Genomic DNA, 43,236 nt, shown 5'->3' with positions numbered 1-43,236 from the left:
TCATTTGACTCGTCATCATCATCCGTCGCTGCAATAATTCCCCCAGCAACTAAACCACCACCAACAATCCAAGGTAAAAGGCCAATTAATTTACTGCCTTCGACTGCTGGCAACAAAGCTTCCAGTCCCGGAATATCTTTAAAACCGGATACCCCATCAAACCAATATAGAGCACAGTTATCTTCTTCAAACACTAAGTCCGAAGCAACTTCGTCGTATTGAACAAAGAAGTTTTCAATAACAACAACTTCACCATTTTTGAGTTTTAGTACCAAGTTATTGCCATCACGGATAAACTCAGCCACATCATCGCGATGCATTTTGGTGTGAACAATAGACGCTTCGGTTAATGTGATATTCGCAGAATTAACCGTTGATTTACTTAATGAGTCTTTTTCAATAACAATAAAATTAGACATACTTTACCTACAATGACTGTATTAATTTTTTAAATGTTAATTACTTAGCAATACCTGTGATTTCAACAGTTACACGACGATCTGGTTGTAAGCAAGCTTTTAATGCTTCGCGCTCTTTTACAGCAAAGCAACCATCTGTCACAGGCTGTTGTTCACCTGCACTTGCAGTGCTTACGACATTCGCAGCCACACCATTTTGAACCAACAGGTTGCGTACAGTATCTGCACGGCTTTGACCAAGTTTTTGGTTATATTGATCATTGCCCAAACGGTCAGTATGTCCGACCAATTTAATTTCTCGTACAGTGGCATAACCAGAAGTAATTTTAGAAGCTAAATCAACGACCTCTTGGCGGCCTTTTGGCAATAAGTCATTTAATGAAGAACCATTAAATTTAAACAAGGTATCGGCTGATAAATTGACCTGCATTGTGGTTTCTTGTGTAGCTAGAACAGGAGGTTTATCTTCTGTCTTACAAATTAAAGCTTGCCCAGCATTAGAAATAAAAGGTTTACCTTCTGCATCCACAGAAAGTGTAAAGTCGCGTGAAGTCAACTTTTCAGGGTTTAAGTCCACATCACAGCTTTGACATGTATCTGTGGTACAGTTTTTCACTTTAAAATTATAATTCTCTGGTTTTAATTGATAATTCGCTGAATTATTAATATAAAAAGTGCCTGCTTGAATACTGTCTATATAAAACTCAATCGGACAGTTTTGTTGATCTGCTGTATCTTCGGCACAAAGCGCAGCATCACGTTTGACCTGAATCTTTTGGCTATTTTCAGCTTGTTCTTTTTGAAAACGTAAATTTGTCGGTTGTGAATATTGATTTGAGACACAAGCAACCATCCCCAACGACACAGCACTCACTAATAACGGCATTTTAAACATACAAAAAAACTCCGATTAACGTTCTATTAAATAATTATTCACCCCAATATCATAAACAAAAAAACACAAAAAAGTAACCCAAATAACCATAAAAAGCGAAATCAATCACACTTTTGTTCACAATAAATATTCAGCTTATTTGACGATTTTTCACCAAAAATTAAAAACCAATTGACAACACTCAGATGTAGTAGAATGAGACTTATTAAAATAGCTGAACGATAATAATTCCGTGTAAATATTAAGTTTTATCAATTTCAGACTTTTGGACAGCAACGCGATAAAATATACTTAACCTTATTTTTTCTACTTAAGCCATGCAGTTGAATACTCAAACCTTACGTGCTCAATTACGCCGTCAACGTCGACAGGTCCCCAAGCATCCGCAATTGCAATCCGAGTATCAAATTTTACAGCGCTTAATCAGGTTTAGTCCGTTCCAACACGCGAAACATATTGGCATTTACCTGCATGCATTTGGTGAAATTCATACCAGTAAAATCATTCATTACTGCTTGAACCATAACAAACATGTATATTTACCGATGATTTGTAGTATGAATCAACAATTGGTGTGGGTCGAAATTACACACAACCAATATTGCAACCAACGATTTTCTCATCACCCACTGGGCATGAAAGAACCGATGGCCAGTCGTGGTCAACATGTCGCCCATTTAGATCTACTTATTTTACCTTTACTTGCTTGTGATCACTTCGGCACGCGCATTGGGATGGGTGGAGGTTTTTACGATAAAACCCTCGCGACTGCACCAAAAAAGCCCTACCGACTAGGTCTTGCACATGACTTTCAATTAATCAATGAAACACTAAAAAGAGAATCATGGGATCAGCCTTTAGATGCACTTTTAACCCCCTCCCATCTTTTACGTTTTAAGCGTTAATTTGATATTTTTGACACTGAGTTGCACTTATAAATCACATATTTAGTCATTTTTTATACATTTTAATTGGCATGACCCTTGTAATTTAAAAAATACACATCACTATAAAAAACATGGCAACACCGTTGTCACTCATTAGGAGTGCCCATGTCTGAGATTATTATGAATGAAGAAAGCTTGGAAACTACAATTCCGAGCGTATTACCGCTCTTAGCGCTACGAGATGTGGTTGTATATCCTCACATGCAAATTGCACTGTTTGTGGGTCGTGAAAAGTCGATCAATGCAGTCAATGTCGCTCGTGACAGTGACAATCTTGTATTCGTAGTTGCACAAAAAGATTCGCTTACAGAAGAAATTGATCACGACAATTTATATCAATACGGTACTGTCGCGAAGATTGTGCAAGTTGTGAATCATGAGAATGATGAAAACTGTATAAAAGTACTGATTGAAGGCTTATATCGTGCCAAGTTAGAAAAAATTATCGATACCGATGATTACCTGACTGCCGAGCATTCATTAAGCCCAATGACGGTTTCTGTTGACTCAGAAACTCAGAATAATCGTGTGGAAGAATTACGCACCTTATTTGCTCAATATGCAGAAGCAAAATTGCGTAACGCACGTGAATTGATTGCAGCAGCCAATAAAATTGATGATTTGCTACAATTATTATTCTTCGTAGCAACACGCGTGCCTTTGAATATTGATGTAAAACAAAAATTCTTAGAGCATGATGAATTTGAAGCACATTTAGCTGAGCTGATGACGTATTTATTACAACAGTCAGAAGAACAGCAAATTGAGCAAACCTTACATGATTCTGTAAAACGCCAAATGGAAAAGAATCAGCGTGAATACTTCTTAAATGAAAAAATGAAGGTTATTCAACGCGAACTTTCTGACATGAATGGCGGTGCTGAAGATGACGTTGCAGAAATTGAAAAACGTCTAGCTGAAGCCGATTTACCTGAACATGTACGCAAGAAAGCTGAAAATGAGTTCCGTAAGCTAAAAGCAATGCAACCTGCTTCGAGCGAAGCTGCTGTCGTGCGTAACTATCTAGAAGTTATTTTAGATACGCCATGGAACAAAGCCAGCAAAGTCAGCATTAACCTTGCGAAAGCTCAAGATATTCTTGATGCCGATCACTATGGTTTAGACGACGTGAAAGACCGCATTGTGGAATACCTTGCTGTTCAATCACGTGTAAAAAAACTTCGTGGCCCAATCCTGTGCTTAGTTGGTCCTCCAGGTGTAGGTAAAACTTCACTCGGTGAATCTGTTGCCAAAGCAACTGGTCGTGAATTTGTCCGTATGGCGCTTGGCGGCGTGCGTGATGAAGCTGAAATCCGTGGTCACCGTCGTACTTATATTGGTGCTATGCCAGGTAAAATTGTGCAATCTTTGTCTAAGGTTGGCGTAAAGAACCCTCTGTTCTTACTCGATGAAATTGACAAAATGGCGCAAGACTACCGTGGAGACCCTGCTTCAGCATTGCTTGAAGTCCTAGATCCATCACAAAACAGCAAGTTCAATGATCACTACTTAGATCTTGATCTAGACCTTTCTGAAGTGATGTTCATCTGTACTGCAAACAGCATGAATATTCCAGAAGCTTTGCTTGACCGTATGGAAGTGATTCGTCTACCGGGTTACACCGAAGATGAAAAAGTGAATATTGCTGAACGTTACCTTGTTCCAAAAGCCATCAAGAACAATGGTCTGCGTGCAAAGGAATTAACCGTTCACGAAGAAGCCATTCGCGATATCGTACAACGTTATACACGTGAAGCCGGTGTCCGTAGCTTAGAACGTGAAGTGTCGAAAATTGCACGTAAAGTGGTAAAAGAAGCAGTGAGCAAGAAAGCGAAAAATCTTCAAATTGAAGTGAATTCGAAAAATCTTCCTGACTACTTAGGTCCACACAAATTCGACTTCGGTATGGCCGAAGAAGAAGCTGAAGTGGGTCGTGTAAACGGCTTGGCATGGACATCTGTTGGTGGTGAACTGCTAACGATTGAAGTTGCAGCAGTAAAAGGTAAAGGCAAGTTCATTACCACCGGTTCTCTTGGCGATGTCATGAAAGAATCGATCACAGCAGCGATGACCGTTGTACGTACCCGTGCAGATGAACTGGGTATTGAAGCGATTCGCTTTGAAGAAACTGATGTACACGTGCATTTACCAGAAGGTGCAACACCAAAAGATGGTCCATCTGCTGGTTTGGCCCTAACTACCGCACTTGTTTCAGCGTTTACAGGCATTGCGATTCGCCCAGATATTGCGATGACCGGTGAAACCAGTCTTGGTGGCCGTGCAATGCGCATTGGTGGTTTAAAAGAGAAACTTCTCGCTGCTCACCGTGGTGGCATCAAGCTTGTCTTTATCCCACAAGATAACGTTCGTGACTTGACTGAGATTCCAGACAATGTCAAAGAAGGTCTAGAAATTAAACCAGTGAAATCGATTGATGAGATTTTACCTCTAGCCTTGGTTGATATGCCTAAACCTCTTGCAAAGACACCGATTGTCAAAGCAACTGAAGGTGGCAAAGCTGCTCGTCACTAAGCGCTAGCAACTCGCAATAAAAGAAAAAAGCCCTGTTTCGACAGGGCTTTTTTCTATCTATTCTTTCATACTAAATATTCGAAAAATTTCATTCAAATCCTTCGCTATGACAAGACTCAAGACAACAGCTACAACTTTTGATTGGATTACTATTTCAAATTCGACATCAAGATCAATAATAGCCAATCAGAAAGTCTTACAAAATTTGAATGCTATTACTTGAAATATCGCCCTCTATCCCACATATATAGTAGAGAGATATACGCGCTGTATGTTTCTTTATTGGTTCCAATCACGTGTAAAAGCGTGATGATCATTGGAACAAGATGGTCATCTACATCTCCAGGTAGATGACCTTTTATCGCAGTCCACAGGCTTTCGGGGCTGCGTTTTTTATGTCATGTTTTTAAAGACACTCATTTCAAATTTAAGATGGTTTTTACTAAACCATCGATCACTTGAGCCATTTTGTCTAAGTTTAATTTATCCAGGGTATCTTGCTCAGTGTGATAGTGCTTATTACGATAAAATGCCGTATCAGTGATCATCATCGCTGGCATATCAAATTGCCAATAATTCATATGGTCTGAAAAATCCACACCCTGAATAAATGACGGTGAAATCAAGCGCTCACATTGTAGTTGCTTCAATGACTCCATCGCAGCACAATACGATGAGGTTAAGTCACGAGACTGAATGTTCCCCACCGATGCAATAAAATTTGTATGCGATGGATAAATCCATTTCAGCCCAACAGGATATTCTTGGGTGACTTTGGGATCAAAATAACCAATCATTTCTAGAATATATACACCTGAAATTTTATCTTTTTCCTTTGCTACCGATTTTGCATGGATAAAACTGCCCATCGACTCTGTTCTAAAATATGGCGGTTCTTCGAGGGTATAAAATACAAATTCAATATTTTGTTTTAAACGCGCTTTTTCAGCCGAAAGAATCCGTGCAGCTTCGAGTACACCTGCAACGCCAGAAGCATTATCATCAGCGCCATGCTGCTCCTCAAATACATCGTAGTGCGCACCAACGATCACTCGGTTGCTATGCCCTGCATTTAAGGGACAGACCACATTACGATATGGCTGGCTGTTTACGGTATAGGTTTGAAAACGACAATTCACACCAAATAAACGCATCTGCTCACGAATCCAAGCAGACACCCGGTTTAACTCTTGAATGTTCTTATAGTTACGATATTCAGCTTCATTACCAATAATTTGTTCTAAATAGACTTTTAAATTATCTGGTTCAGCGGTTCTAATATTGTTGGCATACGCCGCAAATGAACACCATGCAAAAATTGAAAGCATTGCTGCTTGCTTGAGCAAAAATAATTTACCGTCCTGCCATGTTTTTTTCATTGTTATTATTCCAATTTTCATCTTTGATCAAATCTGTTTATGCTGCGTATTTAAACAGCAAGCAGAACACGATTTCAATTGCAAATTGTGTCTGAACATACAAAGTGCAAGCGAACCGTTATAATGCTCTTTTGTATACTTTCAGGCGCTGTATGAAAATTCGTATTCTGACAATCGGTCAAAAAATGCCAGCATGGGTTCTGACGGGTTTTGAAGATTATTTCAAACGTATTCAGCCATTTGTTCAAACGCAAATTATTGAACTGCCTATGGCTAAACGTGGCAAGAACGACTCAGAAGCCGACATTTTAAAATACCGTCAAATTGAAGGTGACAGCATTTTAAATGCCATGAAATCGAATGAAGTGCTGATCGCCTTAGAAGTCGGTGGTCGTGAGTTTAGTACCGAAAAACTGGCTGAAACCATGAAAAGCTGGATGCTTGAAGGCAATGATGTGGTTTTAGCCATTGGTGGGCCAGATGGACATTCTGAAGCAGTACGTAAAGCAGCAGCATGGCATTGGTCTTTGTCTAAACTGACTTTGCCGCATCCTATGGTTCGTGTCATGCTCATCGAACAGCTATACCGTGCAATGAGTATTAACCATAATCACCCTTACCATCGTGCGGGTTAATCCGAACTGACTCCAGTATCTACAGCAAGTACAGCGTTGCAACAATGAAACAAACCGTTGAAATTATCCGAATTGTTACGCTGAATAATTTAGTGCATGATCATCATATTCCTTTAAACAACCAACGGCGACCGCGATGAATTTACAAACACTTCCAGGTTTATTTATTTCCCATGGCTCACCTATGCTTGCCATCAATCCTGAGCAAGTCGGTCCTGCGTTGGAACGTTTAAGCCTGAATCTTCCAAAGCCGGAAGCCATTATTATTATGTCCGCGCATTGGGAAAGTAACGCACTAGAAGTAAGTACAAGTGCCCGTCCTGAAACTTGGCATGACTTCCGTGGTTTCCCAGCGGAACTTTATGATATTCGTTATCCAGCACCGGGTAACCCAGAGCTTGCAGAAGAAATCCTTCATTTGCTTGCCAATGCAGGATTATCGGCACATGCCAACAGCACTCGTCCACGCGATCATGGCGTTTGGATGCCGTTATTGCATATGTATCCTGATGCCGACATTCCTGTAATTGAAATATCACTGCCGATGACCATGTCTGCGCAAGAGATCTATAAAATTGGACAAACGCTTGCACCTTTACGTGACAAGCAAATCCTGTTGATTGGATCGGGCAGTATTACTCATAACTTACGTGAATTGGCTTGGGATGGACGTGCAGCAGCCGTGCCTGAATGGGCGTCTACATTCCGTAATTTTGTGGTCAATAAGCTCACTCATCAAGATTTTGATGCAGTTCTCGATTGGCAAAATATCCCATTTGTGCAACGCAACCACCCAACGATAGAACACTTTGCACCCATCTTCTTTGCGATGGGTACAGGCCTCCGTTTCTCTATCGTTCACAGTAGCTTTAGTATGGGTTCGCTCGGTATGGATATTTATCGTTTTGATTAAGCGTGAAATAAACTTGATAGCTTGACTTATTCATAATTTATATTAATAAGTTAACAAATTATTATTTATGGATACATTTTGCTACTTATTTGAGCTGAATGTATTCATATTTTTTTAAAATGAATGGGTTATGCTACAGGCTGAAATTCACTTAGAACAGTTAGCGTAATGAAATTAAAATATTTAGCAATTGCCCTCTTCCCTTTAGCCCTTGCAGCATGTCAATCAAGCGATATCCAAAAAGCTGGAGATTTAGCCGTGAGCGTATTACAACAACAAAATGCTGATAAAACTTTAGCTTCATATCAATGGAGCACCTCCACTGAAAATGCACCAAAACCTTTGGTTTTAAATTTTCTAGAAAATGGCACTTTGGGTATTTCAACCAGCTGTAATAGCATGTCAACCCAATGGAAAGTGGAACACAATACACTTGTAACAGGTAACATTGCATCTACCATGATGGCGTGTCCTGATCATGCGATGAAACAAGAAGGACTTGCATCTTCACTCTTTAGTGACCGTAAAGCACCTTTTGTTTTAAATACCACAGATCCACAAAATCCAACGTTAACCATTATCTCTGCAACAGGTGAGAAACTGGTGTTCACTGGAAAATTAACACCTGAAACCCAATATAATTCACAAGGCGAAACGATTTTCCTTGAAGTCAGCCCTGAAACGAAACAATGTACAGGCGTTGCTCCACAAACTTGTTTGCAAGTACGTGAAGTGAAGTACGATGAAAAAGGCCTAAAAACACAAGTTGATAAAGACTGGACCTTATTTTACGATCAAATTGAAGGCTTTAAGCACACTCCTGCAGAACGCCAAATTATTCGCGTAAAACGTTTTGAACGTAAAAACCCTGCTGCTGACCAATCAAAATATGCCTATATTTTTGATATGTCAGTCGAACGTGAAGCCGTAAAAGGTACGTTGTAAGTTACAGCCGATAAAAAACCGAGGTCATCGCCTCGGTTTTTTTATATCTACACAACCGCAAACGCTGATTGGATATGCATAGTATTGAAATCACGATGTACTGTTCAGCCAACGCTTTAACGATGTTAATCTAAAGCTCCTTCTTGCAAATTACTGAATTCATCCTGACGAATCGCAATCAACAGACAGATATTTTTAAGCATACAGCGAATTACCCATTGACGCGATTTTGAAGCAGAACAATTAACTCAATAGACGTGGGTCCTCGTAGAGAATAACGTTCTCCCCCCCAAACCACACTCAAATTAACGATGGCAGTATGACATTCTTAGCGGCTGTAATTACATTGGCCACAATTATGATGTAGAAAAGCATACTTTGCGTTTTATAGGAGATGTAGGGAGTACACTGAAGTTCAGCACACAGTTACATCGGTCAGGGCTTCATTTTTAAACGTTTGCTCGACCAACCCTTAAATTTTCACTTCAGTGTTATGGATAGCGAAATCCAACTTACCCTGATGAGCACTAATTAACAATGCAATATATTCCAAACCATTAAGCCATAAAAAAACCGAGGCTTGAGCCTCGGTTTTCAGTTCAACTTACGGAGAACTTAGTAAACGCCTTGAGCAAGCATTGCGTCAGCACTTTTACGAAGCCTGCAATGTTCGCACCGTTTACATAGTTCACAGTACCATCTTCTTCAGTACCGTATTTCACGCAGTTGCGGTGAATTTCTTTCATGATCGCGTGTAGACGCTCGTCAACTTCTTCGAAAGTCCAACCCAAACGAATTGCGTTTTGAGACATTTCAAGACCAGAAGTTGCAACACCACCTGCATTTGAAGCTTTACCTGGTGCATAAAGAATTTTCGCTTCAACGAATTTCTCAACTGCAGCCAAAGTAGATGGCATGTTTGCGCCTTCAGCAACACAGATTACGCCATTAGCAAGAAGAGCTTCAGCATCAGCTTCATCTAATTCATTTTGAGTTGCACATGGCAGTGCGATATCACATTTGATTGACCAAGGGCGTTGACCTTCTAAATATTCAAAACCGTGCTTAGATGCAAATTCAGAAATACGGCCACGCTTAACGTTTTTCAATTCCATTACTTCAGCAAGAAGTTCAGTTGTGAAACCGTCTTTCACGTATACAGTACCAGCTGAGTCAGAAAGTGAAACCACTTTCGCACCTAAGTACATTGCTTTTTCAGCAGCGTATTGTGCAACGTTACCAGAACCCGAAATCGTTACAACTTTATCTTTAAAGCTATCGCCACGAGTTTTTAGCATTTCCTCAGCGAAATACACAGTACCGTAACCAGTTGCTTCAGGACGCGCAAGTGAACCACCGAAAGTTAAACCTTTACCAGTGAACACACATGCTGTGTCATTGCTTAATTTTTTCATCATACCAGCCATGTAGCCAACTTCACGGCCACCTACACCGATGTCACCCGCAGGGATGTCAGTGTTAGAACCAAGATGACGGTATAATTCGATCATTAATGCTTGGCAGAAACGCATGATTTCGCCTTCAGATTTACCTTTAGGGTCAAAATCTGAACCACCTTTACCACCACCCATAGGAAGTGTAGTTAAAGCATTTTTGAAAGTTTGTTCAAAACCTAAGAATTTAAGAATTGAAAGGTTCACTGATGGGTGGAAACGCATACCACCTTTGAATGGACCAATTGCTGAGTTGTATTGAACACGGAAAGCACGGTTAACTTGAGTTTGACCTTTGTCATCTACCCATGAAACACGGAACTGAATTGCACGCTCAGGCTCAACAAGACGTTCTAGCAAACCGTAGTCAGCATATTGTGGGTTCTTTTCGATGAATGGCCAAAGGCTCGTCATCACTTCTTCAACAGCTTGAAGAAATTCAGGTTGATGTTCATCACGTGTTTTAACGTAGTCTAGGAAGTCGTTAAGGCTGTTATATTTCAACACTTAATCCTCAGCAGATGTATGGATCAAAATTGATCACAATTTTGATCAAAGATATATTTTGGCGCAAAATATTAAATATCTTTTGTAACTAATCAGCAATAGTTTTTTTAAAAAATCTTTAAATTCTTTAAAGAACAGCGATTTAAATTGATTACTCAGATATTTTAGTTATAAATATTATTACTTTTAGGAATATTTTAATGAATTATTTTGCTCATTTATGATGCATCTATAGACCCATTTTTGCGCACAGCAATTCATACTGAAACATGCTAGAATTCAACGTCCTCTTTGGTTTTTCTCTGCCTTCATTTGTACTCGCGACTACCCATGACTTCTGAAATTTCCCTCATCCAACAAATTGATGCCCTATTGCCACAAACTCAATGTGGACTTTGTGGACACCGAGACGGCTGCTTACCCTATGCCAAAGCCATCAGTGAAGGAGAAGAAGCCAATAAATGTATACCCGGTGGTCAACCTGTGGCAGATTCACTAGCAGCGTTATTAAATCGTCCACACTTAACAGCAGAAGCCAGCGTTTGGCCAATCCAAAGTGATGGACGCCCGCAACGGGTTAAAGCTGTGATTCGTGAGGATGAATGTATTGGTTGTACCAAATGTATTAGTGCCTGCCCTGTTGATGCCATTATTGGCTCAGGCAAATTGATGCATACCGTCTTGACGGATTTATGTACGGGCTGCGAACTCTGCATTCCACCTTGTCCAGTGGATTGTATCGACCTTGTCGAAGAGCTTGATCAAGTGCCATCTGAAGCCGCTCGAATCGCAGAACAGAATGATTTACGTCGCCGCTACTATGCACATATTCAACGTGAGGAAAAGCGCAGAATTCATCGTAAAGGCCCAGTCGTACGTGCTGAAATTGACACGGAACTTTTTGCCCAATTTTCGACCCAGACAGACTCGGTACCGGTCATTGAAGTCGTGGAAAAACCTGCTACGCCAGTCGTTCAACTCGATGCAAAAACCACCATTAAACTTGCTAAAATTCGAACACAAATTAAGAAATTAGAAAAACAACTGAGTGTTCGAGACGATGCAAAAAAACGTGAGTTACTCCATACGCTCACGCAACAATTAACACAACTGCAAGGGGCTTAATCATGGCTGTTAAAAACATGACTAAGAAGCAAATTCAAACTTTTTTTGAACGCTTACGTGAGCAACGCCCCAACCCGAAAACCGAACTCAATTATAGTAGTCCATTTGAACTTTTGGTGGCTGTTACCCTATCGGCCCAGGCCACAGATGTCAGTGTCAACAAAGCCACAGACAAGCTTTTTCCAGTAGCAAATACTCCTGAAACTATTTATGCGTTAGGTGTTGACGGACTGAAGGAATATATCAAGACCATTGGCCTGTATAACTCAAAAGCGGAAAATGTCATTAAAGCCTGCAAGATGCTCATTGAGAAGCACAACAGCATCGTTCCGAATAATCGTGCAGATTTGGAAGCCTTACCTGGCGTCGGTCGTAAAACTGCAAATGTGGTGCTGAATACTGCTTTTGGACAACCGACCATGGCCGTTGATACGCATATTTTTCGTTTAGGTAATCGTACAGGATTGGCTGTCGGCAAAAATGTTTTGGAAGTCGAACACCGACTCGTCAAAGTCATCCCCAAAGAGTTTATTGTTGATTCACATCATTGGCTGATTTTACATGGACGCTATTGCTGCATTGCCCGCAAACCCAAATGTGATGAATGTATCGTGTCTGATGTATGTAATTGGCCTGACCGTTTTGACTTTGGCGCATTAAGACCGATTAAAACCACCCAAATTGAGGATTAATCTCTTCAATTTGGGAGTTGATGAAATTTGTAAGAATTAATTTATCGAGTCGATGCTTAATTTTTATCTTGTTTTTTGTGTTTTTTATTAAGCTCTTGCTGCAGCTTTGGATGTAAGCGATATTGCTTCGGGTTCAGTTTAGCTTGCTCTACTTCTTCCACTTGAACCTTACGCAACATTTTAAAGCTGACAAATAATAAGCCCAATAACACCGCCACAGCGATGATGACCATTATAACCAAAGCAAATTTCATAACAGATTCGCCCTAAAAGCCACATAAAAAAAGAGCCCCACTATGCAGTAGGACTCTTTGATTGTCAAAAATTCAAAAAAGTTGAATTATTTAGACTGATCTAAAATCGCGAACAAATCAGTTTGAACTTGATCGATTGGACGAAGACCATTTAATTTGTCATAAGTCGGTGCGTTTTCGCCAGAAGCTGCACGACCTTGGTAGAAACCAACCAATTGCTCAGTTTCAGCGTGGTAAGAACCTAAACGCTTACGAATTGTTGCTTCTTGGTCATCCGGACGTTGAACAAGATCTTCACCAGTTTCGTCATCTTTACCTTCCACTTTTGGTGGGTTGTAAACGGTGTGATATACACGACCAGATGCAGGGTGTTGACGACGACCAGATAAACGTTGAACGATTTCTTCGTCAGGTACATCGATTTCAATTACGTGATCGATGCTGATACCTTCGTTTTCAAGCGCTTCAGCTTGTGGAATCGTACGCGGGAAACCGTCGAAAATGCAGCCGTTGACACAGTCAGGTTGAGCAATGCGTTCTTTTACAAGACCAATAATAAGCTCATCAGATACAAGGCCGCCATTATCCATGACGCTTTTAGCTTGTAGACCTAATTCAGTACCTTCACGAATCGCAGCACGGAGCATATCACCGGTTGAAATTTGTGGGATATCGTAGCGCTTACAGATCAACTGAGCTTGTGTCCCTTTACCTGCTCCAGGTGGTCCGAGTAATATAATGCGCATAAAAAAACATCCTCATTTTAAACATTGTATATGACGCTATGTAGTGATCTAAACCCAAGATTCAGATCATCTTCCAGCATCTAATTATAAGAAAGCCACAAACAAATGTATTGTACCCGCGATAAAACCGGTTACACCACCCAAGACAATTAAAATCCATTCGTCTTCCTGAAATGCAGGACGTAATAGATTTTGAAATTCTTTCGGTGTTAGCTCACGAATACGGTCTCTAAACATTTGAAAGATTTTCTGTGCACGGCTCGCATTAAACGCAGGGTCGCATACAGGCACCATCGTAATTTCAATTGAGCGATCGATCAAGTCTGTCTTGAGTTTTGCGTACTCTTTTGGACCTAAAGACAACTGTAATGAGGTACGAACCAGTGGAGATTCCATAATTTCATTAATATGACGTTTCACAATGCGACGGGTCTTATCTTTCTTCCCGCCATACATCATTTCGGTCATGATGGATTTTAACGTAATTAGGTCTTCTGTGACTACACTTGCGAATACATCCGAAACTTCTTCTTGGCGTTTCATAAACGCACCTTGAACATTGTACGTTCCAATACGTGGAATCACAGGTTTAATCCAAGGAAATTTACGATCTTTAGTTAATTCAAATAATTGTAAATACTTAAGGGGGTGCGGCTCAATGGGATTAAATACCATCCAGATGGCAATCCAGTTGGTCAAAAACCCCCAGATTGCTGCCCAAAATGGAACCGTCCAATGCCAAGGCACCACAAACCAAACGATCATCTGGAAGATACCAAAGAACATCCCAATCAAGGCACTGATATGCCAAATAAAGTTGATTTCTTTTTGGCCAACTTTAAGGAACATACGCACCATCAAGAGACGATCCGCTTCCATTTGGCTCACCACCATTTCACGCATATCAACAAGTGACTCTACGTTCATGGTCAGTTCGGTCACGAGTTCTTTTAAGGTATTTGGCAGCTGTTTGTGTGCTTGGGCATAAATACGACGTTTAATCGAATACGGTAGGTTTTCCCAAAGCACCGCATTTCGGTCTAGCATGACTTCATCAATCAAATGTTCAAGCTCAAAGCCAACTTGTTCACCAATGATGCGCGCCATGTCCTCAGGATCCATTGCATCCAAAAACTCACGCAAGGAACCCAATTTAGACAATGTATTATCAGTAATAATGCCAGAAATACGTCCAGCTTTTCTTGGCACAATCCCCTGCCATCCCACGGGTAATGGACCTAAATGGAATCCCCAGAAATTAATCGGGTAAAACACCATTTTCAGTGCCATCCAAACGTGTGCCCAGGTAACGAATGCGGTAACGGGGATAATACTCAGCACAGCCCAAAAATCGGGACGTTGCAAAAAGGTTTGCCACAATTCGTTAACGTACTCAAGCATGCATAACTTCCATATTTAATTTTATTCAGTGAGTGCGGTTATAAAATAAAGTTGATTATTTTCACTACAAACCGAAACTTAAAGTATATGAGATTTGTAGTCTCGGTTCGGTTTCCACAATCACATTACCTGATTTGTCTTCTAATTTTTCACCCGCACCCAAGCCTACACTAAACGTACTAATACGCTCGGCACTCAACATCACATAAGCAAGATCGATACCACCACCTAAACGCGCTTCATCTTCACCATCTACTTTCTTGGAGTCGATGTGGCCCGCATAAGCTCCGATATAATAACCATTTTTATCTTTGCCAGTGAAATGAACGGGGTAACGAAAGCCGACTTGCCCACCAGGTGTTTTATCATCGTTCAAGAAAACACCAGCTTTTGCATAGGCAATGCCATATGGGTTTACCCACTCACCATTCACGTGAATAATTTTTGAGTAAAACCTGCTCCAACATTCCATGGTTGATAACCCTTACCTGTTAACTTTGCCTCAGGTAAAAATGAATTGTCATTGGCATGTGCGATGCTTCCGAGCATCATAAATGCAAGCAATGGATATAATTTATTCATTGTTTTCACAAACTTCCTTAGTATTATTTTTTGGAATATTCCTTTTTTATACGTTTCGACTTTAGCAGAATAATATGAACTGTTATACACAAAGCCCCATATTTTTCATGTCTGCAAAGTCAAAATATAGACTGCAATCACAGCAGAGTCTTTTTTATTTATCAAAAAAATGTCAGTTGCGCTAGAATATGCCTCTTCCGTTATTTTAGCTCTCAGTCTTTAAGTCGATCGCGTATGAAGCAGCATTATCCTTTAAAAAATGTCCAGCAAGAAAAGCGGATTTATCGTAATCGCGTGGTGATTTCGATAGGGATTGTCTCCTTCTTTATGCTGTTGCTTGTGGCACGATATGCATATTTGCAAATAAAAAGTTATGAGACCTTTTCGACTGCTGCCGATCAAAACCGAATTCGATTGCAACCGCTTGCGCCCTCACGTGGTTATATCTATGACCGTAATGGTGTGTTATTAGCGGATAATTATCCGGTTTTCTCAGCAACCATGAGCCGTGCGGATGTTGAAGACATTGATGATACGGTAGAGCGCCTAACGCCTCTGTTAGAACTAACTGATGAAGACATCGAACGTTTCAAAAGTCGGATTAAAACCTCTAAAAAGACTGAACGCGTTTCGATTAAACTGAATTTAAATGAAAATGATATCGCCCGTTTTAGTGAGGTGAAATATCAATTCCCGGGTGTCAATATAGAGACCCAAATGACTCGCTACTATCCACATGGTGAACTGTTTGCCCATGTGATTGGCTACGTAGGTCGTATTAATGACAAAGAACTAAAAACGATTGATAAAGATTTATACGCTGGCTCAAACCTGATCGGTAAAATTGGCGTTGAAAAATCATACGAACAACTTTTACATGGTATGCCGGGAAATGAGTCGGTTGAAGCCGATGCCTTTGGTAATGTGTTACGACATCTAGGTCGTAAAGATCCGATTCGTGGTAATGACTTATATTTATCCCTAGATTATGGACTGCAAACGGTCGCGTCAGAGCAGCTTGCAGGTCGACGTGGTGCAATTGTTGCGATTGACCCACGTACTGGAGAAATTCTTGCTCTCGCTTCTAGTCCAAGTTTTAATCCTAACTTATTTGTTACCGGGATTAGCAGCAAAGATTATTCTGAACTGCGTGATAGCCTCGATCAGCCATTATATAACCGTGCCGTGCAAGGGGCTTATCCACCGGGTTCAACGATTAAGCCAATGTTTGGTCTAGGTGGTATTCATTATGGTCTAGTGGATTGGAGTACTGCCATTTCAGATCCGGGCTATTTCACGCTTCCGGGTGACAGCCATCGTTTCCGTGACCACAAAAAAACTGGTCATGGCTCAGTTAATTTACACAAAGCTCAAGTCATTTCCTGCGATACCTACTTCTATGTCTTGTCCTATCGCATGGGCATTGAAAAAATGAATACTTGGATGCGTCAGTTTGGTTTCGGTGAAAAAACCGGTGTAGATTTACCAAGTGAAAGTACGGGGCTATATCCAAATCCTGAATGGAAGCTCCGCACACGGAAGTCCAACTGGCTTAAAGGTGAAACCATTTCTGTCAGTATTGGTCAAGGTGCATTTACAGCAACACCATTACAACTGGCGATGGCAACTGCCATTACTGCCAATCAAGGCTCTCATGTTACACCTCACGTTTTGCGTGAAAGTAAAGGTGCTAAAGTCCACAAAGTCCATAACGCCCCGAATGGTCGCATTCAATTTAATGGTAAGCCAGATGATTGGATCAAAATGCGTGATGCCATGATTGATGTGGTTCAAACAGGGACCGGTCGTGGTATTCGCACCCCAATGTATCAAATCGCAGGTAAAACAGGGACTGCACAGGTTAAAAGTATTGCCCAAGGTAAACGCTATAACGAGTCCTTATTGACAGAGCGTCAACTTGACCATGGTTTATTTGTTGGTTTTGCCCCTGCGGAAAAACCTGAAATTGCGATTGCCGTCGTTTGGGAAAATGGTCGTCACGGTGGTTCTGCTGCTCAAATTGCGAAACCAATGTTTGACTATTGGTTATTAACACGTAAAAAGAATCCAATTCGTCCTGCAGGCCATCAAATTAGCGGTGGTCTCATGACTGCAGGTCTAAAACCGAGTGAATTACCAAGCGGCTCGAATATTTTATCTGCCGATCCAAATGCAAGCCCAACTGCACAGCAGAACAACAGTGCCACTCAACAACCAAATACTGCAAATGCCCAACCTCGTGCTGCCAGTGCCGCACATGCAACTGATGAGGAATAATTCATGAAAAATCAATTAAGAATCATTGGGGGTGAATGGAAACGCCGTCAACTGCCTTTTGCCAGTATTGACGGTTTACGCCCTACACCTGACCGTGTCCGCGAGACATTATTTAACTGGCTCATGTGGGATGTTCAAAATGCCAAAGTTCTCGACCTGTGTACTGGTTCAGGTGCTTTGTCGTTCGAAGCTCTTTCACGTGGTGCAGCAGAAGCCGTTTTAATTGAACCTGATCGCATCCAAGCGAAGTTTCTCATGGACAATTTAGAACTCTTAAAGGTGAGTAAACAACGTGTGCAACTCAAAAACTTGACAGCTCAACAAGCCATCCCTAACTTGAAAGACCAATTTGATCTGATTTTCTTAGATCCCCCTTATAGTCTTGATTTATGGCAACAACTTGCTGAGTTGGTCGATCCGTGCATTGCAGACAATGGTTTAATTTATATCGAAGCTGACCGTGATCTTGCTCAGTTAAAACTCCCGAGCACTTGGCAGCAAATTAAACAAACCAAAGCTGGAAGGGTGCGTGCAGGCTTATATAAAAAGGCTTAATGCAAATGCAGACAATAAGAAAGGACGCCAACGCGTCCTTTTTTATTGCTTGAAAATCATTAAACCTGTGGTCGAAGTGGACGTTGGCTGTTAAATCCACCCGTGTTTTTAGCTTTATCTACGGGCGTTACTTTAGGACGTTGTTGCTGCGGTTTTTGCTGCTGAGGTTTACTTGTATTAGGTTTAGCCGAAGTCTGAGGCTTTGAGCTTGGACGATGCACATTTGACGGATGCTGAGATGAAGGATTCTGTACATTCGGGTTATGCGCATTTGGTTTATATATATTGTCTGGACGGTTATTCGAATTCGGTCGTGGTGAGTTTGGTCGATGTTGCGGGCTATTCATTCGACCATATGAACGGTCATAACGCTGACTTGAGTCATAGCTCTGTCCGTATGAACCACCATATTGACCTGAATAACCATATTGATTTGCATAACCGTATCGATTCGATTGGTATCGGCCATCATCAAATGGCGCCACGACACACCCTGTACATGTAACTGCAACTACAGATAGCAAAGCAACTTGTTTAAGCATGTGTAGCACTCGTCTTTGATGAAGAGCATTTTCAATTATCGAAATGAATTCAATCGGAAGTCTGTGTACATATGCTGTATTTAAACATTCATGTTTTATTCATGGTTTGACATCCAATTTTGCTACATTTGCTCAGTCAGCCACATTTATATAGAAAAATTCACTACAATAGTGCCACGTATTACAAAGCTGTAATTTAATGACTTGGCTGATTTTTATTCTTGGTGCCATCTTTGCGGGATTCGTACAAGGATTAACAGGGTTTGCATTCGCCCTTATCGCAATGTCATTTTGGGTTTGGATACTCCCCCCACAAATAGCCGCACCCTTGGTGGTCTGCGCTTCAGTTTATAGCCACTTCATTTCATTATCATCAGAACGTAAAAGCATTCCGATCAATAAAAAAATCATTTATACCTATTTAATTGCAGGAATTTTAGGTGTGCCGCTAGGTACCTATTTATTAGACAGCATTAATCCAGATACATTTAAATTGGTTTTGGGCGCTTTTTTAATGTTTTGGTGCCCAATTTTATTTTTTAATCCTAAATTTTCATTCATCCAAAAGACAGGGAAATGGGCGGATTCTTGTATCGGATATATTGCTGGAATCTTGGGTGGTCTTGGAGGCTTTTGTGGTGCATTACCCTCTGCATGGCTCATGCTGAAAAATACACCCAAAGCAGAACAACGCTATATTTTGCGGCATTTCAATTTAGCCATTCAGCTCGTCACACTTATCAGCTATCTATTACGAGGAATCATCCATCGTGAACATCTCCCCTATTTAGCTGTGCTGTTGGTGATTATGGCTTTTCCCGTGATTTTTGGTGCCAAACTTTTTTATCACATTTCAGAACGCCAATTTAAGCATATCGTGTTAGGGCTATTATTTTCTTCAGGCTGCTTCTTGGTGACGATGAGTATCTTAAGCTGATAACTCAAAACCGAAAGATATTTATCCAAGTCATTCTAGAAAAACCCCTTCTCAGTTAGACATTCACATCTTGTAACAATGACACAGTTCACATTTAAATAAAAATTAGCCAAATGGTAAAAAAGTAATTAATTTTTCTGACGAAAATTAATAGAATATTGCACCTCATAATTTTGCTTAAAATAAAACCATGAAAAAGTTCATCCTGCTTGCAGGTGTAACTCTGCTTAGCGGCTGTATGTTTGGCACGTCCAGCGAAATTAAAAAAGCTGAAAAACTACTCTCACATTTTCAGTGCAATAATATTGAAAGTTCACATATGACTCATAGCTCGATTACAACTTTCCATGAAGAAAAACTAGCATCAAGCAAACAAAAAGTCGTGTCTTATATCGATAGCTATAAAGAAGGCGAAAAATTATTTCGTATTCCGCTCATCGATGTGGTTGACCAGCAATACATTATTTATAAGGCGGCATGTCAAAATCTGGGCGGTATCCATCCCGACTTTAATGATTAAAATCAATATAAAAATCTAAACAGAAGAATCTAAATAGCAGAATCTAAACATAAAAAAGGACAGCCCATGCTGTCCTTTTTTATTGGTTTGTTGGATTAGTGATAGCGTGTATCGACACTGAATTTTTCAGGAAATTTGGCATGTATTTGCGCATAGAAACCCATGATTTCCGCCATATCTTTTTCATAATCACCTGTAGGATAAACAATTTTACCCACACCCGTTTTTTTCTGCGCATAGTCCATATAAGCTAAAGCAATCGGTACACCTGCTTGCATAGCAACATGATAAAAACCGGTTTTCCACTTCTCTTGTTTAGCGCGTGTCCCTTCAGGCGTTACCAACATGACTAATTTCGGATGATGCTTAAATAAGTCAGCCATCAGCTCAACCATACTTTGACGTGCTTCACCATCTTGTTTTGGACGACGATTAATACCAATTCCGCCCATAGCACGTACAAAAGGCCCAAACGGGAATTTCATATAACTGTCTTTAATCGTGATACGAACATTTACCCCTAAAGCTTTCAGGGCAAGGCGTGCATAAAGTGCATCCCAATTACTGGTATGTGGCGCTGCAATCATGACACATTGGTCGATATTTAAATCCCAATGGTTATCAATTTGCCACCCCATTAAGTTCAGACTTTTTTCCGCTGTTTTTTCAAACACAATTTGCACCGACAGTTTTTTCTATGCCGCAGAGTTTAACAACGCAAAATAATTATAAAAGCCTATATCGTTCAGTTATTCACCAATTAATATATAAATGTCCTTTAGCGTTCACTTTTAGGTAAATCACCAATATTTCACTATTTACGAATTTTAAAAATCAAATGTCTGTTTTGATGTATTAACCAAACACACAATTGTTAACAGGAATAGGCTATTTTTCTTGAGCAATAAAAGTCACGCTTAGCATTATATTGGGTACATACGGTGTATAAATCTCATGAAAAAACTAATGCTCGCTCTCTGTATGGTCAGTGCAACCTTAACGGCATGTTCAAAAACCAGCAATGAATCTGAAACTGCGACACCCCCAGATAATAATGTCATTGCCAATACAGACGCAGCCTCAGAAAGTCCGATTGCCACAGGTGATAACACCAAAAATGCACTTGATTGGGCGGGTGAATATAAAGGAATTCTGCCTTGCCATGATTGCAAAGGGATTGAAACTGAGCTTGAACTCAAACTCGATAAAAGCTATGAGCTTAGCCAAGAGTTTTTAGGTAAGCCTACGAACACTGAAAATAAGGTGAAAGGCAGTTTTAAGTTCTTGCCAGATCAACCTGGAATGATTCAACTTGATGCCGAGGGCGACAATCGAATTTACTTTGTAGGTGAAAACTTTATTGAGCTTCGTGGTAATAAAGGTGAAAAACTAGAAATGCCTGAAGTAAATCTTAAACTCACCAAAAAGCTTGATTAGTGTTTTATCTAACATTTGTAGTCATATGTTAGTCATAAAAAATCCCCGCAAAAGCGGGGATTTTTTGTTTAATCTAAATGTATCAACGGGTTAATTATTTTCCGCCAAATACATAAGAAAGACCTACACGACCACCAACTTCGCTACCACCTGCAACACCGATTGCAGCGCTAAGTGAAGTACGGCCATCAGCAAATACGCTTGCAACACCTAAAGCACCAGCAGACTCACCTTCATAGTGACCTACACCACCAAATACTGCGAATTGACCAGCACCGATGTTAGGAATTTGTTGTTGAGCAGCTAATGCAATTGCCACACCACGGTAAGCAGTTTTTTCTACGTCATCAACACGTGAATTTAATTGATCAACACGAGAATTTAAGTTAGCAGCAGTAGTATTGAACTGAGTTAGACGAGCGTCAACTTCAACAATTTTAGTGTCTACTTCAGCAACTTTAGCATCGATAGCTTCTGTTGCTCCTGCTACAGCAGTATCAACTGAAGTTTTAATACCATCTACAATACTAACACCGCCAATTTGATAGTCAGCAGCATTGATCACGCCAGTAGTTGTAATGCCACCAGCAGTAATTGTAGTTTTCTCAACTGTTGTTTTACCATCAGCAGTTACAGTTTTGCTAACTTCAGTACCGTACTTGTTTGATTTGTCATCATTAGTACCAATTACACCAGTTGAAACTTGTTGTTTAGTTTCAGAAACTAATTCGCTGCTGTTTTGCTTACCAAATTTTTCTGTATCTGCACCTGTACTAGATGTAACACTTGCATCAATACGATCTTCTTTAGTCGTAACAACTGATTCTTTATAAGTAACATTTTTATTTGTTACAGTATTATGCACAGATGCATTGTTAACTAGACCAGTTGTGAAGTTAGCTGTACCAGTTTTATCGTGCGTACCGACTGCTGGAGTTGCACCTGCGTATGCAACTAACTGATTATTAGCACCGACTTCATACCATTGTGTAGTAAAATCTGTACCTGGTACGTCGTTATATACTTCTACTAATTTTTTACCACCAACGTTATAACTACGTGTTTTTTGTGATACTGAAGTTTCACCACTACGGCTATTTACAAGCACACTTCCGTCAGTCTGTAATATTCCACTATTTAAATCAGCTAAAGCAATACCATTACCAGTCATCATCACAACATTATTGTTGTCACGAGCACTTACACCATAGATGTTTTTTGCTGGATCTAGGTAAGGATCTGCACCGTCAATACCATTTTTGTAATCGCCAGTATTTGCAATGATACCCGACTGTACATAACGAAGATCATTTGAAACAACGCCGTTAACTCCATCGAATACAGCTTCAACTGGTTGATTATTCGCAGTCGGTGTTACAACGTTACCTTGTGCTTGACCAGCAATTTTACCTGTTTGACCTTGGTAACCGTAAAGTACGTGCTCACCATTGATTACTTTATTTTCATAACCAGTATTAGTTGTGAAATCACTACCTTGTAACTGACCACCACGCTCTAGCGACCAAATTGATTTATCTTGAATTGCTTCAGCACTAATTTGATTATTAGCAACTAATACATTGTTTGCATTTAACGTAAATGTACCAGGTACATATTGTTGTGATTCAACTTGTTGCAAACGGTAGACAGTAGTGCCATCTTTACTTGTATATTTAAATACGTCGTATTTAAAATCAGTTCTACCTGCTTCACCAGTAACTGCCTTTGAACCTAAATCAATACCAACCCAATCATTAGCACCATTGGTTAAATTTTCTAGAGTCGGTAAATAGTCAGAAGTAATTCTATTATTACCTTGTGTATTAGTATTATAAGTAGAAGCTAATTCACTGTGTACTGGAGCATATACTAGGTTTGAATTTGCAATTTTGGTACCAGTAATACTATCTACAAAAAAATTATCACTGTTCACAAACTTATCATCTATAAGATTTTCTGTCACTTGAACAGGTTTTGCTTCTTGAACAACGACTGCTGCATTTACGGTTGATACTGCTGCTACTGCTAAGCTTGCTGCTAGAAGTGATTTCTGAAATTTCATACAAATTCCTTCAATTTTTATAAAAAGACTGGTAGACCCTAGGATGATGTTTACCAGCGAAACTTTTACGAATGCGTACTTATCGTCTGGAGAATCCGCAATTCATAGCCAACCGCCCCTGCGGTTCTGTGGCAATAATATACAAAATGAAACATTAATATCAATCAAAATTTGATTTATTTTTAAATAAAAAATACTTCAATTCTTTTTTTTATACAAAAAATACTATAATTTATTGTTTTTTTTGATATTTTTTATATAATACAATTAATATTAAAGAATTATATTTCCTTTAACTTTTACTCTTTAATCAATCAATATTTGATTGCTCGTAAACACGTATCGTTTATCCTCCTTACAAAAAATTACTCTTATTTATCAATAATTAGACGAAAAATGATTGTTATTCATTTGGCTATTTCCTACAATCAACAATTAAAATTTACCGAACTCTTATCAACATTCTGTTACACTTAAGAGTCCTTAATTATTGTAAGCAGAATCAATGAAATATGAGTAATCTACAAGAAAAGTTAGCTTTTAGTGAACGCTTGAAACAGGCACTAATAGATTCAAATCACCCTATTAGCCCAACTTATTTATCAAAAGAGTTTAATCATAGATATGATGGCACTCCTGTTTCAGTGCAATCGGCAAATAATTGGTTATTAGGTAAAGCGATTCCAAATCAAGATAAACTGGCTATTCTTTCTATTTGGCTCAATGTCACTAGCCAATGGTTACGCTTTGGCGACAATACATTAGGATCATCCAATCTTGAGTCAAATGATCAATCAGAACTTGATTATTTTTTAAAATTTCGGACATTGAATGCAAGTCAAAAACAAATCATTAAAGATCTAATTGACCAATTCATTCAGAGATAGAAGTATCTTTATTCAATAATTTTAAATATTTTTTATTTTCAACTTCGTAATAATTAATTCTCTCTTCATAGTCACGTATTGTCTTATAAAGCATCTGTAACTCTTTTTTACTCACGAGAATTTTTTCACAATTGGGATCGAATACTTTTGAATGTTTATTCATACATTTTATTCGCTTACCGTCTTGATTTATCATTGCTATTCTTATAAAGAACATATTGATAAAATCATAAATTAAAATTTTAAATATTCCAATATATAAATCATACAAATCAATAACAATTTCTTATTCTCAATATAAAAAATAAAAATGATCATATGTTTTACATTAATTTGCTTCATGTTATTCAGATTAACACAAAATTACAACATACATCACAAAAAAAACCCTGCAAAATGCAGGGTTTTTTATTTGGCAGTAATTAGCTTACATCATACCGCCCATGCCACCCATACCGCCCATATCAGGCATAGCAGGTTTATCTTCTGGGATTTCAGTAATCATACATTCAGTTGTAAGCATTAAGCCCGCAACAGATGCAGCATGCTCAAGCGCAGAACGTGTTACTTTAGCTGGGTCAAGAATACCCATTTCTAACATATCGCCATACTCTGAAGTCGCAGCGTTATAACCGAAGTTACCTTCACCGTTTTTCACAGCATTGATTACAACTGATGGCTCATCACCAGAGTTTGCAACGATTTGACGAAGCGGTGCTTCAATTGCACGACGTAAAATGTTGATACCAACATTTTGGTCATCATTAGCACCAGACACACCTTCAAGTGCTTTTGCAGCACGTACAAGTGCAACACCACCACCTGCTACAACACCTTCTTCAACTGCAGCACGAGTTGCATGAAGTGCATCGTCAACGCGATCTTTCTTCTCTTTCATTTCAACTTCAGTTGCAGCGCCGATTTTGATTACAGCAACACCACCTGCCAATTTAGCAACGCGTTCTTGAAGTTTTTCTTTGTCGTATTCTGAAGTTGATTCTTCAATTTGAGCACGAATTTGAGTTACACGTTCAGCAATTTGCTCTGCAACACCTGCACCATCAACAATTACTGTGTTTTCTTTAGAAACAGTAACTTTATGCGCTGTACCTAAGTGCTCAAGTGTAGTTTGGTCTAAAGACATACCAACCTCTTCAGAAACTACAGTCGCGCCAGTTAAAATCGCGATGTCTTGAAGCATCGCTTTACGACGATCACCAAAACCAGGTGCTTTAACAGCACAAACTTTGATAATGCCACGCATGTTGTTTACAACAAGAGTTGCAAGTGCTTCACCTTCAACATCTTCAGCAATGATAAGAAGCGGTTTACCTGTTTTAGCAACAGCTTCAAGTACAGCAATTAATTCGCGGATGTTGCTGATTTTTTTATCAACAAGAAGAATGTATGGGTTTTCAAGTTCAGCTGTTAGTGTATCTTGCTTGTTTGCAAAGTACGGGCTGATGTAACCACGGTCAAACTGCATACCCTCTACAACATCTAGAGAATCTTCAAAGCCTGAACCCTCTTCAACTGTAATTACACCCTCTTTACCAACTTTTTCCATTGCTTGAGCAATAAGTTTACCAACAGTGGTGTCAGAGTTCGCAGAAATAGAACCTACTTGTTCAATCGCTTTAGAGTCAGATGCAGGTTTTGCAGTCGCTTTAATTTCAGCAACTACAGCTTTAACCGCGATGTCGATACCGCGTTTAAGATCCATTGGGTTCATACCCGCAGTTACTGATTTAATCCCTTCATTAAGGATTGCTTGTGCAAGAACAGTTGCAGTTGTTGTACCGTCACCCGCGATGTCGTTGGTTTTTGAAGACACTTCACGAACTAGCTGAGCGCCCATGTTTTCAAACTTGTCTTTTAACGTGATTTCTTTAGCAACAGAAACACCATCTTTAGTGATGTGCGGCGCACCGAAAGAACGGTCGATGACAACGTTACGGCCTTTAGGACCTAAAGTCACTTTTACAGCATCTGCAAGTACATTTACACCCGCGATCATTTTTGAACGCGCTGAATCACCAAATTTTACGTCTTTAGCTGACATGTCTAACTCCGAATCTTTTTAAAATTTTTAACAATTTATGATGAATAAAAGGGTCTAAATGTGTGTACGAAACTTAAGCTTCAAGTACCGCTAAAATGTCAGACTCTTTCATAATAAGAAGCTCTTCGCCTGCTACTTTTACTTTTGTACCGGCATAAGTGCCAAACAATACGTTGTCACCAACTTTAACGTCTAATGCACGTACGCCATTGTCAGTTACTTTGCCATTACCTACAGCGATTACTTCGCCTTGAGCAGGTTGTTCAGCTGCTGAAGTACTTAAAATAAGACCACCAGCAGTTTTAGTTTCCTTTTCAACACGGCGAATCACAACGTTGTCATGCAAAGGACGAATATTGCTCATAGTTAACTCCAGACTAAGTCTATTTACTAGATAAAAGACGATGACATTTTGATTTCCGTAAGCCATCGACAAAAAATAATTTCGATGACACTTTTGTGGGGATGGAAAAAAACCCTTCAAGGGCAAAATTTAATTTTTTTCATTTTTTTGTATTTTTTTTCTTCAAAATTTAAATTTAAAGGATTAAAGCTCATCCAAAATATGAGTACTAAGATTTTCTTCGAATATTTTTAATTTTGAATGATAAAAATAATGCTGCACATTCATCTGCTCATCAATGACATTAAAACTGTTGGCAAGGTTCTCGTGTAGGCGATATGAAGTTGCAGTTCCAGCATGAATATCCCAAACAGGATGCGCAGCACCTAAAGCATAAATCTGATTGAGGTCATATCTGGCTGGAACATGTAAATGTCCATGCAATAAACCATTTAAACCGTGTTGACTCCACTGTTCAAGTGCCAAACGCCCTTGAACAGGACAATCTTTCACACCATGCGGGTCATTGGGCGGCGTATAAAAAGGTTGATGCGCTATGATTAATTTCACTTTATTGGGCGGCGCATGTTTAAGTAATTCCTCGACATGATGTATTTGCTCGAGCGATACATGCCCTCGCGTATGGTAACGACGGCGAATACTATTGATCCCAATTAAATAAAAATGCTCGGTTTCCAGTACATTTTCCATGGCACCAAAAAAAAGTTGATAACGTGCAAAAGGGCTAAAAACACGGTTCCATAAATGATATAGCGGAATATCATGATTCCCCGGCACAACGATATAAGGCAGCTTTAAGCTTTCTAAAAATTGCTTACATGCATAAAACTGACGATAGCGCGCACGTTGGGTCAAGTCTCCACTGGCAACCACGGCCTCGATACGCTGTTCGTGACAAAATTGTTGAATAGCGCGCATACACTCTGGCTTTTCAGTGCCAAAATGCAGATCAGACAGATGCAGTATCATGTGGCACCCGTATCTTTAAGGCTTGTTTTTGCACTCGAATTTTAAGCGGCGGTTTCATTTCTACAATCTCACCATCCACAGCAACGGTCATTTTTTTTCGTTGGGTATGTATGGTGACTTCATCAGCGGCAAAACTATACACATCTGGTGCATTGTCGATATTGCCACGGATCAATTGCCATAAAATTTTAAATAACGTTTTCTTATCACTTTTTGCGACCACCACACCTGCAACTTTACCTGCCTCTGCATCCTTAGCAATTTGCAAGTTTAAATCGGCCAATTGCAATTGATTATTGCCAAAAAAGATCAAGGGCGTTTTGACTGGATAAATATGATGATCCACTTCTATTTCCAATTTCAGCTCTTTACGATCTCGAATCAGCACATCCAAACCTGAGGTATAAGCATGCAATGGGAAACGCCCAAACTTTTGATTATAAAATTCTCTTTTTTGTATAAATAAAGGATACAAGCCCAAACTGGCATTGTTTAAATAGATATGTTCATTGATTTGCGCCACGTGCACCTGTCGATTATTGCCTGTCGCAATCACCTGTGCCGCTTGAATTAAATCGAGAGGAATATTGAGTACCCGCGCCACATAATTAAATGTGCCCAAAGGTAAGATCCCCATAGGAATATTCGTATGCATCAACTGATGAGCAACAGCATTTAAGGTTCCATCACCACCTGCAGCAATCACAACACCCAAATTATCAGGGTCTTTATGGCGTGCAAATACCTTGCTCATTAAAGTATCAAAACTCGCTTCCTGCCCAAGCTCAAATGACTGTATTTCGAAATTATGATCGGATAATATCCGCACAAGTTCCTCGTAGACTTCATCTTTGTTTGCAGCATGAAATCCTGATTTTTTATTATAGATAATAGATAAAGGCTTGGCTTGTTTAATCACTTTTTATACATCTTGGCCGCTTAGTATTGTATTTTGTCGAATTTAACAGCAAATAATAGCGCCTTTATGTAAAAATCGAATTACCACCATTTATTTAATCAATAATAATTCTCAAATATCAATTACATGCAACTTTTTGTTTTTACTAAAAATAACTATATAAAATATTGTCCATCACGTTAATAAATAAAGTGAAAATTCACCACATAATATGTTAAGTTATTGTATTTTATCTATATTTAATATAAATAGCATTAACTACCAAAAAAAATCTACCACTTCTTTAGTCTTATTTTTTTTATGATTTTATGCTTTAATACAGCCACTTTTTTTTCATCTTTTATCTGCATGATGTATCCCATGATGCAGATTATACTTTGTACGGTTAGTACATTTTTGAGATAGGCCTCACCATGACCCAAGTGAACGCACCAGAATTCGTTCGTCACCCTAAGCTCATTGCTTGGGTGGAAGAAATTGCCAAATTAACCAAACCAGCAAAAATCGAATGGTGTGACGGTAGCGCAGAAGAATATCAACGTTATATCGACTTGATGATCGCTAACGGCACTATGCAAGAACTTAACCAAGAAAAACATCCTGGTTCTTACCTTGCTAATTCTGATCCTTCTGACGTTGCTCGTGTTGAAGGTCGTACTTACATCTGTTCTGAAAAACAAGAAGATGCAGGCGCAACAAACAACTGGGAAGCTCCAGCTGAAATGCGTGCTCGTCTGAATGGTTTATTTGACGGTTCAATGAAAGGCCGTACTTTGTACGTAGTTCCTTTCTCTATGGGTCCTTTAGGTTCTCATATTGCTCACATCGGTATCGAACTTACTGATTCTCCTTACGTTGCTGTAAGCATGTCTAAAATGGCTCGTATGGGTAAAGCTGTTTATGACGTACTTGGTACTGACGGTGACTTCATTCCTTGCGTACACACTGTTGGTGCTCCGCTTGAAGAAGGTCAAAAAGACGTTGCTTGGCCTTGCAACCCTGAAAAATACATCGTTCATTACCCAGAAACTCGTGAAATCTGGTCTTACGGTTCTGGTTACGGCGGTAACGCATTGTTGGGTAAAAAATGCCTAGCTTTACGTATTGCATCTTCTATGGGTCGTCAACAAGGTTGGTTAGCTGAACACATGCTCATCCTTGGCGTGACTAACCCACAAGGCGAAAAACACTACATCGCAGCTGCATTCCCTTCTGCTTGTGGTAAAACAAACTTCGCGATGTTGATTCCACCAGCGGGTTACGAAGGTTGGAAAATTGAAACTGTAGGTGACGATATTGCTTGGATCAAACCAGGTGAAGATGGTCGTTTATATGCAATCAACCCTGAAGCTGGTTTCTTCGGTGTAGCACCTGGTACAAATACCAAGACTAACCCGAACTGTATGGCGACTCTTCATAAAGACGTAATCTATACTAACGTTGCTGTAACTGACGAAGGTGAAGTATGGTGGGAAGGTCTTACTAAAGAAGCGCCTGCTAACTTGACTAACTGGAAAGGTCAACCACACACCGGCGAAGAAAAAGCAGCTCATCCAAATGCTCGTTTCACTGTTTCAGCTGGTCAATGTCCTTCTATTGATGCTGACTGGGAAAATCCAGCAGGTGTTCCAATTTCTGCGTTCATCTTCGGTGGTCGTCGTGCAGACACAGTGCCTCTAATTTCAGAAGCATTTGACTGGGTTGACGGTGTTTACAAAGCTGCAACTATGGGCTCTGAAACAACTGCTGCTGCTGTTGGTCAACAAGGTATCGTTCGTCGTGACCCATTCGCAATGCTTCCATTTGCGGGTTACAACATGGCTGACTACTTCTCTCACTGGTTAGAACTTGGTGAAGAAGTTGCTGCTAAAGCTAAAGCTGCTGGCAATAAACTTCCTGGTATCTACAACGTGAACTGGTTCCGTCGTGATGCTGAAGGTAACTTTGTATGGCCTGGTTTCGGTCAAAACATGCGTGTTCTTGAGTGGATCATTGACCGTTGTGAAGGTCGTGCAGACGCTGTTGAAACACCTATCGGCCTTGTTCCAACATACGAACAATTGAACTGGACTGGTTCAGACTTCACTAAAGAGCAATTCGAGCTTGTAACTTCACAAGACAAAGAACAGTGGATCAAAGAACTTGAAAGCCACACTGAATTGTTCAACAAACTTGGGGATCGCTTACCAAAAGCACTTAAAGTACGTCAAGACGAACTTTTAGAAGCTGTAAAAAAATCTGCTTAATCGACCTTTAATTTCCCTCCTTTAAAAGAGGGATTAAGAAAGATTTAAAAGACCGCCTTGCGCGGTCTTTTTTTATATCAACTAAGCCACATCTTGAGCTTTTTGCTTTATACGTATTGCCATTAAGTACTCGTCCAAAACATCAACTTCAGATGCACTGAATTGCAAATATAAGTTTGTGCGTCTTTGCAAAATATCTTCAGAGCTTCTCGCCCACTCATGCTCAACCAAATAATCTACTTCTTGAGCATACAAGCCATGCCCGAAGTTTTGCCCAAGCTCATCAATCGAAGTTAAATGATTTAGCAATATCCAGACACGTGTCCCATAAGCATGCGCCCAACGACTTGCTAGACTGCTTGAAACACCTTTAACATTTTGTTGGACTTCAACTATCAACTGCTCGATTGATTCTAAATTTTCCGCACCAGGCAATGCTGTATCAGCAGTCCAAGGCTTGGATCGATGATGAAAAACAGTTTTAAGCTGATCTAGCGCCGCTTCTGCGAGTTTTCGATAGGTGGTGAGCTTGCCACCAAAAATTGATAGCAATGCTGCACCTTCTACATCTGTCAGTGCCAAAGTATAATCTCGCGTGACTGCTGCTGGATTATCTGATTCATCATCAAACAGCGGACGCACACCTGAATAGGTTGAAATGATGTCCGTTTGCGTCAATTGAGTTTTAAAGTGATCATTTGACACATCAAGCAAGTAATCGATTTCTTCTTGGCTTATCTTTACTCGATTTGGGTCTGCATGATATTCACGATCTGTCGTGCCGATCAGGGTATATTGTTCTAAATATGGGATCGCAAAAACAATGCGATGATCATCATTTTGCATAATAAAAGCTTTATCACCGTCAAAGAGCTTTGGAACAATGATATGGCTACCCTGTATCAGCCGTATACTATAAGGTGACTCTTGCTTTAAACCCTGTTTTATAAAGTCAGCAACCCAAGGACCTGCCGCATTCACCAATACTTTAGCCTGCACATTTTGCAAACCCTTGGCATTTTTCAAACACACCTGCCAAATGCCACCTTTACTATATGCATTTAAACATTCTGTTCGAGTCAGAATCTGTGCACCATGTTCTCGTGCTTGTATTGCATTGAGTACAACCAAGCGTGCATCATCCACAGCGCAGTCGGAATATTCAAATCCCCGAGTAAATCTGGGTGCTAAAGGACTAACTTCCACATCAAATTCAATACCATTGGAGCCAGCAAGCTGTTCTCGCTTACCCAAATAATCATAAAAGAATAATCCAGTACGAATCAGCCAAGCCGGACGTAAGTGCGGTTCATGTGGCATGATAAAACGCATCGGTCGAATAATATGAGGGGCTTTTTTAAGGAGAACTTCGCGTTCTGCGAGTGCTTCACGTACCAAACGAAATTCTTTATGTTCTAAATAGCGCAGACCACCATGAATTAACTTGCTGCTTGCAGATGAAGTGTGGCTCGCGAGATCGTCTTTTTCACAGAGCAAAACACTTAAACCCCGCCCCGCAGCATCACAGGCAATACCAACACCATTAATTCCACCACCAATGACCACCATGTCATATATTGATTGTTGTTGTGTATTCATCGCTCCCTCCTACTCTATCTTTTTATTCAACAATGCTTCGTTTTCTTTGCTTTATTATTTTTCTCATTGATCATGATTTTTTGATCAAGATACCTATTTTGGTCACGATATCCTTACGCTGAGTTTTTGTATTCCTCATTAAATGAGAAGTTATATTTTAAATGTACGTTTAAAAGCCTGCTGGCTCAAGTATGAAATCAATCATTTTAAGGCCCAAACCATTATTCAAAGCAAAATTCATGACAAGTTGTTGATTTGTACACTTTTTAAACAAAACCTCTTTTTTAGTTTACATTTCATGCTTTTCGATACGCATAAGATATTTTCACACAATAAAAAAAGATGGATTTTAAAATGACGGAAGAAATTGTTACTCAATCAAATTTAGATACAAAGACCCGAGTAAAATCCATTCTCGGTGGTTCAGCCGGCAATCTTGTTGAATGGTACGATTGGTATGTCTATGCGGCATTCACCCTCTATTTCGCCCATGCTTTTTTCCCTCAGGGCAGTCAGACTGCACAGCTTCTCCAAGCCGCGGCCATCTTTGCAGTGGGCTTCCTAATGCGGCCCATTGGTGCATGGATTATGGGGATCTATTCAGACAAAAAAGGTCGAAAGTCAGGGTTAACCCTCTCCGTCACACTGATGTGTATCGGCTCATTGATGATTGCCATTTCTCCAACACATGACCAAATTGGCATTATGGCACCAATTATTCTCGTGGTAGCTCGACTGATTCAAGGTTTAAGTGTCGGCGGTGAATATGGCGCTAGTGCGACCTACCTCAGTGAAATGGCTGACCGCGACCGTCGTGGTTTTTTTTCAAGCTTTCAGTATGTGACACTGATTGCAGGTCAGTTGACGGCACTGTGCGTGTTACTGATTTTGCAATGGTTGCTGACCGAAGAACAATTGCATGATTGGGGCTGGCGTATTCCATTCTTTATCGGTGCGTGTTTAGCGGTAGTGGTTTTCCGTATTCGACGTGGCCTGCTAGAAACCCAATCCTTTAAAAATGCACAAGAGCAAAAAGACCAACCTGAATCTGGCTTATTTTCTCTATTTAAACATTATCCGAAAGAAGCCTTCACGGTGTTATTTTTAACAGCCGGGGGTACATTGGCTTTTTATACCTACACCACTTATTTGCAAAAATATCTGGTCAATACCTCTGGCTTTAGTAAACCTGAGGCCACACAAATCACCACCTTAGCCCTGTTTATTTTTATGTGTTTACAGCCACTTGCAGGCGGTCTATCCGATAAAATTGGTCGTAAGCCTCTAATGATCGCCTTCGGGATCTTAGGGGTGCTGTTCACCTATGTTCTATTTAGTGCCTTAGGACAAACTCAAGATTATTGGACCGCATTTTGGCTCTGTCTCGCGGGTCTAGTGATTGTCACGGGATACACCTCGATCAATGCGGTTGTAAAAGCAGAAATGTTCCCTGCACATATTCGCGCATTGGGTGTTGCGCTGCCTTATGCACTTGCAAATACCCTCTTTGGTGGTACGGCAGAATTCTTTGCGCTAAGTTTTAAAGAAGCTGGTCACGAGTCTTGGTTCTTCATCTATGTGACCATCATGATTTTTATTTCGTTATTGGTCTACGTCTTTATGAAAGACACCAAACACCATTCCAAAATTCAGGAGCATTGATCAGGGTTATTTGAAGATGAGTTATTGATCAATCTGATCAAAAACAGCATGTTTTCCCCATCAAAGCCTCAATCTATGAGGCTTTGTTGTTTTCATTTAGTCGTGAAAAATGTATCTGGTCAAAAATATCGCATTTTATAGACTAAAGTCGCATGATTTTCTGCGACAACAGGAGTATAAATTAAAAAAATATAGTTCCATCTCCCATTTCGACAAAATATATTGATTTAAACTTTTCCCAAAGAGTTTAAATGGATATGTTTTGCATTCATTCCTTGGAGAATGATGTGTCAAACTCATCTGAGCCAGTTGTTCCTGAACAATTGGATAGAAAAACTCGTGTCAAATCTATCCTCGGCGGATCTGCCGGCAACCTCGTTGAATGGTACGACTGGTATGTCTACGCTGCCTTTACCCTTTACTTTGCACCGCAATTTTTCCCTGACGGTGACAATACTGTAAAACTCTTACAAGCAGCTGCAGTCTTTGCACTCGGTTTCTTAATGCGTCCAATCGGCGCATGGGTCATGGGTATTTATGCGGACCGTAAAGGTCGTAAAGCAGGTTTGACGCTGTCTGTATCGTTGATGTGTGTCGGCTCACTGATGATCGCATGTGCGCCAACCTACGATTCTGTAGGGATGCTCGCACCCGCTATTCTACTTTTAGCGCGTTTACTCCAAGGCTTAAGTGTCGGCGGTGAATATGGCTCTAGTGCGACCTATTTGACTGAAATGGCAGGTAAAAACCATCGTGGTTTCTTCTCAAGTTTCCAATATGTCACACTGATTTCAGGTCAGCTACTGGCACTTTGCGTTTTAATTATTTTACAGCGCAATTTCTCAGAACAAGCTTTAACTGAATGGGGCTGGCGTGTTCCCTTCTTTATCGGTGCTTTGCTCGCAATTGTGGTGTTCTGGATTCGTCGCGGTTTAGTTGAAACTCAATCCTCTAAAGAAGCTCAAGAACAAGCTAAAAATGGTGGTCCAAAATCAGGGGCTTTAGCGTTATTTACCAAATACCCTAAACAAGCCTTCACTGTGATCATGTTAACTGCCGGTGGTACTTTAGCGTTCAACACCTTTACAACTTATTTGCAAAAATATTTGGTCAACACGTCTGGCTTTGAGAAAACCACAGCTACCGAAATTACCACTGCTGCGATTTTCATCTTTATGCTTTTACAACCTGCTGTCGGTGCGCTTTCAGACAAAATTGGTCGTAAGCCAATTATGATCGCCTTTGGTGTGCTTGGTGTACTCTTCACCATTCCAATTTTCAACGGTATCGGTTCTACGACTAGCCCAACCACAGCATTTATGCTTTGCATGAGTGGTATGGTGATTGTCACTGGTTATACTGCGATTAATGCTGTAGTGAAAGCAGAGTTGTTCCCTGCACACATCCGTGCCTTAGGTGTTGCATTACCTTATGCCATTGCAAATACACTCTTTGGTGGTACCGCAGAACTTGTAGCTTTGAGCTTCAAAAATGCAGGCCATGAAAACTACTTCTTCTACTACATTACATTCATGATTGGTTTATCTTTAATTACCTATGTCTTCATGAAAGATACGAAAAAACATAGCATGATCACTGACGATTAAGTCGCTCAGCCCTGCTATTCCACTTAAGCTCATCAAAGCCTATTTTGATGAGCTTTTTTTATCTCCATTTCCATCTACTCATCGTTTCGGCTGCATCAAAGATTTAATCAAACTTCTTTGGCTTTCTTGGTTTTCGCCATCGAGTCGACAGACGGACTATGGCATACTGAACATACAAATACACACGGCGAATGAATGATGAAAAATATTTACAAAGTTTTAAGTTTGGGTATTGTTGCAATGTCGATGGCTGCTTGCCAAAGCACTCCACGTGCTTTTAATGGTCAAACGGGCTTTCAAATAGAGTCCAAATCTGCAGATAGCGCAACACTTGCATATACTTTAGCGGGTCGCCAAAACCAACAACTGGATGCCAATAAATTACAACGTGCTTGCCAAAAAGTATTAAATACGCAAAAGACCTATAAATTACAAATCTTAAGCGTGAACGAAATTGCAAATCCTGCTTTGGAAAATACCCAGTACGGCCGTCAAATTGGTAATACACGTGCGAACTTCGGTCTATCAAATACTCCTGATCTACGTAACTCTGAAAACTTAGGCGCGCGTGATGCACTCGATGCTCGCCCTGCAACCTTACGTGTGGTTCGCTATAACTGTTCTTAATCAAATTTGCAGTTTAAAAGACAAAAAATAAGACGCTTAAAGCGTCTTATTTTTTTATCGGTTCAATAATTATAGGGTTTTATAAAAACTCACATTTCGAAACTCAGGTGATTCATCCAAATCAGGCCATGTTGTCGCGCTTCGTTCATCGAGTTTTTCATATTTAGGATGACTAAAGTTTTTCACACGACTGTCTGCCACCCACACTTCTGGAGCAAACTTTAAAAATTCATCCAAAAAGAAACGGTTGCATTGGTCATACAGCACATCGGCAGCCAATAAAATATCGACTTGTTCGGCTTTATACAGATCGTCCAAATATTCGAGTTCGACATTATTCAGCTCTGCATTGGCACGGCAGGCATCTAGGCTCACTTGGTCGATGTCACAGCAGATCACGCGTTTCGCCCCTGCCATTTTCGCGGCAATCGCCACCACGCCTGAACCTGCACCAAAGTCCAACACGACTTTATCTTTGACATGATGCGGCTCTGCCAATAACCACTGCGCCATCGCAAGCCCTGAAGCCCAGCAGAAAATCCAATACGGTGTGTCACTCCATATACGGCGAATGACTTCATCATCCATTTTATCGGTTGGAAATACAGGCGGTATCAACCATAAAGAAATAGGCGTTTCAGGCAACTGTTGAGCATGTAATTCACAATGTGGAATGACTTCATGCAGTGCTTTAAGTAAATGTTCAGGGGCTTTGGGGAATTGGAAAGTACAGCTCATATTAAGCCTTGGAGATGATTTTATTTGAATTTATAAACGTATTAGATACGCGACATCGTCATCTGCTGCTGTGCGAGACAAGCCTCAATCGAATGAACACTGTTTCTGCGACACCATTAATCAAAAAACTGATTATGTCGAGTTCAGCAGATGACAAATGGTTTTGGTTACTTTTGCCGAAACAAAAGTAACATACGGGCTTCTTACATTTATAAGTCATAACGGTAAGACTCCGTTGTGACATAAATATCTTTTAATTAAAAGATTAACCTAACGCTTTTTCAGCAGCTTCAACAGTTTGACGGATCAACGTTGTAATGGTCATAGGACCTACACCCCCCGGAACAGGTGTATAAGCAGAAGCAACTTCTTCAATACCCACCAATTGGATATCACCTACACCGCCGCCATCACGTGGATGGAAGCCAGCATCAACCACTACAGCACCCGGTTTGATCCAATCTTTTTGAATCAATTCAGCTTTACCTACCGCACCCACAATAATGTCAGCTTGCTTAACAAAGTCAGCTAAGTTTTGAGTACGTGAGTGGCAAGTGGTCACTGTTGCATTCGCTTCAAGTAGCATCGCAGACATTGGTTTACCTAAAATTGCAGAACGACCCACAACAACCGCATGTTTACCTGCGATTTCAATGTTGTTTTCTTTTAAAATGGTCATGATGCCTGCAGGAGTCGCAGAACCATACGCAGCTTCACCCATTGCCATACGACCAAAACCTAAGCAGGTCACGCCATCTACGTCTTTTTCAAGAGAGATTGCATCGAAGCAAGCACGTTCGTCAATTTGAGCAGGTACTGGGTGTTGTAACAAAATACCGTGAACATCTGGGTTTGCATTTAATTTTTCAATTTCAGCAAGTAATTGCTCAGTTGTAGTTTCTTTAGGAAGCTCAACTTTTAATGAATCCATACCAACACGGCGGCAAGCATTCCCTTTCATACGTACATAAGTTGCAGATGCACCATCGTCACCTACCAAAATAGTCGCAAGAATTGGGGTACGACCAGTTTTCTCTTTTAGCGCTTCTACGCGAGTCAACAAGTCAGCTTCAATTTTCTTCGCCAATGCACGACCATCTAAAACTAATGCCACGGCACTTCTCCAAGTGATGATATGAATCAATTTTGCACATAATACATGATTATTTTAAATTTTTTACCTTGTATGCTGCTTTTATGCTCATACAGATGAATCTGCTATTGTTTTTTTTTCAGAGCTTGCTAATATACGCATCAACAAGACATGGCGGGGTGGCAGAGTGGTCATGCAGCGGACTGCAACTCCGTGTACGCCGGTTCGATTCCGACCTCCGCCTCCAATCTTGTTAAGCCCGAGTGGTGAAATCGGTAGACACAGGGGATTTAAAATCCCCCGCCCACAAAGCGTGCCAGTTCGAGTCTGGCCTCGGGCACCATTCTTCTTCTACTGATGATGGTGTAATAAAGAACCCAGCGATAAGCTGGTTTTTTTATGCCTAAAATTTAGTAAGACAATAAAAAAAGAGGGACAACGCCCTCTCTTCTTACTTTAGAACTGTATTTCTTAAATACTTTATTCTCAAAAATTTATATTTAAATTACTTCGACCACAATCTTACCCACATGATCACCTGTATCCATGGCTGCATGTGCTTCTTGAATTTGATCAAACTTAAATGTCTTGTAGATCATTGGCAGGCATTCACCTTTAGACCATAACGGAACAACATTTTCCTGAATGCCTTTAGCAATCTCTGCTTTTTCTGCAGTATTACGCGCACGCATGGTTGAGCCTGTAATGGTCAAACGCTTCATCATGATTTGACCCAACTTCACTTCTTTGGCCTTTGAACCGCCTAAAAATGCGATATAGACCAAACGACCATCACGACGTAATAGATTGAGGTTCTGCGCCAAATACGGTGCGCCAACAATATCTAAAATGACATCTACACCTTGCTCATTGGTCGCTTCATTAATCACTTGCTCAAAGTCTTGAGTTTTATAGTTAATGGCATGAGTAATATTTGAAATCGCAGCGACTTTTTCATCTGAACCTACCGTCGCAAAGGTTTTCATACCTAAAGCATTACACAACATAATCGCTGTAGTACCAATACCGCTAGTACCGCCATGAATAAGTACCGTTTCACCTGCTTTGGCTTTACCCATTTGGAATACATTTGCCCAAACTGTAAAAAACGTTTCAGGAATGGCCGCTGCTTGAGTAAAGCTCACACCTTCAGGAATACTCAAGGTTTGGCTTTCAGGTACAACACAATACTCAGCATAACCGCCACCATTGGTCAGACCGCAGACTTTATCACCCACTTTAAACAAAGTGACATCTGCACCCACAGCAACTACTTCACCCGCCACTTCCAGACCCGGTACTGGTGTTACCCCTTTCGGCATTGGGTACAAGCCTTGGCGCTGTAAAATGTCTGGACGGTTAATACCAAAGGCATGCACTTTTACCAACACTTCATCCGCTTTCGCATCTGGGATGGCAACGCTTTCATACGCCAGTTTATCGACACCGCCCGGTTCAGTAATAATAACCTGCTGCATGCTTTGCTGTGACATTGTTTTTCCTTTTCAATTATTGACTATTCATCTATCTCTGCACTATTTGAACATAGAAATGCCGCAGAATGAATAAACATGGACTTATGTATAATCTGTACTGTATTTCGTAAATGAATAATAGGCCAAGCATGTCTCAGATCATTGAATACAATGAAGATAACGCCAGTGACTATGAATGGTTCGACGGTTTTGCCGTGATTCGCTTCTATGCAGACTGGTGCGCGCCCTGTGTGCAGAACTTCCCTGTATTTGAGCAGTGTGCAAAGCAAATGTCCGCGCAGCATGCACAGCTCAAATTTGGCAAGGTAAATATTGATTCCTCACCGATACTAACCTTGCGTTATAACGTTTATGGACTGCCTTCAACCTTGCTGTTTTATCGCGGGCAAGTGATTCAACGTATTGCAGGTGTCAAATCACTGACTGAATTAACAGCCATCATTCAAGATGCGATGCAGTCACATTCAACTCATGACTAAGCATATTTTCCTTTTATTTGGATGCAGACTCATTCGGCAGGCGTACAAACTTCATTAACGTATTACGCACCAATGGCAACACGATCAAAATGAGCGGGAACGCCACCATCCATGACATACCCCAAGCGCGCAGCCAAATACCAAGAAAGCCTTCAACTAAGCCTTTATTCATCAGCATATTAAAGCAGGAAATTGAACCGCTCATAATGCCGGACAGAATTAGGGGCATCAGCCAAGTCATGTGTTTGGGATGAAATTTTGGGAGTTGATTCATCTGTAAATACCTATTATTCGTCTTGGGCTGCGTTCTGGGCTTTTACGGTTTGTTTTAGTGTTTTCATAAATTGGCCGAAATGCGGCATGAAATCTTTAAATAAAGGATGGTCTTTATTTTCCAACAAGGTTTCACCAAACAGTTTCAGACCCACAGCAAAGGCTTTGGTCTTTTCATCATCTAACAATTGCGCTTTGGTCAAATGCTCCAGCACCTTAAACATGTCATCATGGTTGTAGGCATTAAACTGCAACGCTTCGGTATAAGTCGAAGGATTGCCCTGCGCATCAGCAATGTGTTTGAGCGTAATTTTATATTGATGCTGTTTCATTGCGTCACCTCCATACGGCTGATTTCGACTGCCGCCTGATCGATTTTTTCTGCAATGGCATAGACCTGTTCAGGTGTTAGTTCACAGTGCTGAATTTTGATGCGCAGTGATGCTTTTAAGTTTTCCATCGCACGTTTGATGTCGACGTATTGTTCATTGTTATGAATCTGCTTACGGGTATCAAAACGGCAGAGGATTTTCTCTACTGTGGCTTTTTCGGCATCAAGATGCGCTAAGCCTGACTGCGTAACGCTGTATTGTTTACGGTCTTCGGCATTTAGTTCTGCATGGATGTACTGCTGTTCTTCGAGGTAGTTCAGCGTTGGGTAAATTGTCCCTGTGCTTGGGCTGTAGCCGCCGCTCACGATTGCGCCGACATCTTTAATGATGTCGTAACTAAACTTAGGCGCTTGGGAGATGAGATGCAGTACCAATAGTTTCATGTGCCCTGCTTCAAACAGGCGTTTGCGGGTTTTAGCAGGACTGTCGTTAACACCAAGGAGGTCTGAATTTGACATCGCAAAGATACACCTTAAGATTTATTAAGATATATCTTAAGATATAAAATTGATTTCAGCAACTTTCTTTTACATTTCTGCAATAAACGAAATTAATTTACAACTAGTCTTTTTTCATCTTCGTCACTAAAAAACACAGTTGGAACACGATAACTTTCCTGTTTAGAAGCTTGGAATAAATCATTCAAAGTAGCATCCGAAGAATATTGAAAATACTCTACCCATATATCTGAATAATACATCGCTAATATTTTAATAAAAAAAGTATACGGAGTTAAGATTCTTGAAACTGGCCATCTATTTTCTGAATGAAAGCCAATATGAAAATGAGAAGCAGGATGAAATTTTGAATTATACTGACTTGGAGAATAGTCATATCTTATTGATGGAATATCATGAGTAAAAATTGCCTCACTAATAAATTGCTCATATTCTTGTTGAGTTAATATATTTTGTTCTAAAAGTTCATTGCAATCTTTTAATTCTTTTTGAAATTCTGCAAATTTATATGGATTAGGATAATAGGCATATCTTAACTCTTGCTGACCATACTGATTCCTTTTTTCGAAAAATTGAAAGCAAGATCTATCAAACAACATTAGATTAAATTCAGCATAGTCTGTTATACGGTCATATATATCTTTATAATATATACTTGTCCTAGCAATTTTTTTAAGCTCATCTGAAACTTGCAAAGACACTCTAGCTCCGTGCTGTAAATCAATTTTTAGATTTACAGCTATTGAAGCAACTTTACGAATATTTAGATTAATATCAATATCCGTCATCACTCCCCCCCATTAACCTTTGCATCTCTTCCTCAATTTCCTGATTTGTCATTCCTGCATCTTGAAGTTTTTTAAATTCATCTCTAAACAATTGAAGTTGTATAGATTTAGAGCCTAAATCTCGTTGAAGATGCTCCAATTCCTTCTTATTAGGAACTCTAAAGATTAATTTCGGTGAATTTTCTAAACTTATCTTAATTTCATTTTCAAAATGTTGAGCATTTTGCCCAACACCCGATACCCTCAACCAAGCTTTTGTTCGTGTAAAGGCTGTAAAAATTTTATTCCTTGTTCTTCTATAATCTTTTGTTTGATACATAGCATCAATACCCAAGACTAAGACACACGCAGCCTCATTCCCCTTTGCCCGATGAACCGTTGACAACGTAACCATTTTTTCAATTTTAAAAGGTGGATTTTCGGAGTATGTTGTTAGTACGTTATTTGTCAAAATACCTATATCACTTAATTTTGCAGATAAATTTCTAAAGTAATTTTTAGCATTTCTATCATCTAAAGAAATTACCATTATATCTTCTGGCTTTAATCCCTCATTTAAAAAGAATTCTATTTCTGATTTTATAAAATCAACTTCTTGATTAATATTTTCAGCAACAAATGTTTTTAATAAATCTTCTTTAGTTTGGTATTCATTAATAGATAATGGGCTATTTTCAGGATTTCTTGAAAGAATGACACTATGACCTTCTTGATAAGTTCCACTTTCTAATTCATAACCTACATCTTTCCAATGATCCAAATTTTCTAAGATTTGTACAGGCTTATCATATAAACCAAAACCTAACGCATGAGCAGTAATC

40 protein-coding genes, 2 tRNA genes and 2 pseudogenes are annotated in these 43,236 nt (G+C 39.9%); 20 read left to right on the top strand and 24 right to left on the bottom strand.

The window, feature by feature from the left end; genetic code table 11:
- Both AVJ20_RS14110 and AVJ20_RS14105 read right to left on the bottom strand, forming a co-directional pair.
- On the bottom strand, positions 1 to 419 hold a 419-nt coding region (locus AVJ20_RS14110), incomplete at its 3' end, for a BapA/Bap/LapF family prefix-like domain-containing protein (RefSeq protein ID WP_162689773.1).
- Positions 420 to 459: 40 nt separating this feature from the next.
- Positions 460 to 1,314, bottom strand: coding sequence for an OmpA family protein (locus AVJ20_RS14105; RefSeq protein ID WP_086178794.1), 855 nt, complete (start codon positions 1,312 to 1,314; stop codon positions 460 to 462).
- A gap of 317 nt (positions 1,315 to 1,631) precedes the next feature.
- Between AVJ20_RS14105 and AVJ20_RS14100 the strand changes: the two genes are divergently transcribed.
- Both AVJ20_RS14100 and lon read left to right on the top strand, forming a co-directional pair.
- A complete protein-coding gene (locus tag AVJ20_RS14100) occupies positions 1,632 to 2,219 on the top strand; it encodes a 5-formyltetrahydrofolate cyclo-ligase (RefSeq protein WP_111885671.1) in 588 nt (195 codons plus the stop codon).
- Positions 2,220 to 2,366: 147 nt separating this feature from the next.
- Positions 2,367 to 4,793 (top strand): endopeptidase La, encoded by a 2,427-nt coding sequence (gene lon / locus AVJ20_RS14095; RefSeq protein ID WP_111885670.1) that lies wholly within the window; start codon positions 2,367 to 2,369, stop codon positions 4,791 to 4,793.
- 416 nt (positions 4,794 to 5,209) lie between these two features.
- Here lon and AVJ20_RS14090 read toward each other — a convergent pair whose 3' ends face one another.
- Entirely contained in the window at positions 5,210 to 6,172 is a 963-nt protein-coding gene (locus AVJ20_RS14090) for a M20/M25/M40 family metallo-hydrolase (protein ID WP_416240553.1), read from the bottom strand.
- Positions 6,173 to 6,324: 152 nt separating this feature from the next.
- Here AVJ20_RS14090 and rlmH point away from each other — a divergent pair, with 152 nt between their 5' ends.
- The 3 genes from rlmH to AVJ20_RS14075 all read left to right on the top strand — a co-directional run bounded on the left by rlmH (position 6,325) and on the right by AVJ20_RS14075 (position 8,665).
- On the top strand, positions 6,325 to 6,807 hold the full coding sequence (rlmH, locus tag AVJ20_RS14085; protein ID WP_111885669.1) for a 23S rRNA (pseudouridine(1915)-N(3))-methyltransferase RlmH: 483 nt from the start codon (positions 6,325 to 6,327) through the stop codon (positions 6,805 to 6,807).
- Positions 6,808 to 6,943: 136 nt separating this feature from the next.
- Positions 6,944 to 7,720 carry a dioxygenase gene (locus AVJ20_RS14080; RefSeq protein ID WP_111885668.1) on the top strand — a complete coding sequence of 259 codons (777 nt, stop codon included), beginning with the start codon at positions 6,944 to 6,946 and terminating at the stop codon, positions 7,718 to 7,720.
- A 168-nt stretch (positions 7,721 to 7,888) separates the two neighbouring features.
- Positions 7,889 to 8,665 (top strand): META and DUF4377 domain-containing protein, encoded by a 777-nt coding sequence (locus AVJ20_RS14075; RefSeq protein WP_111885667.1) that lies wholly within the window; start codon positions 7,889 to 7,891, stop codon positions 8,663 to 8,665.
- Positions 8,666 to 9,280: 615 nt separating this feature from the next.
- Here the strand turns inward: AVJ20_RS14075 and gdhA are convergent.
- A pseudogene (gene gdhA / locus AVJ20_RS14070) lies at positions 9,281 to 10,626 on the bottom strand (NADP-specific glutamate dehydrogenase).
- 330 nt (positions 10,627 to 10,956) lie between these two features.
- Between gdhA and AVJ20_RS14065 the strand changes: the two are divergent.
- Together AVJ20_RS14065 and nth are read left to right on the top strand one after the other, a co-directional pair.
- Positions 10,957 to 11,751 (top strand): RnfABCDGE type electron transport complex subunit B, encoded by a 795-nt coding sequence (locus AVJ20_RS14065; protein ID WP_111885666.1) that lies wholly within the window; start codon positions 10,957 to 10,959, stop codon positions 11,749 to 11,751.
- 2 nt (positions 11,752 to 11,753) lie between these two features.
- A complete protein-coding gene (gene nth / locus AVJ20_RS14060; protein WP_111885665.1) occupies positions 11,754 to 12,443 on the top strand; it encodes an endonuclease III in 690 nt (229 codons plus the stop codon).
- Positions 12,444 to 12,499: 56 nt separating this feature from the next.
- Here the strand turns inward: nth and AVJ20_RS14055 are convergent, their stop codons facing one another.
- The 4 genes and pseudogenes from AVJ20_RS14055 to AVJ20_RS14040 all read right to left on the bottom strand — a co-directional run bounded on the left by AVJ20_RS14055 (position 12,500) and on the right by AVJ20_RS14040 (position 15,426).
- Positions 12,500 to 12,697 (bottom strand): hypothetical protein, encoded by a 198-nt coding sequence (locus tag AVJ20_RS14055; RefSeq protein WP_111885664.1) that lies wholly within the window; start codon positions 12,695 to 12,697, stop codon positions 12,500 to 12,502.
- Positions 12,698 to 12,783: 86 nt separating this feature from the next.
- On the bottom strand, positions 12,784 to 13,443 hold the full coding sequence (gene adk, locus AVJ20_RS14050; RefSeq protein WP_078189866.1) for an adenylate kinase: 660 nt from the start codon (positions 13,441 to 13,443) through the stop codon (positions 12,784 to 12,786).
- 84 nt (positions 13,444 to 13,527) lie between these two features.
- Entirely contained in the window at positions 13,528 to 14,844 is a 1,317-nt protein-coding gene (locus tag AVJ20_RS14045; protein WP_111885663.1) for a hypothetical protein, read from the bottom strand.
- Between the two features lie 64 nt (positions 14,845 to 14,908).
- Positions 14,909 to 15,426: pseudogene (locus AVJ20_RS14040) on the bottom strand (hypothetical protein).
- A 234-nt stretch (positions 15,427 to 15,660) separates the two neighbouring features.
- Between AVJ20_RS14040 and mrdA the strand changes: the two are divergent.
- Positions 15,661 to 17,703 (top strand): penicillin-binding protein 2, encoded by a 2,043-nt coding sequence (mrdA, locus tag AVJ20_RS14035; RefSeq protein WP_111885662.1) that lies wholly within the window; start codon positions 15,661 to 15,663, stop codon positions 17,701 to 17,703.
- 3 nt (positions 17,704 to 17,706) lie between these two features.
- Positions 17,707 to 18,258 carry a 16S rRNA (guanine(966)-N(2))-methyltransferase RsmD gene (gene rsmD, locus AVJ20_RS14030; protein WP_111885661.1) on the top strand — a complete coding sequence of 184 codons (552 nt, stop codon included), beginning with the start codon at positions 17,707 to 17,709 and terminating at the stop codon, positions 18,256 to 18,258.
- A 59-nt stretch (positions 18,259 to 18,317) separates the two neighbouring features.
- Here rsmD and AVJ20_RS14025 read toward each other — a convergent pair whose 3' ends face one another.
- Positions 18,318 to 18,800, bottom strand: coding sequence for a hypothetical protein (locus AVJ20_RS14025; RefSeq protein WP_111885660.1), 483 nt, complete (start codon positions 18,798 to 18,800; stop codon positions 18,318 to 18,320).
- Positions 18,801 to 18,999: 199 nt separating this feature from the next.
- On the opposite strand from AVJ20_RS14025, the gene AVJ20_RS14020 reads away from it, so the two are divergent.
- Together AVJ20_RS14020 and AVJ20_RS14015 are read left to right on the top strand one after the other, a co-directional pair.
- Complete coding sequence (locus tag AVJ20_RS14020; protein WP_111885659.1) at positions 19,000 to 19,737, top strand: sulfite exporter TauE/SafE family protein; 738 nt, start codon at positions 19,000 to 19,002, stop codon at positions 19,735 to 19,737.
- A 190-nt stretch (positions 19,738 to 19,927) separates the two neighbouring features.
- Positions 19,928 to 20,257 (top strand): hypothetical protein, encoded by a 330-nt coding sequence (locus AVJ20_RS14015; protein WP_111885658.1) that lies wholly within the window; start codon positions 19,928 to 19,930, stop codon positions 20,255 to 20,257.
- Between the two features lie 95 nt (positions 20,258 to 20,352).
- Here the strand turns inward: AVJ20_RS14015 and AVJ20_RS14010 are convergent, their stop codons facing one another.
- Positions 20,353 to 20,931, bottom strand: a complete 579-nt coding sequence (locus AVJ20_RS14010) for a 1-acyl-sn-glycerol-3-phosphate acyltransferase (protein ID WP_171319294.1) — start codon at positions 20,929 to 20,931, stop codon at positions 20,353 to 20,355.
- 280 nt (positions 20,932 to 21,211) lie between these two features.
- Here AVJ20_RS14010 and AVJ20_RS14005 point away from each other — a divergent pair, with 280 nt between their 5' ends.
- Positions 21,212 to 21,694: a copper resistance protein NlpE gene (locus AVJ20_RS14005; RefSeq protein ID WP_111885657.1), complete on the top strand. Its 483-nt coding sequence runs from the start codon at positions 21,212 to 21,214 to the stop codon at positions 21,692 to 21,694.
- 94 nt (positions 21,695 to 21,788) lie between these two features.
- On the opposite strand, the gene AVJ20_RS18750 is transcribed toward AVJ20_RS14005, so the two are convergent.
- Positions 21,789 to 23,756, bottom strand: coding sequence for a YadA-like family protein (locus AVJ20_RS18750; RefSeq protein ID WP_228157218.1), 1,968 nt, complete (start codon positions 23,754 to 23,756; stop codon positions 21,789 to 21,791).
- Positions 23,757 to 24,268: 512 nt separating this feature from the next.
- Between AVJ20_RS18750 and AVJ20_RS13995 the strand changes: the two genes are divergently transcribed.
- The gene (locus tag AVJ20_RS13995; protein WP_111885656.1) at positions 24,269 to 24,643 is read left to right on the top strand and encodes a hypothetical protein; all 375 of its coding nucleotides are present in this window, start codon (positions 24,269 to 24,271) and stop codon (positions 24,641 to 24,643) included.
- 427 nt (positions 24,644 to 25,070) lie between these two features.
- On the opposite strand, the gene groL is transcribed toward AVJ20_RS13995, so the two are convergent.
- From groL to AVJ20_RS13970, 4 genes are all read right to left on the bottom strand, one after another.
- Positions 25,071 to 26,705 (bottom strand): chaperonin GroEL, encoded by a 1,635-nt coding sequence (groL, locus tag AVJ20_RS13985; RefSeq protein ID WP_078192965.1) that lies wholly within the window; start codon positions 26,703 to 26,705, stop codon positions 25,071 to 25,073.
- 73 nt (positions 26,706 to 26,778) lie between these two features.
- A complete protein-coding gene (locus AVJ20_RS13980) occupies positions 26,779 to 27,069 on the bottom strand; it encodes a co-chaperone GroES (RefSeq protein ID WP_078192966.1) in 291 nt (96 codons plus the stop codon).
- Positions 27,070 to 27,252: 183 nt separating this feature from the next.
- Positions 27,253 to 28,038, bottom strand: coding sequence for a metallophosphoesterase family protein (locus AVJ20_RS13975; protein WP_111885654.1), 786 nt, complete (start codon positions 28,036 to 28,038; stop codon positions 27,253 to 27,255).
- Positions 28,019 to 28,957, bottom strand: a complete 939-nt coding sequence (locus AVJ20_RS13970) for a diacylglycerol/lipid kinase family protein (protein ID WP_111885653.1) — start codon at positions 28,955 to 28,957, stop codon at positions 28,019 to 28,021. Before AVJ20_RS13970 ends, AVJ20_RS13975 begins: the two co-directional genes overlap by 20 nt.
- Positions 28,958 to 29,370: 413 nt before the next feature.
- Here AVJ20_RS13970 and AVJ20_RS13965 point away from each other — a divergent pair, with 413 nt between their 5' ends.
- A complete protein-coding gene (locus AVJ20_RS13965) occupies positions 29,371 to 31,203 on the top strand; it encodes a phosphoenolpyruvate carboxykinase (GTP) (protein WP_111885652.1) in 1,833 nt (610 codons plus the stop codon).
- A gap of 81 nt (positions 31,204 to 31,284) precedes the next feature.
- Here the strand turns inward: AVJ20_RS13965 and glpD are convergent, their stop codons facing one another.
- On the bottom strand, positions 31,285 to 32,802 hold the full coding sequence (gene glpD / locus AVJ20_RS13960; protein WP_111885651.1) for a glycerol-3-phosphate dehydrogenase: 1,518 nt from the start codon (positions 32,800 to 32,802) through the stop codon (positions 31,285 to 31,287).
- 342 nt (positions 32,803 to 33,144) lie between these two features.
- Between glpD and AVJ20_RS13955 the strand changes: the two genes are divergently transcribed.
- From AVJ20_RS13955 to AVJ20_RS13945, 3 genes are all read left to right on the top strand, one after another.
- Complete coding sequence (locus tag AVJ20_RS13955) at positions 33,145 to 34,464, top strand: MFS transporter (protein ID WP_111885650.1); 1,320 nt, start codon at positions 33,145 to 33,147, stop codon at positions 34,462 to 34,464.
- Positions 34,465 to 34,751: 287 nt separating this feature from the next.
- Positions 34,752 to 36,071: an MFS transporter gene (locus AVJ20_RS13950; RefSeq protein ID WP_078190125.1), complete on the top strand. Its 1,320-nt coding sequence runs from the start codon at positions 34,752 to 34,754 to the stop codon at positions 36,069 to 36,071.
- A 198-nt stretch (positions 36,072 to 36,269) separates the two neighbouring features.
- Positions 36,270 to 36,698, top strand: a complete 429-nt coding sequence (locus tag AVJ20_RS13945) for a hypothetical protein (protein WP_111885672.1) — start codon at positions 36,270 to 36,272, stop codon at positions 36,696 to 36,698.
- A 69-nt stretch (positions 36,699 to 36,767) separates the two neighbouring features.
- Here the strand turns inward: AVJ20_RS13945 and AVJ20_RS13940 are convergent, their stop codons facing one another.
- Entirely contained in the window at positions 36,768 to 37,436 is a 669-nt protein-coding gene (locus tag AVJ20_RS13940) for a class I SAM-dependent methyltransferase (RefSeq protein ID WP_111885649.1), read from the bottom strand.
- A gap of 265 nt (positions 37,437 to 37,701) precedes the next feature.
- Positions 37,702 to 38,550 (bottom strand): bifunctional methylenetetrahydrofolate dehydrogenase/methenyltetrahydrofolate cyclohydrolase FolD, encoded by an 849-nt coding sequence (folD, locus tag AVJ20_RS13935; protein ID WP_078192972.1) that lies wholly within the window; start codon positions 38,548 to 38,550, stop codon positions 37,702 to 37,704.
- A 152-nt stretch (positions 38,551 to 38,702) separates the two neighbouring features.
- Here folD and AVJ20_RS13930 point away from each other — a divergent pair.
- Positions 38,703 to 38,776: transfer RNA gene (locus tag AVJ20_RS13930), tRNA-Cys, on the top strand.
- 10 nt (positions 38,777 to 38,786) lie between these two features.
- Positions 38,787 to 38,872 (top strand) — tRNA-Leu (locus AVJ20_RS13925).
- Positions 38,873 to 39,029: 157 nt separating this feature from the next.
- Here AVJ20_RS13925 and AVJ20_RS13920 read toward each other — a convergent pair.
- Complete coding sequence (locus AVJ20_RS13920) at positions 39,030 to 40,022, bottom strand: NAD(P)H-quinone oxidoreductase (protein ID WP_111885648.1); 993 nt, start codon at positions 40,020 to 40,022, stop codon at positions 39,030 to 39,032.
- 131 nt (positions 40,023 to 40,153) lie between these two features.
- On the opposite strand from AVJ20_RS13920, the gene AVJ20_RS13915 reads away from it, so the two are divergent.
- Positions 40,154 to 40,504 carry a thioredoxin family protein gene (locus AVJ20_RS13915; RefSeq protein WP_111885647.1) on the top strand — a complete coding sequence of 117 codons (351 nt, stop codon included), beginning with the start codon at positions 40,154 to 40,156 and terminating at the stop codon, positions 40,502 to 40,504.
- A gap of 13 nt (positions 40,505 to 40,517) precedes the next feature.
- Here the strand turns inward: AVJ20_RS13915 and AVJ20_RS13910 are convergent, their stop codons facing one another.
- The 5 genes from AVJ20_RS13910 to AVJ20_RS13890 form a co-directional block, all read right to left on the bottom strand.
- Positions 40,518 to 40,778, bottom strand: a complete 261-nt coding sequence (locus AVJ20_RS13910; protein WP_111885646.1) for a DUF2798 domain-containing protein — start codon at positions 40,776 to 40,778, stop codon at positions 40,518 to 40,520.
- Positions 40,779 to 40,791: 13 nt separating this feature from the next.
- Positions 40,792 to 41,109: a DUF3861 domain-containing protein gene (locus tag AVJ20_RS13905; protein WP_111885645.1), complete on the bottom strand. Its 318-nt coding sequence runs from the start codon at positions 41,107 to 41,109 to the stop codon at positions 40,792 to 40,794.
- Positions 41,106 to 41,627: a PadR family transcriptional regulator gene (locus tag AVJ20_RS13900; RefSeq protein ID WP_111885644.1), complete on the bottom strand. Its 522-nt coding sequence runs from the start codon at positions 41,625 to 41,627 to the stop codon at positions 41,106 to 41,108. Before AVJ20_RS13900 ends, AVJ20_RS13905 begins: the two co-directional genes overlap by 4 nt.
- A gap of 92 nt (positions 41,628 to 41,719) precedes the next feature.
- Positions 41,720 to 42,415 carry a DUF2290 domain-containing protein gene (locus tag AVJ20_RS13895; RefSeq protein ID WP_111885643.1) on the bottom strand — a complete coding sequence of 232 codons (696 nt, stop codon included), beginning with the start codon at positions 42,413 to 42,415 and terminating at the stop codon, positions 41,720 to 41,722.
- Positions 42,402 to 43,236, bottom strand: an 835-nt coding sequence (locus tag AVJ20_RS13890) for an ATP-binding domain-containing protein (RefSeq protein WP_162689772.1), incomplete at its 5' end; no start/stop codon positions are given. The genes AVJ20_RS13895 and AVJ20_RS13890, both read right to left, overlap by 14 nt.

This window comes from Acinetobacter sp. CFCC 11171 (assembly GCF_003268405.1).
Taxonomy (GTDB): domain Bacteria; phylum Pseudomonadota; class Gammaproteobacteria; order Pseudomonadales; family Moraxellaceae; genus Acinetobacter; species Acinetobacter amyesii.
Note: the sequence above shows the minus strand (reverse complement) of the source record. Positions and strands in the feature narration are given on the sequence as shown.

Excerpts from the sequence above, each read along its gene's own strand:
- AVJ20_RS14105 (WP_086178794.1), bottom strand. The coding sequence starts at position 1,314 with ATGTTTAAAATGCCGTTATTAGTGAGTGCTGTGTCGTTGGGGATGGTT.
- AVJ20_RS14100 (WP_111885671.1), top strand. The coding sequence starts at position 1,632 with ATGCAGTTGAATACTCAAACCTTACGTGCTCAATTACGCCGTCAACGT.
- lon (WP_111885670.1), top strand. The coding sequence starts at position 2,367 with ATGTCTGAGATTATTATGAATGAAGAAAGCTTGGAAACTACAATTCCG.
- AVJ20_RS14090 (WP_416240553.1), bottom strand. The coding sequence starts at position 6,172 with ATGAAAAAAACATGGCAGGACGGTAAATTATTTTTGCTCAAGCAAGCA.
- rlmH (WP_111885669.1), top strand. The coding sequence starts at position 6,325 with ATGAAAATTCGTATTCTGACAATCGGTCAAAAAATGCCAGCATGGGTT.
- AVJ20_RS14080 (WP_111885668.1), top strand. The coding sequence starts at position 6,944 with ATGAATTTACAAACACTTCCAGGTTTATTTATTTCCCATGGCTCACCT.
- AVJ20_RS14075 (WP_111885667.1), top strand. The coding sequence starts at position 7,889 with ATGAAATTAAAATATTTAGCAATTGCCCTCTTCCCTTTAGCCCTTGCA.
- AVJ20_RS14065 (WP_111885666.1), top strand. The coding sequence starts at position 10,957 with ATGACTTCTGAAATTTCCCTCATCCAACAAATTGATGCCCTATTGCCA.
- nth (WP_111885665.1), top strand. The coding sequence starts at position 11,754 with ATGGCTGTTAAAAACATGACTAAGAAGCAAATTCAAACTTTTTTTGAA.
- AVJ20_RS14055 (WP_111885664.1), bottom strand. The coding sequence starts at position 12,697 with ATGAAATTTGCTTTGGTTATAATGGTCATCATCGCTGTGGCGGTGTTA.
- adk (WP_078189866.1), bottom strand. The coding sequence starts at position 13,443 with ATGCGCATTATATTACTCGGACCACCTGGAGCAGGTAAAGGGACACAA.
- AVJ20_RS14045 (WP_111885663.1), bottom strand. The coding sequence starts at position 14,844 with ATGCTTGAGTACGTTAACGAATTGTGGCAAACCTTTTTGCAACGTCCC.
- mrdA (WP_111885662.1), top strand. The coding sequence starts at position 15,661 with ATGAAGCAGCATTATCCTTTAAAAAATGTCCAGCAAGAAAAGCGGATT.
- rsmD (WP_111885661.1), top strand. The coding sequence starts at position 17,707 with ATGAAAAATCAATTAAGAATCATTGGGGGTGAATGGAAACGCCGTCAA.
- AVJ20_RS14025 (WP_111885660.1), bottom strand. The coding sequence starts at position 18,800 with ATGCTTAAACAAGTTGCTTTGCTATCTGTAGTTGCAGTTACATGTACA.
- AVJ20_RS14020 (WP_111885659.1), top strand. The coding sequence starts at position 19,000 with ATGACTTGGCTGATTTTTATTCTTGGTGCCATCTTTGCGGGATTCGTA.
- AVJ20_RS14015 (WP_111885658.1), top strand. The coding sequence starts at position 19,928 with ATGAAAAAGTTCATCCTGCTTGCAGGTGTAACTCTGCTTAGCGGCTGT.
- AVJ20_RS14005 (WP_111885657.1), top strand. The coding sequence starts at position 21,212 with ATGAAAAAACTAATGCTCGCTCTCTGTATGGTCAGTGCAACCTTAACG.
- AVJ20_RS18750 (WP_228157218.1), bottom strand. The coding sequence starts at position 23,756 with ATGAAATTTCAGAAATCACTTCTAGCAGCAAGCTTAGCAGTAGCAGCA.
- AVJ20_RS13995 (WP_111885656.1), top strand. The coding sequence starts at position 24,269 with ATGAGTAATCTACAAGAAAAGTTAGCTTTTAGTGAACGCTTGAAACAG.
- groL (WP_078192965.1), bottom strand. The coding sequence starts at position 26,705 with ATGTCAGCTAAAGACGTAAAATTTGGTGATTCAGCGCGTTCAAAAATG.
- AVJ20_RS13980 (WP_078192966.1), bottom strand. The coding sequence starts at position 27,069 with ATGAGCAATATTCGTCCTTTGCATGACAACGTTGTGATTCGCCGTGTT.
- AVJ20_RS13975 (WP_111885654.1), bottom strand. The coding sequence starts at position 28,038 with ATGATACTGCATCTGTCTGATCTGCATTTTGGCACTGAAAAGCCAGAG.
- AVJ20_RS13965 (WP_111885652.1), top strand. The coding sequence starts at position 29,371 with ATGACCCAAGTGAACGCACCAGAATTCGTTCGTCACCCTAAGCTCATT.
- glpD (WP_111885651.1), bottom strand. The coding sequence starts at position 32,802 with ATGAATACACAACAACAATCAATATATGACATGGTGGTCATTGGTGGT.
- AVJ20_RS13955 (WP_111885650.1), top strand. The coding sequence starts at position 33,145 with ATGGATTTTAAAATGACGGAAGAAATTGTTACTCAATCAAATTTAGAT.
- AVJ20_RS13945 (WP_111885672.1), top strand. The coding sequence starts at position 36,270 with ATGAAAAATATTTACAAAGTTTTAAGTTTGGGTATTGTTGCAATGTCG.
- AVJ20_RS13940 (WP_111885649.1), bottom strand. The coding sequence starts at position 37,436 with ATGAGCTGTACTTTCCAATTCCCCAAAGCCCCTGAACATTTACTTAAA.
- AVJ20_RS13920 (WP_111885648.1), bottom strand. The coding sequence starts at position 40,022 with ATGTCACAGCAAAGCATGCAGCAGGTTATTATTACTGAACCGGGCGGT.
- AVJ20_RS13915 (WP_111885647.1), top strand. The coding sequence starts at position 40,154 with ATGTCTCAGATCATTGAATACAATGAAGATAACGCCAGTGACTATGAA.
- AVJ20_RS13910 (WP_111885646.1), bottom strand. The coding sequence starts at position 40,778 with ATGAATCAACTCCCAAAATTTCATCCCAAACACATGACTTGGCTGATG.
- AVJ20_RS13905 (WP_111885645.1), bottom strand. The coding sequence starts at position 41,109 with ATGAAACAGCATCAATATAAAATTACGCTCAAACACATTGCTGATGCG.
- AVJ20_RS13900 (WP_111885644.1), bottom strand. The coding sequence starts at position 41,627 with ATGTCAAATTCAGACCTCCTTGGTGTTAACGACAGTCCTGCTAAAACC.
- AVJ20_RS13895 (WP_111885643.1), bottom strand. The coding sequence starts at position 42,415 with ATGACGGATATTGATATTAATCTAAATATTCGTAAAGTTGCTTCAATA.